Origin of the sequence: Pseudomonas sp. REP124 (genome assembly GCF_020164475.1) — a bacterium.
Lineage (GTDB): Bacteria > Pseudomonadota > Gammaproteobacteria > Pseudomonadales > Pseudomonadaceae > Aquipseudomonas.
The window spans coordinates 1-57,671 of sequence record NZ_JAIQWX010000002.1 but is presented as its reverse complement, the minus strand read 5'-3'; the positions used below and the strand labels follow the sequence as shown (position 1 = coordinate 57,671).

48 protein-coding genes (1 of these 48 running past the window's edge) are annotated in these 57,671 nt (G+C 60.5%); 26 read left to right on the top strand and 22 right to left on the bottom strand.

Annotated features, from left to right (window positions below; all coding sequences use genetic code 11):
• The 3 genes in view from K9857_RS00920 to K9857_RS00910 are tightly spaced (at most 45 nt apart) and all read left to right on the top strand, a layout consistent with a single transcriptional unit that may run on beyond the window.
• Positions 1 to 596 carry the 3' portion of a LysR family transcriptional regulator gene (locus K9857_RS00920; protein WP_224533031.1) on the top strand. It extends 286 nt beyond the left edge of the window, so 596 of the gene's 882 nt are visible here — the last part of the coding sequence; its start codon lies off the left edge, out of view; it ends in the stop codon at positions 594 to 596.
• 45 nt (positions 597 to 641) lie between these two features.
• A complete protein-coding gene (locus tag K9857_RS00915) occupies positions 642 to 1,706 on the top strand; it encodes a lactonase family protein (protein WP_224533030.1) in 1,065 nt (354 codons plus the stop codon).
• Positions 1,703 to 2,743, top strand: coding sequence for an AbrB family transcriptional regulator (locus tag K9857_RS00910; RefSeq protein WP_224533029.1), 1,041 nt, complete (start codon positions 1,703 to 1,705; stop codon positions 2,741 to 2,743). Before K9857_RS00915 ends, K9857_RS00910 begins: the two co-directional genes overlap by 4 nt.
• Positions 2,744 to 2,914: 171 nt before the next feature.
• Here K9857_RS00910 and K9857_RS00905 read toward each other — a convergent pair whose 3' ends face one another.
• The 3 genes from K9857_RS00905 to K9857_RS00895 form a co-directional block, all read right to left on the bottom strand.
• The gene (locus K9857_RS00905; protein ID WP_224533028.1) at positions 2,915 to 3,553 is read right to left on the bottom strand and encodes an aldolase; all 639 of its coding nucleotides are present in this window, start codon (positions 3,551 to 3,553) and stop codon (positions 2,915 to 2,917) included.
• Positions 3,550 to 4,503 (bottom strand): GntR family transcriptional regulator, encoded by a 954-nt coding sequence (locus K9857_RS00900; protein ID WP_224533027.1) that lies wholly within the window; start codon positions 4,501 to 4,503, stop codon positions 3,550 to 3,552. The genes K9857_RS00905 and K9857_RS00900 overlap by 4 nt, the downstream gene beginning before the upstream one ends.
• Positions 4,504 to 4,652: 149 nt before the next feature.
• Positions 4,653 to 6,275: a methyl-accepting chemotaxis protein gene (locus K9857_RS00895; RefSeq protein WP_224533026.1), complete on the bottom strand. Its 1,623-nt coding sequence runs from the start codon at positions 6,273 to 6,275 to the stop codon at positions 4,653 to 4,655.
• 304 nt (positions 6,276 to 6,579) lie between these two features.
• On the opposite strand from K9857_RS00895, the gene pyk reads away from it, so the two are divergent.
• From pyk to K9857_RS00870, 5 genes are all read left to right on the top strand, one after another.
• Complete coding sequence (gene pyk, locus K9857_RS00890) at positions 6,580 to 8,028, top strand: pyruvate kinase (RefSeq protein WP_224533025.1); 1,449 nt, start codon at positions 6,580 to 6,582, stop codon at positions 8,026 to 8,028.
• A 74-nt stretch (positions 8,029 to 8,102) separates the two neighbouring features.
• On the top strand, positions 8,103 to 9,404 hold the full coding sequence (gene eno / locus K9857_RS00885; RefSeq protein ID WP_224533024.1) for a phosphopyruvate hydratase: 1,302 nt from the start codon (positions 8,103 to 8,105) through the stop codon (positions 9,402 to 9,404).
• A 3-nt stretch (positions 9,405 to 9,407) separates the two neighbouring features.
• Positions 9,408 to 10,205 carry a triose-phosphate isomerase gene (gene tpiA / locus K9857_RS00880; protein ID WP_224533023.1) on the top strand — a complete coding sequence of 266 codons (798 nt, stop codon included), beginning with the start codon at positions 9,408 to 9,410 and terminating at the stop codon, positions 10,203 to 10,205.
• 75 nt (positions 10,206 to 10,280) lie between these two features.
• Positions 10,281 to 11,906: an NADP-dependent glyceraldehyde-3-phosphate dehydrogenase gene (locus tag K9857_RS00875; RefSeq protein WP_224533022.1), complete on the top strand. Its 1,626-nt coding sequence runs from the start codon at positions 10,281 to 10,283 to the stop codon at positions 11,904 to 11,906.
• A 73-nt stretch (positions 11,907 to 11,979) separates the two neighbouring features.
• Complete coding sequence (locus tag K9857_RS00870) at positions 11,980 to 12,696, top strand: TerC family protein (RefSeq protein WP_224533021.1); 717 nt, start codon at positions 11,980 to 11,982, stop codon at positions 12,694 to 12,696.
• A 137-nt stretch (positions 12,697 to 12,833) separates the two neighbouring features.
• Here K9857_RS00870 and K9857_RS00865 read toward each other — a convergent pair whose 3' ends face one another.
• From K9857_RS00865 to K9857_RS00830, 8 genes are all read right to left on the bottom strand, one after another.
• Positions 12,834 to 14,477, bottom strand: a complete 1,644-nt coding sequence (locus K9857_RS00865; RefSeq protein WP_224533020.1) for an acetolactate synthase large subunit — start codon at positions 14,475 to 14,477, stop codon at positions 12,834 to 12,836.
• Positions 14,478 to 14,553: 76 nt separating this feature from the next.
• Entirely contained in the window at positions 14,554 to 15,285 is a 732-nt protein-coding gene (locus tag K9857_RS00860; RefSeq protein ID WP_224533019.1) for a transporter substrate-binding domain-containing protein, read from the bottom strand.
• Positions 15,286 to 15,338: 53 nt separating this feature from the next.
• Positions 15,339 to 16,661 carry an MFS transporter gene (locus tag K9857_RS00855; RefSeq protein ID WP_224533018.1) on the bottom strand — a complete coding sequence of 441 codons (1,323 nt, stop codon included), beginning with the start codon at positions 16,659 to 16,661 and terminating at the stop codon, positions 15,339 to 15,341.
• Positions 16,662 to 16,731: 70 nt separating this feature from the next.
• Entirely contained in the window at positions 16,732 to 17,784 is a 1,053-nt protein-coding gene (locus K9857_RS00850; protein WP_224533091.1) for a lactonase family protein, read from the bottom strand.
• 270 nt (positions 17,785 to 18,054) lie between these two features.
• Positions 18,055 to 20,733 carry an aconitate hydratase AcnA gene (gene acnA / locus K9857_RS00845; protein WP_224533017.1) on the bottom strand — a complete coding sequence of 893 codons (2,679 nt, stop codon included), beginning with the start codon at positions 20,731 to 20,733 and terminating at the stop codon, positions 18,055 to 18,057.
• Between the two features lie 146 nt (positions 20,734 to 20,879).
• Positions 20,880 to 21,770 (bottom strand): LysR family transcriptional regulator, encoded by an 891-nt coding sequence (locus tag K9857_RS00840; protein ID WP_224533016.1) that lies wholly within the window; start codon positions 21,768 to 21,770, stop codon positions 20,880 to 20,882.
• 302 nt (positions 21,771 to 22,072) lie between these two features.
• Positions 22,073 to 22,636: a hypothetical protein gene (locus tag K9857_RS00835; protein WP_224533015.1), complete on the bottom strand. Its 564-nt coding sequence runs from the start codon at positions 22,634 to 22,636 to the stop codon at positions 22,073 to 22,075.
• Positions 22,637 to 22,878: 242 nt separating this feature from the next.
• Positions 22,879 to 23,763: a LysR substrate-binding domain-containing protein gene (locus K9857_RS00830; RefSeq protein WP_224533014.1), complete on the bottom strand. Its 885-nt coding sequence runs from the start codon at positions 23,761 to 23,763 to the stop codon at positions 22,879 to 22,881.
• A gap of 158 nt (positions 23,764 to 23,921) precedes the next feature.
• Here K9857_RS00830 and K9857_RS00825 point away from each other — a divergent pair, with 158 nt between their 5' ends.
• Positions 23,922 to 26,945 (top strand): FAD-binding and (Fe-S)-binding domain-containing protein, encoded by a 3,024-nt coding sequence (locus K9857_RS00825; protein WP_224533090.1) that lies wholly within the window; start codon positions 23,922 to 23,924, stop codon positions 26,943 to 26,945.
• 331 nt (positions 26,946 to 27,276) lie between these two features.
• Here K9857_RS00825 and K9857_RS00820 read toward each other — a convergent pair whose 3' ends face one another.
• Both K9857_RS00820 and K9857_RS00815 read right to left on the bottom strand, forming a co-directional pair.
• Positions 27,277 to 27,720, bottom strand: a complete 444-nt coding sequence (locus tag K9857_RS00820; protein ID WP_224533013.1) for a hypothetical protein — start codon at positions 27,718 to 27,720, stop codon at positions 27,277 to 27,279.
• Between the two features lie 260 nt (positions 27,721 to 27,980).
• Positions 27,981 to 28,886 (bottom strand): MBL fold metallo-hydrolase, encoded by a 906-nt coding sequence (locus tag K9857_RS00815; protein ID WP_224533012.1) that lies wholly within the window; start codon positions 28,884 to 28,886, stop codon positions 27,981 to 27,983.
• 189 nt (positions 28,887 to 29,075) lie between these two features.
• On the opposite strand from K9857_RS00815, the gene K9857_RS00810 reads away from it, so the two are divergent.
• Positions 29,076 to 29,960, top strand: coding sequence for a LysR substrate-binding domain-containing protein (locus tag K9857_RS00810; RefSeq protein ID WP_224533011.1), 885 nt, complete (start codon positions 29,076 to 29,078; stop codon positions 29,958 to 29,960).
• Here the strand turns inward: K9857_RS00810 and K9857_RS00805 are convergent.
• Positions 29,957 to 30,835 carry a LysR family transcriptional regulator ArgP gene (locus K9857_RS00805; protein WP_224533010.1) on the bottom strand — a complete coding sequence of 293 codons (879 nt, stop codon included), beginning with the start codon at positions 30,833 to 30,835 and terminating at the stop codon, positions 29,957 to 29,959. The two genes, K9857_RS00810 and K9857_RS00805, sit on opposite strands and share 4 nt — an antisense overlap.
• A 123-nt stretch (positions 30,836 to 30,958) precedes the next feature.
• Between K9857_RS00805 and K9857_RS00800 the strand changes: the two genes are divergently transcribed.
• The gene (locus tag K9857_RS00800; protein ID WP_224533009.1) at positions 30,959 to 31,921 is read left to right on the top strand and encodes an arginase family protein; all 963 of its coding nucleotides are present in this window, start codon (positions 30,959 to 30,961) and stop codon (positions 31,919 to 31,921) included.
• A gap of 67 nt (positions 31,922 to 31,988) precedes the next feature.
• Positions 31,989 to 32,771, top strand: coding sequence for an ABC transporter substrate-binding protein (locus K9857_RS00795; protein ID WP_224533008.1), 783 nt, complete (start codon positions 31,989 to 31,991; stop codon positions 32,769 to 32,771).
• A 187-nt stretch (positions 32,772 to 32,958) separates the two neighbouring features.
• Here the strand turns inward: K9857_RS00795 and K9857_RS00790 are convergent, their stop codons facing one another.
• The 4 genes from K9857_RS00790 to K9857_RS00775 all read right to left on the bottom strand — a co-directional run bounded on the left by K9857_RS00790 (position 32,959) and on the right by K9857_RS00775 (position 35,476).
• Positions 32,959 to 33,276: an antibiotic biosynthesis monooxygenase family protein gene (locus K9857_RS00790; protein ID WP_224533007.1), complete on the bottom strand. Its 318-nt coding sequence runs from the start codon at positions 33,274 to 33,276 to the stop codon at positions 32,959 to 32,961.
• 15 nt (positions 33,277 to 33,291) lie between these two features.
• On the bottom strand, positions 33,292 to 34,275 hold the full coding sequence (locus K9857_RS00785; RefSeq protein WP_224533006.1) for a zinc-dependent alcohol dehydrogenase family protein: 984 nt from the start codon (positions 34,273 to 34,275) through the stop codon (positions 33,292 to 33,294).
• Positions 34,276 to 34,430: 155 nt separating this feature from the next.
• Positions 34,431 to 34,733, bottom strand: a complete 303-nt coding sequence (locus K9857_RS00780; protein ID WP_175380466.1) for an ArsR/SmtB family transcription factor — start codon at positions 34,731 to 34,733, stop codon at positions 34,431 to 34,433.
• 179 nt (positions 34,734 to 34,912) lie between these two features.
• On the bottom strand, positions 34,913 to 35,476 hold the full coding sequence (locus K9857_RS00775) for a hypothetical protein (protein ID WP_224533005.1): 564 nt from the start codon (positions 35,474 to 35,476) through the stop codon (positions 34,913 to 34,915).
• Between the two features lie 370 nt (positions 35,477 to 35,846).
• Between K9857_RS00775 and K9857_RS00770 the strand changes: the two genes are divergently transcribed.
• From K9857_RS00770 to K9857_RS00745, 6 genes are all read left to right on the top strand, one after another.
• Positions 35,847 to 36,341: a cupin domain-containing protein gene (locus K9857_RS00770; RefSeq protein ID WP_224533004.1), complete on the top strand. Its 495-nt coding sequence runs from the start codon at positions 35,847 to 35,849 to the stop codon at positions 36,339 to 36,341.
• A gap of 276 nt (positions 36,342 to 36,617) precedes the next feature.
• Positions 36,618 to 37,973, top strand: coding sequence for an MATE family efflux transporter (locus K9857_RS00765; protein WP_224533003.1), 1,356 nt, complete (start codon positions 36,618 to 36,620; stop codon positions 37,971 to 37,973).
• Positions 37,974 to 38,095: 122 nt separating this feature from the next.
• A complete protein-coding gene (locus tag K9857_RS00760) occupies positions 38,096 to 39,061 on the top strand; it encodes an alpha/beta fold hydrolase (RefSeq protein WP_224533002.1) in 966 nt (321 codons plus the stop codon).
• Positions 39,062 to 39,335: 274 nt separating this feature from the next.
• Positions 39,336 to 40,016: a phosphoribosyltransferase gene (locus K9857_RS00755; protein WP_224533001.1), complete on the top strand. Its 681-nt coding sequence runs from the start codon at positions 39,336 to 39,338 to the stop codon at positions 40,014 to 40,016.
• 113 nt (positions 40,017 to 40,129) lie between these two features.
• Entirely contained in the window at positions 40,130 to 40,699 is a 570-nt protein-coding gene (locus K9857_RS00750; protein ID WP_224533000.1) for a YceI family protein, read from the top strand.
• 40 nt (positions 40,700 to 40,739) lie between these two features.
• A complete protein-coding gene (locus tag K9857_RS00745) occupies positions 40,740 to 41,792 on the top strand; it encodes a DUF2235 domain-containing protein (RefSeq protein WP_224532999.1) in 1,053 nt (350 codons plus the stop codon).
• A gap of 190 nt (positions 41,793 to 41,982) precedes the next feature.
• Here the strand turns inward: K9857_RS00745 and K9857_RS00740 are convergent, their stop codons facing one another.
• On the bottom strand, positions 41,983 to 45,390 hold the full coding sequence (locus K9857_RS00740; RefSeq protein ID WP_224532998.1) for an Ig-like domain-containing protein: 3,408 nt from the start codon (positions 45,388 to 45,390) through the stop codon (positions 41,983 to 41,985).
• Between the two features lie 318 nt (positions 45,391 to 45,708).
• Between K9857_RS00740 and K9857_RS00735 the strand changes: the two genes are divergently transcribed.
• From K9857_RS00735 to K9857_RS00720, 4 genes are all read left to right on the top strand, one after another.
• Positions 45,709 to 46,218: a sigma-70 family RNA polymerase sigma factor gene (locus K9857_RS00735; RefSeq protein ID WP_224532997.1), complete on the top strand. Its 510-nt coding sequence runs from the start codon at positions 45,709 to 45,711 to the stop codon at positions 46,216 to 46,218.
• 3 nt (positions 46,219 to 46,221) lie between these two features.
• Positions 46,222 to 47,178: a FecR domain-containing protein gene (locus tag K9857_RS00730; RefSeq protein WP_224532996.1), complete on the top strand. Its 957-nt coding sequence runs from the start codon at positions 46,222 to 46,224 to the stop codon at positions 47,176 to 47,178.
• A 139-nt stretch (positions 47,179 to 47,317) separates the two neighbouring features.
• Positions 47,318 to 49,807 (top strand): TonB-dependent siderophore receptor, encoded by a 2,490-nt coding sequence (locus K9857_RS00725; RefSeq protein ID WP_224532995.1) that lies wholly within the window; start codon positions 47,318 to 47,320, stop codon positions 49,805 to 49,807.
• A gap of 230 nt (positions 49,808 to 50,037) precedes the next feature.
• On the top strand, positions 50,038 to 50,760 hold the full coding sequence (locus K9857_RS00720) for a GNAT family N-acetyltransferase (RefSeq protein ID WP_224532994.1): 723 nt from the start codon (positions 50,038 to 50,040) through the stop codon (positions 50,758 to 50,760).
• Positions 50,761 to 51,138: 378 nt separating this feature from the next.
• Here the strand turns inward: K9857_RS00720 and K9857_RS00715 are convergent, their stop codons facing one another.
• Complete coding sequence (locus tag K9857_RS00715) at positions 51,139 to 52,269, bottom strand: P1 family peptidase (RefSeq protein WP_224532993.1); 1,131 nt, start codon at positions 52,267 to 52,269, stop codon at positions 51,139 to 51,141.
• Between the two features lie 166 nt (positions 52,270 to 52,435).
• A complete protein-coding gene (locus tag K9857_RS00710) occupies positions 52,436 to 53,539 on the bottom strand; it encodes an extracellular solute-binding protein (protein WP_224532992.1) in 1,104 nt (367 codons plus the stop codon).
• A 110-nt stretch (positions 53,540 to 53,649) separates the two neighbouring features.
• Between K9857_RS00710 and K9857_RS00705 the strand changes: the two genes are divergently transcribed.
• Entirely contained in the window at positions 53,650 to 54,423 is a 774-nt protein-coding gene (locus K9857_RS00705; protein ID WP_224532991.1) for a LuxR C-terminal-related transcriptional regulator, read from the top strand.
• A gap of 221 nt (positions 54,424 to 54,644) precedes the next feature.
• On the opposite strand, the gene K9857_RS00700 is transcribed toward K9857_RS00705, so the two are convergent.
• Complete coding sequence (locus tag K9857_RS00700) at positions 54,645 to 55,583, bottom strand: class I SAM-dependent methyltransferase (RefSeq protein ID WP_224532990.1); 939 nt, start codon at positions 55,581 to 55,583, stop codon at positions 54,645 to 54,647.
• 296 nt (positions 55,584 to 55,879) lie between these two features.
• On the opposite strand from K9857_RS00700, the gene K9857_RS00695 reads away from it, so the two are divergent.
• The 3 genes from K9857_RS00695 to K9857_RS00685 are packed head-to-tail and all read left to right on the top strand — an operon-like array spanning position 55,880 to position 57,614.
• Positions 55,880 to 56,497, top strand: a complete 618-nt coding sequence (locus tag K9857_RS00695) for a cytochrome b/b6 domain-containing protein (RefSeq protein ID WP_224532989.1) — start codon at positions 55,880 to 55,882, stop codon at positions 56,495 to 56,497.
• Positions 56,494 to 57,279 (top strand): molybdopterin-dependent oxidoreductase, encoded by a 786-nt coding sequence (locus K9857_RS00690; protein WP_224532988.1) that lies wholly within the window; start codon positions 56,494 to 56,496, stop codon positions 57,277 to 57,279. The genes K9857_RS00695 and K9857_RS00690 overlap by 4 nt, the downstream gene beginning before the upstream one ends.
• 53 nt (positions 57,280 to 57,332) lie before the next feature.
• Positions 57,333 to 57,614, top strand: coding sequence for a pentapeptide MXKDX repeat protein (locus K9857_RS00685; RefSeq protein WP_224532987.1), 282 nt, complete (start codon positions 57,333 to 57,335; stop codon positions 57,612 to 57,614).
• Positions 57,615 to 57,671 lie beyond the last annotated feature (57 nt).

The window sequence follows — 57,671 nt, the reverse complement described above, 5'->3', positions numbered from 1 at the left end:
GCCTGCACGCCGTGACCTCTGCGCTCGCCCAGCAACTGTCGATGGACATCGGCACGTTCCTGGCGACTTACCCCGATATCCGCTTCGACATCGAGGAACGCGTCGGCGCGGCGATCGTGCGAGCGGTCGCCGACGGGCGTGCCGACGTCGGCGTGATCGCTGAGCAAACCCCTTCATTAGGGCTCGAAACGCTGGGTTATCGAGCTGACGAGCTGGTCATCGCCGTGCCTGAGCGGCACCCGCTGGCCGGACAGTCCCAAGCCCGTTTCGAGCAAGTGCTGCAGTACGAATTCATCGGGCCCCACGCGGAAAGCTCGGTACATCTGCTGCTGACCGAGCAGGCAGCCCTGCTGGGCAAGACGGTGCGGCAGCGAATTCGTGTGTCCAGTTTCGAGTGCATGTGCCGGATGGTATCGACCAATCTTGGCGTCTGCATTCTGCCGCGCGACGCGTTGCGCCCTTATCTGCGTTCCTTTCAATTGCAGGCAATCACGCTTGCCGAGCCCTGGGCCAGGCGTCAGTTGCTGGTGATCGCACGGCGTTTTGAAAGTCTCCCTCCCACCGCCCGCGCTTTCGTCGCCCATCTGACTTCGTGACAGGTGAAAGACAGGCTGCGGATGCCTACACCTTGAGATAAGTACATGTTCATTTACGTCGGCTGTCGTACCACTCGTGAAAGAAACGCCCGCGGAGACGGCATCAATGTCTATGGCGTCGATGCTCGGACAGGGCGGATGTCTCACGTTCAACGGGTCGACGGTCTGGTGAACCCATCGTTCCTGGCGCTGAGCAAACGACAGGATTTCCTGTACTGCGTCCACGGCGATACGGATCAGGTCAGCGCATTCAGGGTCAATCCCGACGGCACGCTGGTGTACCTCAACAGCCAGAGCACTCAAGGCCACAACCCGGCTCATCTGGCAGTTTCACCGGAGGGTGGATTCCTGTTGGTGAGCAACCATTACAGTGGGTCCGTGGTGGTCCTGCCCATACTCCCGTCGGGTGAGCTGGGCGAGTTGTGCGACAAGGTTCTGACCGAGGGGCCGATTGGTCCGCATCGAGTCGAGCAGAAAGGCCCGAAACCGCATTTCAATCCGTTCGATCCCAGCGGCAACTGGGTGGTTGTGCCGGACAAAGGCCTCGATCGGATTTTTACTTATCGATTCGACGCGGTGGCGGGCAAGTTGCACCCGGCACCGTGCCCGTTCGCCTATACGCGCAAAGGGGCAGGGCCGCGGCATGTGGCGTTTCATCCGGTGCTGCCGTTGGTGTATTCGGTCAATGAGCTGGACTCGACCGTCACCACCTACACATTGAGCGTCGACAACGGTGCGCTCGTTCCCCAGCAGGTCGTCTCGGCGCTGCCTGAATCCTTTACCGGTGACAGCACGGCCGCAGAGATCGAGGTCGATCGGGCAGGGCGATTCCTGTATGCCTCCAATCGTGGCAGCGACACCATCGCGACCTTCAGCATCGATCAGCAGACAGGCTGGCTTTCTTTCCTGGGCGCGACGCCAACGAAGGGGCGCACTCCACGGTTTTTTGCCTTGGCACCCGATGGAAAGCTGATGTACGTCGCCAATGAAGACAGTGATTCGATTGTTGTTTTCAGCGTTGATCCGCACACCGGAGCGCTGACCGAGACGGGGCAGGTGATCGAAACCGGAAGCCCTGTGTGCATGGTTTTTGCGGAACCCAGAACATGAAGTCGTTCTTCACTTCGTTCGGTATGTGGTGGGCGACGCCAATCATTGGCGTTATCGGTGCATTGGCTGCCAGTTATCTGAACTGGCCTTTGCCCTGGATCATCGGTTCGATGCTGGCGGTGATCGTCGTACGTTGCCTGGGCTGGCGGGTAGGGGAAATCCCCAATGGTCGCCTGAGCGGGCAGTGGATGATCGCCACTTCCATCGGCCTGCACTTCACGCCGGTGGTTCTCCAGCAGGTCCTGGGTCATTTCGTGATGATGATCTTCGCCGCCTTTCTGACACTGCTGCTGGCGCTGCTCGGCATCGAGTTCATGAGGCGTCGCGGGATGGATCTGACGACGGCGTTCTTTGCCTTCATGCCGGCAAATTTTTCGGAAATGATCCAGTCCGGCATCCGGCACAAGGCCAACGTCAGTCAAATTGCCGCGGCGCATAGCGTTCGTTTGGTGTTGATCGTGCTGTGTGTGCCGCCCGCGTTTTTCCTGATGGAAAAGATGCTGCCGACGGCGGCCCACGCCCGTTTGCCTGCCGATTGGTACTGGCTGGCACCCCTGTTGTTGGGAGGCGCGCTGATGGCCATGCTCTGGAAACGGTGCGAGTTGCCCAATCCATGGATGTTCGGGCCAATGGTGTTCTGTGGTTTCTTCACCGCCAGTTTCGATTTGCAAACGGCGTTGCCTGTGGAACTCAGCCACTATGGGCAACTGATGATCGGCTGTGCGCTGGGCGGTTACTTCGATCGCCAGTTCTTCAGGGCGTCCCCGACCTTTCTGCTCAGCGTCGCGCTGTTCACCCTGACCATGATCGGTTGCACGGTGGCGCTGGCATTGGGAATGGGGTTGCTGCTCGGATTCCCGCCGATGACCATGGCCCTGGGCATGATGCCGGGCAGCAGTACTGAGATGTATCTGACGGCCGAAGCTTTGAACCTTGGCGTGGGGATCGTCACGGCGATGCAGATCATGCGCCTGGTGGTGGTCATGCTCTGCGCCGAACCGGTACACAAACTCTGGTTGAAACGCATCAGTCGTTAAACAACGCGTTTCCTGTAGCAGCTGGCGCAGCCTGCGTCCGGCTGCGAAGCAGTCGAAAATTCAGGCGCTACTGTCTTCAGACAGTTCCGGTGCACAGGTTTTACGACTGCTGCGTAGCCGGACGCAGGCTGCGCCAGCTGCTACAGGTCTTGCGGGGACTCGGCGGGCGTATCACCACTTGACCGAGAACACGCGACGCAATTCTTCGATGGCTTCTTCAGCCAACGGCGCCGGCTTGGGGTTGCTCATCATCCAGAGCCTGGCCGTTTCCTCAAGCTCCTCCAGCGCAAAGCTGGCTTTCGAGACGGAGGTCTCCCAGACAACCGGGCCCAGGCGTTCCAGCATCACGCCTCGTACGCTGTTGGCCAGCAGGGCCACTTGGGCGGCGACGTCCGGCGAGCCCGGGCGCTGATAGGCGATCAGCGGAATATGGCCAACCTTCATGACCTGGTAAGGCGTCAATGGCGGCAGGATATCGTCCTTGCTCCAGACGCCGGCGAGTGTCAGTGCGACCAGCGAAGTCGAGTGGGTGTGGACCACGCCATTGACTTCCGGATTGCGGTCGTACACCTGACGATGCAGTTCCAGGGTTTTCGACGGTTTGCTGCCCGAAACCCAAGTGCCGTCCTTGCTGACTTTCGCAATGTCCTGCGGTTGCAATCTGCCCAGGCAGGCATCGGTGGGCGTGATCAGCCAGCCATCTTCCAGGCGTGCGCTGATGTTGCCGGCGCTGCCGACGGTATAGCCCCGTTCATACAGGCTCTTGCCGACGACGCAGATTTCTTCGCGCAGTTGTTCTTCGCTACTCAAGGCGTGCTTTCCTCTAAAAGTGATGTGAGGCCTGTCATGGAGGGGGAGGCCTCGGTGGATTCCGGTCGCAGTTTGAGAATCGGCGACTTGTGAGCGAAGGAGCCGCTCAGGTGCTGTTTCATCAGGTGAGCGGCTTCAAGGTTGTTGCCTTGCTCGACCAGCTCGATCATTCGGATGTGTTCGGCGCATTGTTTGAACAGGCGTTTGCGGTCGATCATCGAGCGGTACTCGATCAGCCGGCGCATGTTGTTCATCTGCACCAGAATCATGTGGTACAGCGGATTGCCGGAGAGCTTGATGAACTCTTCATGGAAGCGAATGCCGTTTTTCAGCAGAACGTCCGCCGGCAGGGTGTCGATTCCGCCGTTGAGCATGTCCTGCTGTTCCTTTTTCAGGCGTTGCAGCTTGGCCAGGTCATGCAAGTAAGTCGGCTCCAGCAACGCCGCCGGTTCGATGAGCGAGCGTACCTTGTAGATCTGTTCCAGGGTCTCCGGTGTCTTGGCCACATCGAGAAAGCGCCAGCCATAACCGGGCTTGGGTTCGGCCCAGCCGACCTTGGCCGCACGGTTGAGGATGTCGATGACCTGGGCCTTGGTGAGGTTGTAGCGGGTGCGCAGAAACTGCTCGGTCACTTCCCCCGGGATCGCGTTGTTCAGCCAGTCCTCGGAGAGCCGGTAGTACTCGTCGGGCTCTTCCAGGGGAAGCACTTCATCGAGAATCCGCGAAGGATCCAGTACAGCTTCCAGCACAAAGAAACCGCGGTTGGGCAACTGCTCGAGCACCTTTTGCTCCGAGAGCAGTACCAGGGCCTCGCGCGCCGGCGATCGCGAGACGCTGAATTCGTCGGCGACTTTCTGGGCGCTCAGGTGGTTGCCCGGCGAGAGTTCGCCGGTCTGGATTTTTTGCCGGATTTCGGCGGCAATTCTTTGTACGAGGGCGCTTGAGGCCATATGGGTGTTCACTTGTTCAATGGAGTGGCGACGCTCGCGGTCCGGTGGATGTCGAGCCGTCGAATCGGTTGAGGCAATGGCCTGATTCGAACAGGTTTCGTCGCCGATGACTACTTTTTAACGTGGCATTATGCAAAAACTTGCACCGGTTACAGCTTGAAGTGCTGCACCAGTGTGTTCAGTTCCACCGCCAGATGCCCGAGGGACAAGGACGCGTTGCTGGTTTGCTGCGAGCCTGTCGCCGACTGTACCGAAAGGTCGCGGATGTTCAGCAGATTGCGATCCACCGAGCGCGCGACATGGGCCTGTTCTTCGGTCGCGGTCGTGATCATCAGATTGCGTTGGTTGATGTCGTCGTTGGCGGCAACGATTTCGGCCAAGGCGCTTTGCGTGGAGTTGGCCAGTGACAGGGTGAGGCGCGTGTTCTCGCTGCTGCTGAGCATGGTGGCGACGGCGCAATCGGTTCCGCTCTGGATCCCGCTGATCATGTCTTCGATTTCCCTGGTCGACTGCGCGGTCCGGTGGGCGAGGGCCCGCACTTCATCGGCTACGACGGCAAAACCCCGGCCTGCGTCTCCTGCGCGTGCCGCTTCGATGGCCGCGTTCAAGGCCAGCAGATTGGTTTGCTCGGCGATGGTACGAATCACGTCCAGTACCTTGCCGATGCCCTGCGCCTGTTCTGCCAGGCTTTCGATCTGACTTGAGCTGAGCTGCACATCCCGGGTGAGTGTTTCTATGGCCCCCAGGGTTTGGATCATGCGCTGCTGGCCTTTGAGGGCAATGTCCCGGGATGCCACGGAAAGCTCGGAGGTGGACAGCGCATTGCGCGCCACTTCCTCGATTGCGGCGGTCATCTCGGTGACCGCCGTGGCTGCCTGCTCGATTTCGGCATGCTGCTGTTGGATGTCCTGCCCGGACGCCTCGGTGACGGTGTTCAACTGAGCGGTTGCGCGGGTCAATTGCCTGGAGGAACCCGAAATCTGCCCCAGGGTCCTGATCAGATTGCTCTGCATGGTTTCAAGGGATTCGAGCAGGCGGGTGGCCTCGTCGTTGCCGGATGGGGTGATCGGCTTGCTCAAGTCTCCGTCGGCGATGGTTCTCGCTGCCTTCACCGCTTCATGCAGGGGAGCGGTGATGCTGCGTGTCAGCAGCCAGGCCACCAGGATCGTGCCGATGCCCACCACAATGATGACCAGCAGCACGCCTCTGACCGCGCGCTGGTAGGCCTCGATCGATTGATTGCCTGCCGCTTCCGCGCCCTGGTTCGAGCGGTCGATCAGGTCGTCGAAGTTTTTCGTCATCCGGTCGTACGAATCCCTGATGGTCATCAGAAACTCCCGGGCACCGCTCTTGTCGCCCTGGCGGGATCGCTTGAGCAATTCCAGATGATTGTTTGCGTACACATCAAGACTGGTGTTGAAGGCGTCCAGACGAGCTCTTTCTTCATCGTTCGTCAGCAGTTGCGCGTAGGTTTGCATCTGCTCGCGGACCTGCTGCAAGCGGCCCGCGGTCTTGTCTTCGTAGGACTGCATGTCTTTTTCGCTGACCGAAAGGATGTGCTGCATCGAACCCATCCTGTAGCGATTCAATGCCGCGTTGGCCGCGCCCAGGGCGCGGACGCGCTGCAGCCAGTTGTCCTTGATCTGGATCGACTGGTCCTGCACCTCATCGATCTGGCGCAGTGCGAACACCCCTAGCGCAATGCTCAGGGCAGCGATGACGACGAAGCCGAAAACCATCCGGCTGGCGATCGAGAAGTGTCTTGGCAGCATGAGCAATGTTCCTTCGGCAGAGTCGAGCGATCCGGTCCTGGCCGGATGCGAGTAGTTGTGTCGACTAAAATATCATTGCATTTTGGTGTGTCAATGTGCCAAGCTTTTTTCAGGCGATTATCCCTGAAAACTTTCAGGAGTCCTTTGTTAAAGCCTTTTCGCAAGGACTTTTTGAGCTTTTGTTTTCAATTCGTAAAATCCGATTGCATCTCATTAATTGGTTATTGGCGTGTAAATAACCATCGATAACAACCAGATTTCCTTTGCGTTCAATAATAAAACCCTGTTCGAGGAATCATCTGTCATGCAGCGCAGAACCAAGATCGTGGCCACGTTGGGGCCAGCAACAGAATCATTCGAAGCCATCGAGGGGCTGGTGAAAGCGGGCGTGGATGTCGTGCGTCTGAATTTTTCCCATGGCAAGGCTGAAGATCACATGGCCCGCGCCAGGCTGGTGCGTGAGCTGGCGGCCAGGCATGGTCGCTTTGTGGCGATACTGGCTGACCTGCAAGGTCCGAAGATTCGTATCGCGCGTTTTGCCGAAGGAAAAATCATCCTCGAAAAAGGTCAGCAGTTCGTTCTCGACGCTGCGCTGGACAAGAACGCCGGGGATGTGGAACGCGTCGGTATCGACTACGAGGCGCTGATCACCGATAGCCGTCCTGACGACATTCTGTTGCTCGACGATGGCCGGATCGAGCTGAAGGTCCTGCAAGTCGAAGCGACGCGATTGATCTGCGAAGTGCTGGTCAGTGGGCCGCTTTCGAACAACAAGGGCATCAATCGCAAAGGCGGTGGGTTGTCGGCATCGGCGTTGACCGAGAAAGATTTCGCCGATATCAGGACGGCCGCGCACATGCAGGTGGACTACCTGGCCGTGTCGTTCCCTCGGGATGCCGCAGACATGCATCTGGCTCGCCGGATGCTCCACGAGGCAGGCGGGCAGGCCGGCCTGATCGCCAAGATCGAGCGCGCGGAAACCGTCAATGACCTGAGCGTTCTCGACGCGATTATCGAAGCCAGCGAAGGGGTCATGGTTGCCCGGGGTGACCTGGGCGTCGAGATTGGCGACGCGGAGCTGGTCGCCGTGCAGAAACTGATTATCGAACGCGCCCGCACGCTCAATCGCTTGGTGATTACCGCGACCCAGATGATGGAGTCGATGATCACTCAATCGATGCCGACTCGCGCTGAAGTGTTCGACGTGGCCAACGCCGTGCTCGATGGCACCGATGCGGTGATGCTCTCCGCGGAAACCGCCGCCGGTGCCTATCCGGTCGAGACGGTCGAAGCCATGCACCGGGTCATCATCGGCGCGGAGAAACACCCGCAATCCCATCGATCCAGGCATCGGGTGGACCAGGTGTTCCACAAGATCGACGAGTCCATTGCGATGTCGGCCATGTACGCCGCCAACCATCTGCATGGTGTCAAAGCCATCATCTGCATGACTGAGAGTGGCGACACCCCGCGCCTGATGTCGCGCATTCGCTCGCACCTTCCCATCTTTGCCTTCTCTCGCAACCGGGCGACCCAGAACCGGGTCACGCTTTTTCGTGGCGTCACCACCATTCCGTTCGACAGCGACGACTTCATCCCTGAACAGGTGAATGAGAAAGCCGTTGCCGAGTTGACCCGACGAGGCGTGGTCAAGGCCGGCGATCACGTGCTGATCACCAAGGGCGACTACGCCAACGCCCAGGGCGGCACCAACTCCCTTCGTGTCGTGTGCGTCGGTGAAACCATTCGCTGAGGGAGCAAGACTGATGAGCAAAACCCGTTTCACAGATAACCAGGCGCCGCAGAACCAGCCGAAGGGAGCCATCCATGCTTAGTAAAAACAGCCTCATTCAACAAATCGCCGCTCGGGAAATTCTGGACTCTCGGGGCAATCCCACGGTCGAAGCTGTCGTGACACTCGCGTGTGGCATCAGCGCAACCGCCAGCGTTCCCTCTGGTGCATCGACAGGCTCACGTGAAGCGCTCGAATTGCGTGACAATGCCGCGCGCTACATGGGCAAAGGCGTGATGCGCGCGGTCGAGAATGTGAACAACCCGATCCGCGAATGCCTTGTCGGACTGGATGCCTTGAACCAGCGCGAAATCGACAACGTCATGATCGCCCTGGATGGCACCGATAGTAAGAGCATACTGGGCGCCAACGCGATTCTTGCCGTGTCCCTGGCGACCGCCAAGGCTGCGGCCAAGGTGCAGAACATTCCCTTGTACGAGCACCTGGCGGCGTTGTATGGCTCGCCGGGCAAATTCAGCATGCCGGTGCCGATGATGAACATCATCAACGGTGGCGAGCATGCCGATAACAACATCGATATCCAGGAATTCATGATCCAGCCCGTCGGTGCGACTTCGTTCCGCGAAGGCCTGCGCATGGGCGCCGAGGTGTTCCATTGCCTGAAGAAAGTGCTGGCGCAACGGGGCTTGAGCACGGCGGTTGGCGATGAGGGTGGATTTGCGCCTTCGCTGGCGTCCAATGAAGAAGCCCTGATTGTGATCATGGAGGCGGTGAGCCGGGCAGGTTACGAACTGGGCAAGGACATCACGCTGGCACTCGATTGCGCAGCGTCCGAGTTCTACGAAGGCGGCCAGTATGTGCTCGCCGGCGAGGATCAGGCATTCAACTCGGCAGGTTTCGCCGATTACCTGGCGATGCTCTGCGACAAGTACCCGATCATCTCCATCGAGGACGGCATGGACGAAAGTGACTGGGACGGCTGGGCAGGGCTGACTCAAAAGCTCGGTCATGTGCAGTTGGTGGGCGACGATCTGTTCGTGACCAACACCAGCATTCTGCGCGAGGGCATTCGCAAGGGGATCGGTAATTCGATCCTGATCAAGTTCAACCAGATCGGCACGCTGAGCGAGACCCTGGACGCCATCCGCATGGCGCAGGATGCCGGTTACACCGCCGTCATTTCTCATCGCTCGGGCGAGACCGAGGACACCACGATCGCCGACCTCGCCGTGGCCACCTGTGCGGGACAAATCAAGACCGGCTCGCTGAGCCGCTCCGATCGCGTCGGTAAATACAATCGCTTGCTGCGCATCGAGGAGGCCTTGCAGGAGCGGGCGCCTTACAACGCGTCCGCGCTTTTGAACCGGAGCGCTTGAGTCATGCCGATCGAATCGAACAGAAAACCCCTGGTGATCGGCAACTGGAAAATGAACGGCAGCAGCGCCGCCAATGCTTCATTGCTGCGTGGCGTACTTCCGCTGGTCTCGATCTTTGAAAGCGTGGACGTAGCGATTTGTCCGCCGTTTCCCTACCTGACAACTGTCGCCGATTTGCTGGACAACTCCGACGTTGGCCTTGGTGCGCAGAATCTGAGTGAGCAACGCTCGGGTGCCTGTACCGGTGAAGTCAGCGCTTCGATGCTCCACGATGTCGGCTGCCGTTTCGTGTTGGTCGGTCACTCGGAGCGGCGCACCCTTTATGCGGAGGACGACGAGCTTGTTGCGAACAAGTTTTCGGCCGCGCTGCATGCCGGACTAACCCCTGTTTTGTGCGTTGGCGAAACCCTTGAACAGCGCCAGCGTGGCGAAACCCGGGCGCTGGTCACCACCCAACTCAATGCTGTGCTGAAGGTTGTCGGCATAACGGATCTGGCCAGGGGCGTCATCGCCTATGAACCGGTCTGGGCCATTGGCACCGGGGAAACGGCGACGCCCGGGCAGGCGCAGGCGGTGCATCGCCACATACGCCAGTGGTTGGCGGACCGGGACCGGACAGCCGCTGCCCAATGCCGGATTTTGTACGGCGGCAGTGTGAAGGCCGACAACGCCGAACAATTGTTCGGACAACCGGATATCGACGGCGGCCTGATTGGCGGTGCCTCACTGGATGTCCAGTCCTTCGCGGCCATTTGCCGGGCCGCTCAATCCGAGCCTGCGAGCGATTCCATCGCGATCTGAATTCTTTTGAACGTGCAGGTGCTGCCTGGATCACCGATTCAGGCCGCACCGAGTGCTAGCGCTGAGGTATGAAAAATGAGTTTGAACAATCCGCTGGAAGCACTCTTTCCGAGTGCTGACGAGATCCCTGCCGCTTATCGTCCGGGGCCGGCCATCGAGCAGCGCGAGTATCTGGTCAATGGCGAACTGAGGTTGTGGGAGGGACCGCTCGCTCCGGTGCGCAGCCCTGTTTGCCTGAAGAAGGAGTCGGGACTCGAGACCGTCATTCTGGGCAGCACGCCGTTGCTGGATGCTTCGACTGCCATGAGCGCACTGGATGCCGCCGTGCAGGCTTACGATCGCGGTCAGGGCGCATGGCCCACCCTGCGCGTGGTCGAACGCATTCGTCACGTCGAGGCGTTCCTCAAGCGCATGCGTGAACAGCGCGAAGCGGTGGTGACGTTGCTGATGTGGGAGATCGGCAAGAACCTGAAGGACTCCGAGAAGGAGTTCGACCGCACCTGCGACTACATTGTCGACACCATCAATGCCTTGAAGGAACTGGATCGTCGTTCCAGCCGTTTCGAGCTTGAACAGGACACCCTGGGGCAGATTCGGCGCGTGCCGCTGGGCGTGACGCTGTGCATGGGGCCTTACAACTATCCGCTCAACGAAACGTTCACCACGCTGATCCCGGCGCTGATCATGGGCAACACCGTGGTGTTCAAACCCGCCAAGTTCGGGGTGCTGCTGATCCGGCCGCTGCTGGAAGCATTCCGGGACAGCTTTCCGGCAGGGGTCATCAACATCATTTACGGCAGCGGTCGGGAAACCGTCAGTGCCTTGATGGCCAGCGGCAAGATCGATGTCTTCGCGTTCATCGGTACCAACAAGGCCGCCAGCGATCTCAAGAAACTTCACCCCAAGCCACACCGCCTGCGTGCTGCGCTGGGGCTGGATGCGAAAAACCCGGGCATTGTCCTGCCGGATGTCGATCTGGATAACGCCGTTGCCGAGGCGGTGACCGGCTCGCTGTCGTTCAACGGACAACGTTGCACCGCACTGAAAATCCTCTTCGTTCATGAAAACGTCGTGGGTGCCTTCCTCGACAAGTTCCAGCAGAAACTGGCGGGACTCAAGCCGGGCATGCCATGGGAGGCCGGCGTGGCATTGACGCCATTGCCGGAGCCGGGCAAGACGGAGTTTCTCACTGGCCTGGTCAGCGATGCTGTGAGTAAAGGCGCCGAAGTGGTCAATCCGGGTGGCGGCCGAGTCTGCGAAACCTTCTTCTACCCGGCCTTGCTGTACCCGGTCACCAGCGACATGCGCGTGTACCACGAAGAGCAGTTCGGGCCGGTTGTGCCGGTGGTGGTCTACCGGGATCTGCAGACGGTGGTCGACTACGTGCTAGATTCGGATTTCGGTCAGCAGTTGAGCATCTTCGGCAACAATCCGGCGCAAGTCGGACGGCTGGTCGATGCCTTTGCCAATCAGGTCGGACGGATCAACATCAATGCGCAGTGTCAGCGCGGGCCGGACAGCTTTCCCTTCAACGGACGCAAAAACTCCGCCGAAGGCACGCTGTCGGTGGACGATGCCTTGCGGGTGTTCTCCATTCGCACGCTGGTCGCCACCAAATTCCAGGAGAGCAACAAGACGCTGGTCAGCGACATCATCCACAACCGTGAATCCAGCTTCCTGACCACCGATTACATCTTCTAGAGGCAGCGATAACGACGCACGGGCATTGCCTTGGGCAATGCCTCTTTTTGAGCAATCGAGAATTTTTGACGTTATGGAATGGTTTCTCAATCCGGAAATCTGGATCGCGTTTTTCACCCTGACAGCGCTGGAGATTGTCCTGGGTATCGACAACATCATCATGATTTCGATTCTGGTCAGTCGCATGCCCAGGGCCATGCAGCCGAAAACGCGCTTCTTCGGCCTGGCATTGGCCATGGTCACACGCATTCTCCTGCTGCTTTCCATCACCTGGATCATGGGCCTGACTGCCGACCTGTTTCAGGTGTTCGGGCAGGGGATTTCCGGCCGTGACCTGATCCTGTTCTTCGGTGGATTGTTCCTGTTGTGGAAGAGCAGCAGCGAGATTTTCCAGGAGCTGGAAGGCGGGGAGGAGGGTGAGTCGGAGTTCGGCAAAAAGGGCGCCGGCTTTCTGAGCACCATTGTTCAGATCGCGATCATCGATATCGTTTTCTCGCTGGACTCGGTGATCACGGCGGTGGGCATGGTCTCCCATGTGCCGGTGATGATCGCGGCCATCGTGGTGGCGGTGTTGATCATGATGCTGGCGGCCGGGGCTATCAGTTCTTTCATCGATAAACATCCCAGCCTGAAGATGCTGGCCCTGGCCTTTCTGATCGTCGTGGGGGTGGTGCTCATCGCCGATGCGATGGGGCAGCATGTGCCCAAGGGGTATGTGTATTTCGCCATGGCGTTTTCGCTGGCGGTGGAGGCATTGAACATCCGGTGCCGGACTTCAAGAACGGCGTGAGGGAACACCCCCGCAAACCCGTAGGAGCAAGGCTTGCCCGCGAAAGCACCCGTACAGTCAACATCGATGTTGACTGATCTGGCGCTTTCGCGGGCAAGCCTTGCTCCTACGGTTTTGTGTTCGGCAGAACGTACCGATCAGACCTGCGCACTCCTGTGCTTGAGCTCGGTGTTGAGGATACGGTCGTTCTCGGAGTAATCCACGGGGCAATCGATGACGTGCACACCCGGCGTACCGATGCAGTGTTCCAGCAGCGGCAGCAAGCCATTGGCGCTTTCCACACGGTGCCCATTGGCACCATAGGCTTCGGCATATTTGACGAAATCCGGGTTGCCGTAATCCAGGCCGAAATCGGTGAAGCCCATGTTCGCCTGCTTCCAGCGGATCATCCCGTAGCCGTCGTCACGCAGGATCACCACGGTGATGTGCATGCCCAGGCGCACGGCGGTTTCCAGTTCCTGGCTGTTCATCATGAAGCCACCGTCGCCGCACACCGAAATCACGGGGCGATCCGGATGCACCAGGTGCGCCGCCATGGCCGACGGCAGGCCTGCGCCCATGGTCGCCAGGGCGTTGTCCAGCAGCACGGTGTTGGGTTTGTGGGCCTTGTAGTTGCGGGCAAACCGGATCTTGTAGATGCCGTTGTCCAGCGCGACGATGCCTTCGGAGGGCAGCACGCGACGGATATCGGCCACCAGGCGCTGCGGGTAGACCGGAAAGCGGTCGTCGTCGGCGCCTTCGGTGATCTGCGCTTCGTTGGCCTCGCGGATCGCCAGCAGGCGGCTGAAGTCCCAGTGACGGGTGTCGGTCAGCGCTTCACCGATCTGCCACACGGCGTTGGCGATGTCGCCGATGACTTCGATTTGCGGGAAGTACACGGCGTCGACTTCCGCCGAGCGGAAGTTGATGTGGATGACTTCGGTACCGCCACGGACCATGAAGAACGGTGGCTTTTCGATCACGTCGTGGCCGATGTTGACGATCAGGTCGGCAGCCTCGACGGCGCGATGCACGAAGTCGCCGGAGGACAGCGCGGCGTTGCCGAGAAAGCGCTCGTGACGCTCGTCGACCACGCCTTTGCCCATCTGCGTGGTGATGAATGGAATACCGGTCCTGTCGATCAGTTGCTTCAAAACCTTGGCGGTCATCTTGCGGTTGGCGCCGGCGCCGATCACCAGGATCGGGCTGCGGGCCTTCTGCAGTTTCTCCACCGCCGCTTCGACCGACTTGTGTTCCGCCAGCGGCCGACGATGCAGGCTCGGCGGGATCGGCAGGCTGTCGGTTTGTTCGGCAGCGATGTCTTCAGGCAACTCCAGATGCACGGCGCCGGGCTTTTCTTCTTCGGCCAGGCGGAAGGCTTCCCGCATGCGCGAAGGGATGTTGTCGGCCGAAGCGAATTGATGGGTGTACTTGGTCAGCGGTTGCATCATGCCGACCACATCGAGGATCTGGAAACGGCCCTGCTTGGATTTCTTGATCGGCTTTTGCCCGGTGATCATCAGCATCGGCATGCCGCCCAGATAGGCATAGGCACTGGCGGTCACCAGGTTGGTCGCGCCGGGACCGAGGGTCGAGAGGCTGACGCCCGTCTTGCCGGTGAGGCGGCCGTAGGTCGCGGCCATGAAGCCGGCGGATTGTTCATGGCGAGTCAGGACCAGCTTGATCCTGGACTTGCGCAGGGATTCCAGCAGGTCGAGGTTTTCCTCGCCAGGGATACCAAACACATATTCGACGCCCTCGTTTTCCAGGCATTGCACGACGACATCTGCGGCCTTGGCCATTTTTCTTCCTCGGTATCTTCAAGCGCTGATGCGCATTTTGTGTTGGGTCAGGGGGATTGAAGCCACGGGGCGTGGCTTATGCCGACGGCGCGACGCTGACGTCGGTCTGACCACTTTCAATCAAAGCCGCCAGAACAAACCCCTCAGCCTTCTTGCGCTCGACAAAGCGCCTCACATAAGCCGCCCCCGCGCCACGTCCGCGGGGCACTGCCATGGCCTGGCGGATCGAGGTGAACGCGCCTTCCAGCACCCGGTAACTCGAATCGGTGGCAGCCACCTTGGCCAACGGCTGACGCACGCCCGCCGCGGCGTCCAGGTTCTGTGCGAAGAACAGGTCCACGGCCCCGGCCGAAGTGTCGGCACGCTCGAGCTGCGCATGCTGCAACGTGCGGCTCAGGAACAGGTCATACGCCGCGCCCTTGCCAACCGCCAGTTTCAAGCCCGGCTGATCGAGGTCCTCGACTTTCACAAAGGGCGAGTCGGCAGCCACCAGATAGGTGCCTTCGATAATCACGTAAGGCTCGCTGAACGCGATCTGCTGCTCGCGCACCGGTTCGATGGCCAGGAACGCGATATTCCAGACCTGGTCGTCCAGCGCCGCGAACACCTTGCCCGCCGCATCGAACGTAATCAGCTCGAGGTCCACGCTCAGTTCGGTGGCCAGCGCTCTGGCCAGTGCCACCGATACACCCTGCGGTGATCCATCCTTGCCTGGTTGCGCCAGGACAGGATTGCCGAAATTGATCGCTGCCCGCAGGACGCCGCCAGGCGCCAGGTCGTCGAGTACCGCAGGGGTGATAAAGCTCATTGTGTGCTCCGGGAAAAAATGAAGTGAACCGGGTTCGCCTGTGGCGGCAACCCTCAATGCGCCTCGCGGGTCACCCCGTTCGAGGCTTGCGGTGCTGGCTTGTTGGTGACCCGCATCAGAATCGTCATCAAGAAGCCCGCAAGCAGCAGCGCACTGAGGAACAGCAGGCCATTGGCGGCGCTCTGACTGTTGCCCTTGACCATGCCGATCATCGACGGCCCGACAAAACCACCCAGGTTGCCGATGGAGTTGATCACTGCGATCGACACCGCCGCGGTGGTGCGATCGAGGAACAGCGTCGGCAGCGCCCAGAACGGCGATTTGAAGCTGTACAGACCAGACAGCGCGACACAGATCATCGCCATGGCCACGTACGGGTTCTGCAGCATGCCGGCACCGATCAGGCCCAACGCGGCAACGAACAACGGGATGGCCGAATGCAGCTTGCGCTCATTGCGTTTGTCCGAGCTGCGCGACCAGACGATCATCGCGGCGGTGGCGACGATGTAGGGCAGCATCGCGATCAGGCCGATCTGGGTATGGGTCAACGACTCGGAGAAGCCCTTGATGATCTGCGGCATCCAGTAGCCGATACCCAGGCTGCCGCACTGATAGACGAAGTAGATGAAGGCCAGGTACAGGACCTTCGGATTGCTCATGGTTTTCAGGACGCTCAGGCTCTTCACGTTCTTGCGCGATTGCCGGTCGCGTTCAAGTTCGGCGATCAGCCACTCGCGTTCCTCGGGTTTGAGCCATTTGGCCTGCTCCGGTTTATCGGTCAGGAAGAAGTAGCAGGCGACGCCGAGGAACACCGCGGGAATGCCTTCCAGGAACAGCATCCAGCGCCAGCCACTCCAGTTCAGCCAGGCGATGTTGTCCATGATCCAGGTGCTCATCGGCGCGCCGATGATGTAGCTGACCGGGATCGCCGCGGTGAACAGGGCGACGGTGGTGGCCAGTTCCCTGGAGCGGAACCAGTAGGTCAGGTAGACGATGATGCCGGGGAAGAAACCGGCCTCGGCTACCCCCAAAAAGAAACGCAGGATATAGAGCTGGTTGGCGGTCTGGGCGAAGGCGGTGAGCGCGGCGATGAAGCCCCAGGTCACCAGGATCCGGGCGATCCATACCCGGGCGCCGAATCTGTTGAGCATCACGTTGCTTGGCACTTCGAACAGGAAGTAGCCGATGAAGAAAATCCCCGAGATGAAACCGAAGGCTTCGCTGGAGAGGGCCAGTTCCTTGTTCATCTGCAGCGCGGCATAGCCGATGTTGGCCCGGTCCAGGTACGAGACGATATAGAGCAGGAATACGAAAGGGATGATCCGCCAGGTCACCTTGCGGACGATTGCAGCTTCATCAGGTTTATTGTTGTTCATGTCTACCTCACTGGAAGCGGGCCAGGGCCTGCTTCCGTGGTTGCATTGCCATAGAAACACAGAGGCCGGTTCAGGCCGAGAAAATCATGCACACCGGGCTGCCCGTCGAGACGGAAAAGCCGGTCTTGCGCAGCGCGCCCTTGCGCGGGTCCACCGCCATCGAAATGATCGTGTCGCTGTCTTCGTTGAGCGCGAACAGGAACCGCTCGTTGGGCGTCAAGGTGAAGAAACGCGGGGTTTTGCCATCGGTCGGCATGAACTCGACAGGGCTCAACAGGCCGGTGCCCTGATCGATGGCAAACACCGCGACGCTGTCGTAACCCCGGTTGGAGGCGTAGAGGAAGCGACCGCTGCGATCCACTTCGATTTCCGAGGCACGGCTGTTGCCGGTGAAGCTCGCCGGCAGCGATGGCAGCACCTGAAGTGCAGACAGGCCGCCGGTCTGGGCGTTGAAGCCGTAGGTGGTCACGCTGGAGTCCAGCTCGTTGACCACATAGGCAAATGGCGCTTTGGGATGGAAGGCCAGATGACGCGGGCCGGCACCTTCACGGGTGGTGACGAAAGGCTGGTCGGCCGGGAACAGCTTGCCGTTGTCGAAACGGAAACTGAACACGCGATCCAGGCCCTTGTCCGGTACCAGGACGAAGTTGCCGGTGTGGTCGAAGGGGTTGAAGTGCGGCTTGGCAAAGGGCTGCTCGACCCGATGCGGCCCGAGCGGCCCTTCCAGCTTGAGCAGTTGATTGAGCGTGCCAAGCGAGCCGTCCTCGGCCACGTTCATCACCGCCAGCGAACCACCGATGTGATTCGACACCACCAGAAAGAGCTCGGTTGGGTCCAGCGCGAGGTGCACCGGGTTTTTACCTTCACAGCTCCGGGTGTTGATGAAGGTCAGTTGGCCGGTGGCCTTGTCTACGCTGAAGGCGCTGACGTCGGTCTTGTCGCCGTGGACGGTGTACAGACGGTCGCCTGCCTTGTTCAGGGCCAGGAACGAGGGGTTGACCAGATCCTTGACCACCTGGACGGGGGCGAGGGTGCCGTTTTCCTGATCCACCCGATAGACCGTGATGCCATCACCACGGGCATTGCGCTCACGGGTGGTCCGTGACCCGACATAGGCGTACATAGGGGTAGTTCTCCGATTGGCAGGTTGGTTTTTCAGAAGATCCGCAGCGTGGGCGACGCCCGGCGGCAGCAGTGAACCCAGGGCCGAAACACCGGCGACAGTCGCCATCTGCATGAGCAGCGTCCGTCGGGTCGGGCCCTGGATAGAGCAGGCCGAATCCTGAATTTCAGGCGCAGGGAGGCCTGCGTTGATTTCGTCGCATTGCATGACTGCGTTCCTTGTTTTTGTTAATCGCATCGTCCGGGCCCCTTGCAGGGCCCGTTGTTCGAATCAGTGGCGCGTGCGCTTGACCACCTTGCGGATCACGAACGGCAGGACGCCGCCGTTGAGCAGGTAGCGAATTTCCTGCTGCGAATCGATGCGCAGGCTCAGTTCGATTCGTTGTTCTTCGCCGTTGCCACGGCGGATCACCATGACCACCCGGTTGTTGCCGACGCCAATCTCGTCGAGCCCCAGGAAGTCGAAGCTTTCGTCACCTTGCAGCGCCAGATCGGCCACCGACTGGCCGGCGCCGAATTGCAGCGGCAGAACGCCCATGCCGATCAGGTTGCTGCGATGGATACGCTCGATGCTCTGCGCAACCACCGCCTTGACCCCCAGCAGCGCCTGGGCCTTGGCTGCCCAGTCGCGACTGGAACCTGCGCCGTAGTTGATCCCGGCGAACACGATCATTGGCGTATGGCTGGCCGCATAGCTTTGGGCCGCTTCGTAGAGCGGCAGGCAGCGGCTATGGTCGGCGTTCCAGGCCCAGGCACCTTCGCCTGGCTGGTTATCGCCCAGCTGAAGGTTTCTCACCGACTTGTTGGTGAACGCGCCGCGCAGCATGACTTCATGGTTGCTGCGGCGGGTGGAGTATTGGTTGAGGTCGTCGCGGTTCTCGCCGTGCTCCAGCAGCCACTGTCCGGCCAGACTGTCGGCCGGAATGGAGTAGGCCGGCGAGATATGGTCAGTCGTGACGTTATCGCCCAACACCATCAGCGTGCGCGCGCCGCTGATGGCCAGGGTGGTCTTTGCCTCGGCACTGATATCGGCCAGGTACTGCGGGCGACGCAGGTAGGTCGATTGCGGGCTCCACGGAAATTGCACGCTGCCCTCGGCGGACAGGGCCTGCCAGTGATGGGTGCCGTCCCAGACCTTGGCCAGGCGATCACGGAAGAACTCCGGCTTGACCACCTGGGCGACCTGTTCGGCAATGGCCGCATCGGTGGGCATCAGGTCGTGCAGATACACCGGGTTGCCGTCGCGATCCCGGGCCAGGACGTCCGCTTCCAGATCGATATCGATGGTCCCGGCGATGGCGTAGGCCACGCACAGCGCCGGAGAAGCCAGATAGCCGGCAGGGATCTTCGGGTTGACCCGCCCTTCGAAATTGCGGTTGCCCGAGAGCACCACCACGCCTTTCAGGCCTTGATCGGCAAATTGATCGACGTGCTCTTCGAGGGAGCCCGAGTTGCCGATGCAAGTCATGCAGCCGAAACCGGCGAGGTCGAAGCCCAGGGCCGAAAAGTCGTCCAGCAGGTTGGCCTGGGCCAGGTAGTCGGCGACCACGCGGGAGCCGGGGGACAGCGACGTCTTGACCCACGGTTTGCGGGTCAATCCCAGTTGACGGGCCTTGCGGGCCAGCAAACCGGCCTGGATCATCTGCGACGGATTGGCGGTGTTGGTGCAACTGGTAATGGCGGACATCACCACGGCGCCGTGGGTGATCGGCTGCTGGAACGAAGGCTCGTAGAAGGTTTTCTGCTCCGGTCCGGCAATCAGGTTTGTGCCGCCCATCACTTCTTTCTGGAACGAGGCGGCGGCGTTGGACAGCTTCTGCCGCTGGTGCGGTTGATGCGGGCCGGCGACGCAGGCTTCGATGCTTGCCAGATCCAGCTCGATCAGCTCATCGAACTCAGGTTCCGGCAATTCATCCCGGCGCCACAGCGGCTGGGCGTTCATGTAGCCGATGACCTTCTGGATCAGCGCCTCGGAACGACCGCTGAGCTTCAAGTACGACAGGGTATCGTCGTCGAACGGGAAGAACACCACCGTGGCGCCATACTCCGGGGCCATGTTGGAAACGGTACCGCGAGCCGCCCAGCTCAGGGACGACAGCCCGGGACCGGTGAACTCCACGAACTTGCCCACGACCGAGCGCTTGCGCAGGATCTCGGCCACGTGCAGCGACAGGTCGGTGGCGGTGACGCTCGGGCGCAGCGAGTTGGTGACACGAATGCCGATCACTTTCGGGAAGCTGATAGGCACGGGTTCACCCACCATCGCCGCCTGGCCTTCGAGGCCGCCGACGCCCCAGCCCAGCACGCCGATGGCATTGATCATGGGGGTGTGGCTGTCGGTGGCGACCATGTCGTCCGGGTGCAGCAGAGGCTGGCCGTCCTCGGTACGACCTTCCCAGACCACTTGCGCGAGGGCTTCCATGTTCATCTGGTGGATGATGCCGGTGCCCGGTGGAATCACGCCGAAGTTGTCCAGGCTCTTCTGTGCCCATTTGATGAAGCGATAGCGCTCGCTGTTGCGACGAAAATCGATGTCCAGGTTCTGTTCGACCGCATCGGCCTCGGCGTAACGCTCCACGATCACCGAATGGTCGATGGTCAGCACCGCGGGGATCAGCGGGTTCATGGCCTTGGGATCGCCACCGAGCTCCGCCACCACGTCACGCATGCCGGCGAAGTCGGCCAGCGCCGGCAGGCAGGTGGTGTCGTGGAACATCAGGCGGTTGGGCTGGAACGGCACTTCGCAGTCAGGCCCCTGGCCGATGGCACGGGACAGCACCGAGGGCAAGGCGTCAGGCGAGCAGCGCGCGACGTTTTCCAGCAGGATGCGGATCGAATAAGGCAGCTTCGAGATCTGCGCAGGAGACAACATCCTGTTCAGGTCGACATACGCAAACGACTCGTTATCGATCGACAGATGGCTGAAGAGGTCACAGGCAGTTTCGGTCATGCTCATATCGCTCAGGCTTTTTATAAGGGGCGCGGGATTCGGGGGTGAGCCGATCGGTACCGCTGATGAGCCGATACTAGGAGCAATCCTGTGTGCTGAAAATTGATCAATTACCATAGCAGCGTTCTCCTATGGAGAACGCTCGTTCAGTGTTGTGCCTGCCTCAAATGATCGATCAGGGTTCGCACCGTGGGTGGCGCCAGGTCGTATTTCCTGAAAACCAGCAACAGCGAACGCTGAGCCCACGGCTCGGCCAGCGCCACCGACTTGAGCTTGTGACTGCGCTGGTAGGGGCTTACGACACTGCGGGGCAATACCGCCAGCCCCAGGCCGGTGGAGACCATGCGGCAGATGCAGTCGAAGCTGCTGATGCGGATTCTCAGCTTGGGTGTCATGCCCAGCTTTGCCGCCTCGTTGGTCAGCAGTGAATGCATGGAGCTGTCCAGGTGCGGTCCGACCAGTTCGTGCTCCAGCACTTCCTTGAAGGCGATGGACTTTCGATCCGCCAGTACGTGGCCCGCCGGGACCACCAGCGTCAGCTCATCCTGGCGGTAGGGCAGGGTCTCCAGGCCCTGGGCGGCGGTCTGTGCGGCGATGATGCCCAGGTCCGCGCTGCCATCAGACACCGCACGAATCACCGCCGAGCCGACACGCTCCTCGATATCGAATTTGATCTGCGGGTAGAGCGCCACGAACCGCGCGACGTCGTCGGGCAGAAACTGGGAAAGGGCAGAGGTGATCGCGTGGACGCGGATATGGCCTTTGACCCCGGCGGAGAAATCCCCCAGCTCGCTGTCGAGCTGCTCGATGGTCTGCTTGAGCTGGCGGGCGTAAAACAGCAGCGACTGGCCTGCCGGCGTCAACTCGACGCCGCGCGCGTTGCGCAATAGCAGGGCAGAGCCGATCTGCGATTCCAGCTCCGAAAGCCGCTTGCTGATCGCCGATACAGCCAGATGATGAATGCGCGCGGCACGGGTGAGGTTGCGTTCCTGCGCGACGGTGATGAACAGCGCGAGGGTGGTCAGGTCGTAGCGCACGGAATGATTCCTCAAGGCGGGCAGTGGTCAGGAGAGTAACACCCTTGCAAGCGGGGGCCTTGGGTCAACGGTGATGCGGGGTACATTGGGAGCAAACTCGCATTCCCCTGTAGGAGCCGAGCTTGCTCGCGATGGTGGTCAACGATAACGCTGGCTACCTGATGCCCCGCGGTGTCCTGGCGCGCATCGCGAGCAAGCTCGGCTCCTACAGTGGTCGTCTGCGATAACGCGGGGAATCTGGTGCCCCGCGGTGTTCCGGGGTTCATCGCGAGCTTGCTCGCTCCTACAGGTTCAGCGATTTCCTAGCGGGAGGTTTCAACCTTCAGCACTTCGGTTTGAGTGGCCTCGACCGTCTGGCCGGCGCGTAAATCCTGCAGGTGCGCCACGACTTTCGGGTCGACGACGGTGACGACTTGCTCGTTTCCGTCCGGATGCAGCAGTACCACCTGCTTGTTCGTCACGTCGACGCGGGTGACCTTCAGCGTGACCTTGATGGTGCGATACATCTCTCCGCCCGGCAGGTTGTCGGGGGAGGCGCGGTTGGTCCAGGTGTCGTTGCTCACCGCAGGCGCGCCACCGACGTCGGTGTCCAGCACGTAATCGATGGAGCGGGTGACACGAATATCGACCTTGTCGCCGACTTTCAGGTTGTGCAGCGCCTTGGCCTGGTCGGTGAGCTGGAAGGGGACCGGGCGCTTGTCCAGGCCTTCGATGGTGACTTGATGCTTGGGCGAATCGACCGCCAGGACCCGGGTCTGGAAATGTTCTGTGGAGGCTTCGCTGTTCAGCGGGATTTCTTCTGCATGGGCTGCAAGGCTGGCAGTGGCCAGCAGGGATGCCAGAGCGAGCGAGTGAAGTCGTTTCATAGGCCAGCGTTCCATGTGATGGGTGACAGAGCGGCGCGCAGGGTATCACTCCGGCACGCGGTGCCCGTGGGCCAGAGCATAGTCAGTGAATGGCGAATTCGTTGCACGAAGTGTCAAGAGACCAATCCCCACACAAAACCCCGTCGGAGCGAGGCTTGCCCCAATGTCAGTCAGTTAAGAGATTGAACAGGTAATGAAGACATTGTGGTGAGGGGATTTATCCCCGCCCACCAGACAACCCTTCAGATCTGCTCCAGCAACCACGTCCGAAACGCAATCAGCGACGGCAGCATTTCGTTGCGCGGTGGGTACGTCAGGTAATAGCTGCGCTGGCTGGCGAAGGGCAGGTCGAGGCTGATCAGCTCGCCGGCGGCCAGCTCGTCGGTCACCAGAATGCGCGGCACCAGGCCGATGCCGATGCCGGCGCGCACAGCCTGGATCAGGTGCGAGGTGAGTTCGAAGCTCGGCCCCAGGCGCATCATCCGATGGGGCAGGTGGTGGTGGCTGAACCACTCGCCCCAGACGTTGGCGTTGCTGGCGACGTTGAGCAGCGTCTGGCTGCCGATGCGCTCCGGGGTCCAGTCGTCGTGCAGCTGCGCGGTGTCCGGGGAGATGACCACCAGCAGTTCCTCGGTGTGCAGGCGATGGCTGATCAGCCCCGGCAGGTCGGCGGCACCGACGACGATGGCGGCGTCGATGCCGCTGGTTTCGAAGTCGATGGCGTCGATCCGCGAGTTGATGTGCACCAGCATGCCGGGGTGGGTCTTGTAGAAGTCATGCAGGCGTGGCAGCAACCATTTCGAGCCGAAGGTGGGCAGGGTGGCCAGCCGCAGGGTGCCCCGGCCGGATTGATAGGCCATGGCCTGCAAGGTCGCGCTGCGAATGCGTCCCAGGGCTTCGCTCAGCTCGCGCTGATACAGGCGACCGACATCGGTCAGTTGCACTTGCCGGCCTTCGCGGCGGAACAGGCTCAGGCCCAGCTGCTGCTCCAGCGCCTGGACCTGGCGACTGACGGCGCTCTGGGTCAGCGACAGCTCTGTGGCCGCCCGGGTATAGCTTTCATGTCGGGCGGCGGCTTCGAAGGCCAGCAATAACGACATCGATGGCGTGAGGTGACGGTAATTCATTCATAAAACTCATCGATAGCGGCAGGAATTTCCGGTTGTCTGACGCCGGAGCCCGCGAGATCATTGGTGTAACTGACGGGCCGAGACTGACCCATTAATGTTCTGGCGACAAGAGTATTGAGTTTTCCATGATGAAATCGACCACCCAACAGTCTTCAATGATCGCTCGGTTGCCCGTCGTCGCTCCCGCGGCCCAATACCCGGATTTTCTGCAAGCCCTTGCCGCCAGCGGCTTTCAAGGCCAGATCAGTGCCGACTACGCCACCCGTACGGTGTTGGCGACGGACAACTCGATCTACCAGCGTCTGCCGCAAGCGGCGGTGTTTCCCCTGGATGCGGACGACATCGCGCGCATCGCGACGCTGATGGCCGAGCCGCGTTTTCGCCAGATCAAACTGACCCCGCGCGGCGGCGGCACCGGCACCAACGGCCAGTCGCTGACCGACGGTATCGTGGTCGACCTGTCACGGCACATGAACACCATTCTGGAAATCAACGTCGAAGAACGCTGGGTGCGGGTGCAGGCGGGCGTGGTCAAGGACCAGCTCAATGCCGCGCTCAAGCCTCACGGGCTGTTTTTCGCCCCTGAGCTGTCGACCTCGAACCGCGCCACCGTCGGCGGCATGATCAACACCGACGCCAGCGGCCAGGGCAGTTGCACCTACGGCAAGACCCGCGACCACGTGCTGGAACTGCACAGCGTGCTGCTCGGCGGCGAGCGCCTGCACACCCGTCCCTTGTCCGATGCCGAACTGGACGTGGCCTGCGAGCAACCCGGCCGCAGCGGCGAGGTGTACCGGGTGGCTCGCACTATTCAGGAAACCCAGGCCGAGCTGATCGAGTCGGTGTTCCCCAAACTCAATCGCTGCCTCACCGGTTACGACCTGGCGCACCTGCGCGACGAGCAGGGCCGTTTCAACCTCAACAGCGTGCTGTGTGGTGCGGAAGGTTCGCTAGGCTACATCGTCGAAGCCAAGCTCAACGTGCTGCCGATTCCCAAGTATTCGGTGCTGGTGAACGTGCGCTACAGCAGCTTCATGGACGCGCTGCACGACGCCAATGCGCTGCTTGCGAAGAAGCCGCTGTCGATCGAGACCGTGGACTCCAAGGTGCTGTTGCTGGCGATGAAAGACATCGTCTGGCACAGCGTCGCCGAGTATTTTCCAAGCGACGCCGAGCGTCCGACCCTGGGCATCAACCTGGTGGAGTTCTGCGGTGACGATGCGGCGGAAGTGAACGCTCGCGTCGCAGCCTTTGTCGAGCACCTGCAGGCCGACACCACCATCGAGCGCCTGGGCCACACCCTGGCCGAAGGCGCCGCCGCCGTGAACCGTGTCTACACCATGCGCAAACGCTCGGTGGGCCTGTTGGGCAACGTCGAGGGCGAGATCCGTCCGCAGCCGTTCGTCGAAGACACCGCGGTTCCGCCTGAGCGCCTGGCCGACTACATCGCCGAATTCCGCGCCTTGCTCGACGGTTATGGCCTGGCCTACGGCATGTTCGGCCACGTCGATGCCGGCGTGCTGCACGTGCGCCCGGCACTGGACATGAAAGACCCGGCTCAGGCGGCGCTGGTCAAGCCGATTTCCGACGCGGTGGCCGAACTGACCCGGCATTACGGCGGGCTGCTGTGGGGCGAGCACGGCAAGGGCCTGCGTTCGGAATACGTGCCCGATTTCTTCGGCGAACTGTACCCGGCGCTGCAATCGCTCAAGGGCGCGTTCGACCCGCACAACCAGCTCAACCCGGGCAAGATCTGCACGCCGCCCGACGCTGGCGAAGGCCTGCTCAAGGTCAATGAAGTGACGATGCGCGGCGATCTCGATCGGCAGATCGACGAGCGCGTCTGGCAGAGCTTCGACACCGCCATGCACTGCAATGGCAACGGTGCCTGCTACAACTACGACCCCAACGACGCGATGTGCCCGTCGTGGAAAGCCACCCGCGAACGCCAGCATTCGCCGAAGGGCAGGGCGTCGCTGATTCGCGAGTGGTTGCGTCTGCAAGGCGCGGCGGATATCGATGTGCTGCAGGCGGCGCGCGGCAAGTTGTCGTGGCTGGGCGGGTTGCCGGCGCGCCTGCGCAACAACCTGTCCCGTTCCCGGGGCGAGGCGGATTTCTCCCATGAAGTCTATGACGCGATGGCTGGCTGCCTGGCCTGCAAATCCTGCGCGGGACAGTGCCCGATCAAGGTCAACGTGCCGGATTTCCGCTCGCGTTTCCTCGAGCTGTACCACGGCCGTTATCAGCGCCCGATGCGCGACTACCTGATCGGCTCGCTGGAATTCACCATCCCTTACCTGGCCCGCGCCCCGGGCCTGTACAACGCGGTGATGGGTTCGAAGTGGGTGACGCGCCTGCTGGAGCAGCAGATCGGCATGGTCGACAGCCCGCTGATCCACCGCCACAACCTGCAGACCACCCTGGCCGCCTGCAAAGTCGCCGTGGCCAGCGTGCCGGCCCTGCGCGAACTGAGCGCCAGCCAGCGTGAGCGCAGTGTGGTGCTGGTGCAGGACGCCTTCACCCGGTACTTCGAAACGCCGTTGCTGGCGAACTTCATCCAGCTGGTGCATCAATTGGGCTATCGCGTGTTCCTCGCACCTTACAGCGCCAACGGCAAACCGTTGCACGTCCAGGGTTTCCTCGGCGCCTTCGCCAAGGCCGCGATCCGCAACGGCACCCAGCTCAAGGCCCTGGCCGATTGTGGTGTGCCGCTGGTGGGACTCGACCCGGCGATGACCCTGGTTTATCGCCAGGAGTACCAGAAAGTCCCGGGCCTGGATGACTGCCCGAAGGTCCTGCTGCCCCAGGAATGGCTCATCGATGCCTTGCCTGAAATGCCGGAATCCGCGGCCCAAACGTACCGCCTGATGGCCCACTGCACCGAAAAAACCAACGCCCCGGCCGCGACCTCGCAATGGGAAAAACTGTTCACCCGCATCGGCCTCAAACTGGTCACCGAAGCCACCGGCTGCTGCGGCATGTCCGGCACCTACGGCCACGAAGCCCGCAACCAGGAAACCTCGCGGACCATCTTCAACCAGTCCTGGGCGGGCAAGCTGGACAAGGAAGGGGAGGCGCTGGCCACCGGTTATTCGTGCCGCAGCCAGGTGAAGCGTCAGGCGGACGTGCAGCTGCGTCACCCGCTGGAGGTGGTGTTGGAGCATGTTGTCAGTCGGTGAGTAATCGTTCACCACAGAACCTGTGGGAGCTGGCTTGCCAGCGATGGCGGCCTGGTAGCCGACCTGATTACCCGGATGTTCCCAGAACCATTGTGGGAGCGGGCAAGCCTCGCTCCTACAGATGTTCCCAAGACCTGTAGGAGCCGAGCTGCTCGCGATGAACGCCAGAACAACGCGGGTTATCAGGCAGCCAGCGTCATCGTGGACGTCCATCGCGAGCATGCTCGCTCCCACAGGGTTGTTGTGTTGATTGGGAGAATGTAGTCAGACACGAAAAAGCCCGGCTGATCAGACCGGGCTTTTTTGTGGGTGTAGCGGTGAGGCGAAGAGCTTAGGCGATGGTGTTGCCTTTCAGGCGATCGGAGCCATCAGCGGCAACAGTGTTGCCTTTCAGGCGGTCGGAACCATCAGCGGCGACGGTGTTACCTTTCAGGCGGTCGGAGCCATCGGCGGCAACAGTGTTGCCTTTGAGGCGATCAGAGCCATCGGCGGCAACAGTGTTGCCTTTCAGACGATCAGAACCGTCAGCTGCAACCTCATTACCTTTCAAACGGTCCGAACCATCAGCAGCTACTGCACGTTTTTCCAGCAGGCGATCAGCGCCACCTTCGGCAACACGATTCTGTTGCAGGCGGTGGGAACCACCTTCAGCCACACGGCTTTCGATCAGCCGATCCGAGCCGCCTTCAGCGACTACAGGTTGGACAGAAGAAGCGGCAAAAGCGTTAACTGCGAAAACCGAGAAAACGATGCTGAGGATGGTTTGGCGTTTCATGATCGTGTGCTCCGGGTGAAATGTGTTTGGTATGGAGCAGATGTTACGCCGCAGGATTTTTTAGAGAACTTCATTGAGGTGATTGTGAACATCGACGGGATTGATAGGGCCGCAGATACATCACTGGTCCCGGTGATACCCCGTCCCTTGTAGGAGCGAGCACGCTCGCGATGGAGTCACAGCCACCGCGGGGTGTCAGGTGCCCAACGTTATCGTTGACGACCATCGCGAGCGTGCTCGCTCCTACAGAAATGCATCAATCAATATCCGTATTTCCTACCATCCTTGAATTCGATGTCGGACAGTATCGTGACCTGGTCGTCGACATTATAAAGATTCGCGTTTTTAACCAGATCGGAACTTGGAACCGCTTCAGGCTTTGCACTCTTGTCCTGCGCAGCCTGCATCTTGTCGCGAATCAGCACGATTTCTTCATACGTCATTTTCGGCACCTGCTTTGGGTCCGTACCCGCATGAGCACCGTAAATCGCCGTGTCCTTATTGATCACCTTCAACGTTGCCGACACCGAATCCACATAATCCTTCATGTTGCCAACAAACAGCGATGACGGATAAAGATGATCACCCGACAACAGCACATTGTTCTTCTCATCATAAAGCGCCACTTCATCCTGAGTGTGCCCAGGCGTGCCGAGCAGTTTCAGTTCGACACCGCCCAGATCAATCACATCATTGGGTTTGACCAGTCGTGAAACCTTGAACGGCTCGAGAACGAATTTATCGAAGTTACCCAGGTAAACCGATTCGGGCACGTGATAGAGCCCGTCTTTCTGCTTGAATTGACGGGTAAATTCGGTATCGAGCAAATAGATACTGTCGAAGTTGTGCAGACCACCAATATGGTCAAAGTGCAAATGCGACGGCAGAACGGATACGGGTTTTTGGGTAATCGACTTGACGATTTTGGTGATGTCTTCCTTTTGATTGGCGCCAGCGTCCAGCATCAAGGCCTTGTCGTTGCCGACAATCAGGTAGGAATAGTTGGCCTGGTAATAAGTTGGTTCACCAATGGCGTAGAGACTGTCGCTTAGTTTATGCACGACAAAAGCAGAGTTCTCTTTTGGCGTGTCTTCTGCACTGGCGTTGAAAGTAAACGCCGCCATCAGGGTCAGAGCAACTGCCAGCTTTTTATTATTGGTTTTCATGGGTGAAACTTCCTCGTGGTAGAGCCCTCAGTCAAACCAATGTGCCAGTGTTAATCAATCGAGAAATATTGAGGTTTTTATATTTAGAAAATCTAAACAGTTGCTTATGGGGTCCCGTCAAACATGCCGTTGACGAGGTTCAAGGGATCAGTTATTACCTGCCAGACCATCAATATCAGGCCGTTACCGATGAGCTTACCGCCCCTCCACAGTTTCAAGGTTTTCGAGAGCGTTGCGCGGCTGGGCAATATCAGTGCGGCGGCGGATGAGCTGCATGTCACCGCCGGGGCCGTGAGCCAGCAGTTGAAAGCCCTGCAAGCCAGCCTGGGGGTGGAACTGTTGGTCAAGCAGGGGCGGCAATTGGTGCTGACCGACAGTGGAAGGGTCCTGCAAAAGCATGTGGCCAGCGCCATCAGGGAAATTGGCGGGGCGGTATCGGTCCTCCGAAGCGCGAACATCAAACCCGACGACGTGAAGCACCTGACCCTGTCCATTCCGGGCAGTTATGGGCTCAGCTGGCTGACGACACGCCTGTTCAGGTTCATGGATGAGAACCGCCACATCAAACTCAAGGTCATCACTGAAAGCGGCTTCGGAGTCATCGACTGGCGTAGAGCGGACCTCGCCGTGTCTTACGGAACGCCTCCGGAATCGGGTTACTGGTGGCGCCTTCTGCACGGCATCCGCCTGACGCCGGTGTGCAGTCCCCAGCTTCTGCGTGGAGACCGGGCGCTGCGTCACGTCAGCGACCTTGCCCATCATCGCTTGCTCCACGAAGACGACGGGCGACAGTGGCGGCGCTGGCTCACTGAAGCCGGTGGTCAGGACCGCGAATACACCGATGTTCATTTCGAAGACTTCGGCATGGTGCTCGAAGCTGCGAAAGACGGTTTTGGCGTCGCCCTGAGTGATGAGGTGGTATCGGCCCGGGACCTTGACGACGGCCGGCTGGTCCAGCCTTTTACCCTGAGCGTGCCGGCGCTGCACAACTACTACTGTGTCTGCAGCGAAAGCACCAGGAGTCGGCCTGAAGTCCTTGAGTTGATCGAATGGCTTGCCGGCAGTCCCGGTTAACCGGCATCGATTGAAATCGAGATGCTTTGGGTGAGTTCCTTGAGCAGCTGAGTGTTGAGCTTGAAGGCTTGCCAGAACAACTCGATGTCCAGGCTCTGGTCCGGAGCGAGTTCTACCAGGCGGCCACTGGCGCAGTCCTCCGTGATCAGTTTTTCCGGCGCCATGCACCAGCCCAGTCCCATGATTGCCGCGTCGATCAGGCTGCGGGAGCTGGGTATGTAATGCACCGGCATCTGGAATGTCTGGCCGAACAGCTGACGGCAGAAGCGGTCGGTCATGGTGTCCTGGCGATCGAAAAGGATGGTCGGGGCGCGTTCCAGACCCTGCTCATCGAAGCCCTGGGCAAAGTACTCCTGCTGAAACTCCCGGGTCGCCACGGCCTTGTAGCGCATGGCCCCGATCGCCTTGATGACGCAGCCCCTGACCGGTTTTGGATCGGTGGTGATGGCGGCAATGGCGGTGCCGTCGCGCAGCAATTGATTGGTGTGTTCGTGATCGCCCATCCGCAAATCCAGCGAGACGTCATGGGCCCTGATCACGGGAAGAATGGCCGCGAGAAACCAGGTCGAGAGTGAGTCATCGTTCAGGGCAATGGTGAGACGGGCATTGACCGCACTGTTGGCCTCGCTCAACTCCTGCCGGGTATCCATCTGCAGCATCCGCACCTGTTGCGCCAGGCGCAGGACGACTTCGCCGGCGGAGGTGACCTGGGTCGGCAACAGTCGCTTGACCAGCAATGTCCCGACACTTTCCTCCAGCTGCTTGATCCGATGGGACACGGCGCCCGGCGTGACATGCAGCACGCGGGCGGCCGCCTCGAAGCTCTCTTCCTCGATTACCGCCAGAAATGTCATCAAATCGCGAGTGTCGAGCATGTTGCCTCTGATTTAGTTTTTTTAAAGACAGGCTAATTTATTTAGCTGGAGGATACTCGCGCGATTCCGTCTACTCAATGTGCCTGGACCACACGCCACGGCTTCAACAGGAGTATTCGAATCATGACCATGCACACCACCCACGCGCCGGTTCGTCCTTTTCTGAACTGGCCTGTCGCAACGAACCCGCGGACCCAGCCGACCCAAGTGGCGTTGCTGGGGCTGCCCCACAGCGAACCTTATCCCGGCAACCCGCACCCCAACGATCAGGCTCGCGCGCCGGATGCCATCCGCTGGCAATCGGGCCAGTTCTGCGATGGCCAGGCGCATTGGGATTTCGACCTGGGCGCAGAACTGTCCAGCCTGCTGCCGGCCCACTGCGTCGACTACGGCAACATGCCCTGGACCCACGGCAGCTACGACGAACACGCCACACAGGTGACCGAGTTGCTGGCCGGCCTCTGGGGCGACGGCGCGCAGGTGTTCATTCTCGGCGGTGATCATGGGGTCACGATTCCGGCGTTGGATGCCCTGGCCGTTCTGCAAACCCCCGTGCATATCCTGCACATCGATGCCCATCTGGATTGGCGCGCCGAGGTCAATGGCGTGCGCCGCGGATACAGCAGTCCATTGCGCTGGGCCAGCGAAAAGCCATGGATTTCGGGGATGACGCAGATCGGAATGCGCGGAACGGGCAGCGCCCGGCGTGAGGAATTTGCCGCGGCGCAGGCGTACGGATCGCGGATCTTCACTGCGGAGCAGGTTCACGCCGCTGGAATCGGACCGGTGCTGGAGACCATCCCCAAAGGCGCGGCCGTCTACATCACCGTCGACGCCGATGGCCTGGACCCTTCCGGCATGCCTGGCGTTCTGGCGCCTTCGCCGGGTGGCTTGCGGTTCGATCAGATCGCACCGCTGCTGCGGGCCGTGTCGCGCGATTGCAAGGTGGTGGGGATGGATGTCGTGGAAGTGGCGCCGGGTTTCGATGCCAGCAACGGCATCACCTGCATTACCGCCGGCAGAATGATCCTGAATGTGCTGGGTGCTTCATGGGGGGAGGGCGGCGCCTACAACCTTTGCAAGTGAGACCGCGATTCGACGCGTCTGGATGTTCATCCATTCACTGATCCTAATAAAAACAGGTAACTCAATCATGAGCATGATCAAGTTGGTCGGCCTCTTCGCGCTCGCCCTGACTTCGACACTGGCAGTCTCGGAAGAGCAAAAAACCGTGCGCATCGGCATTGAACCGAGCTATCCACCGTTCTCCTACAAAACAACCGACGGCGGCACTGCCGGTTTCGACTACGACATGGGCAATGCCCTCTGCGCAGAAATGAAGGTCAAATGCGTGTGGGTGGATCAGGAGTTCGACGGGCTTATTCCGTCGCTTAAAGTCAGGAAGATCGATGCCATTCTTTCTTCTATGTTGATTACATCCGAGCGCCTCAAATCCGTGGACTTCACCCAGCAGTACTATCGGAGCATGCCGGCCAAGCTGGTCATGAAGTCCGGCGTTGCCATCAACGATCCGCTGGTCGACCTCAAAGGCAAAAAAGTCGGGGTCCAGCAAGGGACCACAAACGACCGCTTCGCCTCCGATGTCTTTGCGCCAAATGGCATAGAAGTCGTGCGCTACGGATCGCAGGGTCAACTGTTCCTCGATCTGGTGGCCGGCCGCCTGGACGCGGGCCTGGCCGATATCGTCAACGTTTATGAAGCCTTCCTCAACACCGACGCGGGCAAGGGCTATACCGTGGTCGGACCTGACTACGATGACCCGAAATACTTTGGCGAAGGCAATGGTATCGCGGTGCGCAAGGGCGATAAGGCCATGCTGGAACAGTTCAATTCAGCGATCGCCGCGGTTAACGCCAATGGCACTTGCAAGCGCTTGCAGGAGAAGTATTTCAAGTTCGAGGTGTGTGGAAATTAGTCCGCAGGCGGCCTGATTTTTTGGGATGTATGCGATCCAATTGTGGGAGCTGTGGTGGCCATAAATCCGAGGTTCGAAAATCTGTAGGAGCGAGCTTGCTCGCGATGGTCGTCAACGAAGACGTTGGGCACCTGACACCCTGCGTCGTCCCTCCGTCCATCGCGAGCAAGCTCGCTCCTACAATGGTTTACGTGGCGCTGCTGTCACCGATGGTGAAGGCCGGTCCTTCAACGTGATAGACCGTCGGCTCTTCTGCAAAAAAATCCTGCAGACCCATCATGAACACCCGATGATCCTCACTCGCTTCGAAACCCGGCGTGTGATCCTCGAGTGATTCCCATCGCACGATCAGATTGAATTGCCCGGGCGTTTCAATGCCCTGCGCAAGCAAATGCCCGCGGTAACCCTTGGCACGGACGAGCAATGGCGCGACCTCGGCAAAAGCCTGTTTGAACCCCTCGATATGCTGGTTGTGAACGGGCAGTAGAGCGATTTCGTAAATCATGGCGTTTTCTCCAGGTCAGTTAAGTGCTTGTTGAGCAGAGGGCACGACGGCAATCGCGATTTTCCCTTGCAGGCCATTGTTGGGACTTTCCAGGTGGGCATGGGCGAGGGGAATGTCGGCAAGGGAGTAGACGGCACCCACGTGCGGCCGCAGCTGGCCGCGCTCTATCAGAGTGCTCAGTTCATCGAGCTTGCCGCGGTTCTGTCTGGTGAACACGAAGTGGTAACTCGCGTTCTTGCCCCAGGCCTGGACGAGGTTTTGCGGCTGGGCAATGTCGACGATGCTGACCACTCGACCCAGTTGCGCGAGGGCGTCGGGGCTGCGCGAGAGCGTGTTGCCGCCGATGGTGTCGAACACGACATCGACGCCGCGCCCGTCGGTTTCCCGCATGACGGCGTCGACGTAATCCTCCTTTTCGTAGTCGATGATCACATCGGCGCCCATGCGTCGTGCGAACTCGGCGTTCGCTTCGCGCACGGTCGTGAAGACTCGGGCGCCCATGGCTTTCGCCACCTGGATCGCCACATGACCGACGCCACCCGCGCCGCCGTGCACCAGAATGCTTTCTCCCACCCTGAGCACCGCACGCACCGTCAGGGCTTCCCACACCGTTCCGCCAACCAGGCTCAGGCTGGCCGCCTCGAGATGGCTCAGAGAAGCAGGCTTCTTCGCGACAATGCGCTGGTCAGCAACGTGGTACTCGGCATAACTGCCCGGACCTTCGAATATTTGCGGGGTGTACCAGACTTCGTCTCCCGGTGCGAAGGCCGTCACGCCCGGGCCGACGGCTTCGACGACGCCAGAGACGTCGTGGCCGGTAATGGCGGGGAGGGGCACCAGGTCGGGATAGTCACCACGTCGGACCTGATAATCCAGCGGATTGATGGAGGTTGCGTGTACTCGCACAAGAACTTGTCCGGCGTGCGGCACGGGTTTGGCTACGTCGCGCAGCTCGAACGATTCCGGGCCGCCGAATGAGTTGAGGATCATCGCTTTCATTGAGTAGTCTCGCTTCGGTAAAAAGGGATATCGGGAATTATCGATGTATTGAGGTGGAAAATTACGGTGGTTTTTATGTCATTGGTGTCATTGAAGAACCTCGCTTCGTTAAAAAGGGATATCGGGAAATGCCGATGTATTGATGTGAAGAAAAATTAAAGCTCCTTCCCGATGAGCTCGGCCAGGGCGCTGATGGCTGCTTCATTGCGCTTGTAGTAGGTCCACTGCCCGATGCGCCTGACTTCCACCAGGCCTGCTCGTTGCAGCGTCGCCAGATAATCGGACACCGTGGACTGCGACAGTCCGACGCCTTCCTGAATACTGCTGACACACACGCCCACCGTGAGAACGTCCCCTTCATCCTGTGGAGGGAAGTTTTTCGCGGGATCCTTCAAGCCTTTGAGGATTTCAAGGCGAGTTCGGTTCGAGAGGGCTTTGAATACGTCGAGCATTTCCATGGCGCGACGATATCGGAATTTACCGATATGTCAATGTGTTTCTGCTGGTACCAGGTTTTTGGGGTGACGGTTTCGACTCACCGATTGGCAGGACAAGGGTCGTTCGGAGGAGGGCGGACACGAAAAAGCCCGGCTGATCAGACCGGGCTTTTTGCGGGTGTTGCGGTGAGGCGAAGAGCTTAGGCGATGGTGTTGCCTTTCAGGCGGTCGGAGCCATCGGCTGCAACGGTGTTGCCTTTCAGGCGGTCGGAGCCATCGGCGGCGACGGTGTTACCGTGCAGGCGGTCGGAACCATCGGCTGCTACGGTGTTGCCGTGCAGGCGGTCAGAGCCATCAGCGGCGACAGTGTTGCCTTTCAGGCGGTCAGAGCCATCGGCTGCAACGGTGTTTCCTTTCAGGCGGTCGGAGCCATCGGCGGCGACGGTGTTGCCTTTCAGGCGGTCAGAGCCATCGGCAGCGACAGTGTTGCCTTTCAGACGATCCGAACCGTCAGCAGCAACCTCGTTACCTTTCAAACGATCCGAACCATCAGCAGCTACTGCATTACGTTTTTCCAGCAGGCGATCAGCGCCACCTTCGGCAACACGATTCTGTTGCAGACGGTCGGAACCACCTTCAGCCACACGGCTCTCGATCAGCCGATCCGAGCCGCCTTCGGCGACTACAGGTTGAGCGGAAGAAGCGGCAAAAGCGTTCACTGCGAAAACCGAGAAAACGATGCTGAGGATGGTTTGGCGTTTCATGATCGTGTGCTCCGGGTGAAATGTGTTTGGTATGGAGCAGATGTTACGCCGCAGGATTTTTAAGAGAACTTCATTGAGGTGATTGTGAACATCGACGGGATTGATAGGGCCGCAGATACACCACCGGTCCCGGTGATAACCCATACCCTGTAGGAGCGAGCTTGCTCGCGATGGAGGCAAAGCCACCGCGGGGTGTCAGGTGCCCAACGTCATCGTTGACGACCATCGCGAGCGTGCTCGCTCCTACAGGGGAATGCGGTTAATCCATTGATTACATTGCGTATCAACAGTAATGCGCCCACGCACCGTTATCACCAACACCGTTCGCAAATACAGTGACCCAAACAGTTTGACGGAGCAGGTGTCTTCAATGATCAAGAGCATGATTAAAGCGGCAGGATTGGCAGCATTCCTCGCCGCAAGCGCAACCATCCCGTTGGCCCAGGCGGAACCCCTGCCACTGGATAAAACCGGCTCCATCCACAACGAAGATGTGGAATGGCGCAGCTTTCCGGCCTTCCCCAAAGAAGTAAAACTCGCGGTCATCGCCGGCGATCCCGGCAAACCCGCACCCTACGTAGTACGCGTCAAAGTCCCCAACGGCATCAAGCTCATGCCCCATGTCCACCCGGAAAACCGCATCTACACCGTCATGTCCGGCGTGTTCTACATCGGTTTCGGTTCCGTGTTCGATCCGGACAAACTGGTTGCCTATGGTCCGGGCAGCGTCGTAATCCTTCCGGCCAACACCCCGCATTTTCATTGGGCCAGATCGGGCGAGTACATCTCCCAGGTCTACGGCACCGGGCCGCTGGGGATCGAGTACATCGACAAACACGATGATCCGCGCAATGCCTCGAATTGATGAAATCGCCGCGGAGTCACAAGCGGGTACCGTCCAGGTTCAGACCTTGTGACAAAACGGGCGCCACCAAGGCGCCCGTTTTTACTTAGCCCTTCACCCGCGCTCGCAAGCGCCACCCTATCACCTGCATCAAATTACAACCCGATTAGCCCTCAGATCCTTCACACTCTCCCAGAATTATAAACATCTCCCCAAAGTTCCCCGTTGCCCCCCAACCCCAACTCACCGAAGCTATCCTCTAATCCGCATCCCAACCGGCGAGATGGACCTCTATCCATGCAAACCCCCACCCAACGCCCCCTCTGGAACACATACCTGCTTTTCCTCGCCCCGATGGTCCTGTCGAACTTCCTGCAATCGATGTCCGGCACGGTCAACAGCATCTACATCGGTCAGATGCTCGGCACCCAGGCGCTGGCGGCTGTGTCGGGCATGTTTCCGATCATTTTCTTCTTCATCGCCCTGGTCATAGGCCTGGGGGCGGGCGCGGGGGTGTTGATCGGGCAGGCGTGGGGCGCGCGGGAAACGCATCTGGTCAAGGCGATTGCTGGCGCAACCTTGATGTTGGGGGTGCTGATTGGGTTGGTAGCCGCGGTGGTGGGCAGTATTTTTGCGCGTCCTTCTTTGATGGGCCTGGGAACGCCCGCTGATGTGCTGGACGATGCAGTGGCCTATGCCCATGTGATGTTGTGGTTCATGCCGTCGCTGCTGGTGTTCGTGCTATTCACGCAGTTGTTGCGCGGGGTGAGTGACACCCTGTCGCCGTTGCTGGCGCTGGTGGTGTCGACCGTGATCGGTCTGGCGCTGACGCCGGCGTTGATACGCGGCTGGCTAGGCATTCCTCCGCTGGGGATTCAGAGCGCGGCGTTTGCCGGGTTGGCGGGCAACCTGGCGGCGATGGGTTGGCTGGCGTGGCGGCTGATTCGCAAGGGCCATCCCATGGCGCCGGACCGGGAGTTCTTCGCGGCGATGAAGCTGGATTGGGCGATCCTCGGCAAGGTGTTGCGCATCGGCCTGCCCACCGGCCTGCAGATGGTGGTGCTGTCGCTGTCGGAACTGGTAATTCTGGCGCTGGTGAACCAGCACGGTTCCCAGGCGACGGCGGCTTATGGTGCGGTGACGCAGATCGTCAATTACGTGCAGTTCCCGGCGCTGTCGATTGCCATCACCGCATCGATCCTCGGCGCCCAGGCAATCGGCGCAGGGCACATCGAGCGCATCGGCGCGATTCTGCGCACGGGTTTGCTGATCAACGTGTGCCTGACCGGTGGCCTGGTGGTGTTGGGGTATCTGCTGTCGCACTGGCTGCTGGGCTCGTTCCTCACCGAGGAATCGACCCTGAGCATGGCCGATCATCTGCTGCACATCATGCTCTGGAGCCTGCTGGTGTTCGGCTTCCAGGCGATCATCGGCGGCATCATGCGCGCCAGTGGCACGGTGATGGTGCCGGTGATGATTTCGATCATCTGCGTGGTGGGCGTGCAACTGCCGGTGGCTTATCTGCTGGATGCACGGTTCGGCCTGCAAGGGGTGTGGATGGCGTTTCCGGTGGCGTATCTGGGGATGCTGGTGCTGCAGACGCTGTATTACAAGCTGGTGTGGAAGCACCAGAAGATCGAGCGGTTGGTGTAAACAGTTCGGTGTGTATCGCTGTGTAAGATCGCCCCCGAACATACAGGCAATTACAAAGGCCCGGATCGCCTGATACATCGCGATGGCAAGGTTGACCTCTACCTTCCACCCGAGCTTTTTCGATGAACAAATTACTGTCCGCCCTGGCGCTTGGTTGCGCCCTGGGCCTGTCACTCTCCAATGCCGCCTACGCTGGTCAAATGGCCAGCCATTCGGAGGTACAGATGTCTGTCGCCTACCGCAGTATCAAGGTCGATGACCTGACGATTTTCTACCGTGAAGCCGGGTCGCCGGATAAGCCGACCTTGTTGCTGCTGCACGGCTTTCCAAGTTCTTCGCGCATGTACGATCCGCTGTTGGCGCGCCTGGCGCAGCAGTACCATCTGGTGGCGCCGGATTATCCGGGCTTTGGTCACAGCGATGCGCCGGATTCCAAGGCGTTCGCCTATACCTTCGATCATCTGGCCAGTGTCATGGTGCATTTCACCGAGGCCCTGGGCCTGAACAAATACTCTTTGTATGTGCAGGACTACGGCGGCCCGGTGGGTTTTCGGATGATGCTGGCCCATCCGGAGCGTTTGCAGACGCTGATCGTGCAGAACGCGGTGTCCCACGAGGATGGTTTGGGGCCGTTGTGGCAGAAGCGCCGTGAGTTCTGGGCCGATCGCGCGGCGAACGAGGCGGGGTTGCGGGCGAGCTTTTTCTCGCTGGCCACGACAAAGCAACGGCATGTTGGGCGCAATCCGGATATCGAGGTGTTCAATCCGGATCTGTGGACCGACGAATTCAATTTCCTGAACCAGCCGGGGCAGGCGGATATCCAGAGCGACCTGTTCTACGACTATCGCAACAACGTGGCCAGTTATCCGAAGTGGCAGGCCTGGCTGCGCGAACATCAACCGCCGACGCTGGTGGTGTGGGGCCGGTTCGATCCCTCTTTTGATGTGGCCGAAGCGGCGGCGTACCAGCGGGATCTGCCGAAGGCGCAGGTGCATGTGCTGGATGCCGGGCATTTTGCGCTGGATGAGAAGCCTGGGGAGATTGCCGGGTTGGTGGCGGACTTCCTTGGGCGGCATGTGGGGAAGTAGAAATCGGGGTGCAGGAGCGAGGCTTGCCCGCGAAGGCGGTCTGGCAGCCGACCTGACTTTTGCGGGTGCACCCGGTTCAATTGTAGGAGCGAGCTTGCTCGCGATGGTCGTCAACGATGACGCTGGCTGCCTGATGCCCCGCGGTGTTCTCACGTTCATCGCGAGCATGCTCGCTCCTACAAAGACTCGGCGGTGGAGGGTGTGGTTTTTCTGCAGTCGGAGCAAAATTGGGGAAGGTGTCAACCGACAGGCCTGATCGCCTGGGGAGGTTTCCATGAACCCCTTGTCCCATTCCATCCTGCAGGACCGCTCCGACGCCGGTCGGCGTCTGGTCGAGCTGCTGCGACCATACGCCCATCGCTCCGATGTGATTCTCCTCGCCTTACCCCGCGGCGGGGTGCCGGTGGCTTATGAAGTGGCTGCGGCGCTGGGTGTTCGGCTCGACCTGATGCTGGTGCGCAAACTCGGCGTGCCGTCCCGCCCGGAGTACGCCATGGGCGCGATTGCCAGTGGTGGCGTCCTGATTCGTAATGAAGAGGCACTGCGCGCGCACCCGATCGACAAGGCCGGGTTCGATGCCGTGGTGGCCCGGGAAAGCCTGGAACTGCTGCGACGCGAACAGGTGTATCGCGGCTCGCGCCCGCCGCTTGAACTGGAGGGGCAGGTGGTGGTCCTGATCGACGACGGTCTGGCCACCGGCGCCTCGATGAAGGCGGCGATCCGCGCGGTGCGTACGCAGGCGCCGGCGCGCATCGTGGTCGCCGTGCCTGTGGCGCCGATCGAAACGGCCGAGACGCTGCGCAGGGAAGTGGACGAGCTGGTCTGCCCGCTGTACCCGGACTGGTTCACCTCGATCGGGCACTGGTACGTGGATTTCTCCCAGACCTCGGACAGGGAAGTAATCGATCTGTTGCAACGGGCGTGGCAGCGCGAGGCGAGTGCCAGCCAGCGCTGAGTGAGCGCAATGTTCACTGGCATAAACAGCCGATCTTTGCTTTAGTCCTCCTGTTGCTGGCATGGCTGTGTTCGACACTTCACCTATCAGGGCGTCCGGGCCCGGAGTGTTCCATGAACCCTCGATTCCCGCGTTTCTTCGCAGTGGTCGCTATCGTTGCGCTCGATGCTGTCGCCGGCGCTCACGCCGCCGAATACATCGACGTGAACCCCACGGCCAGCACCATCAGCTTCACCTACAGCCAGATGGGTTCGAGGGTCTACGGCACCTTCGACAAATTTCAAGGCGACCTGGACTTCGACACCGCTCACCCCGATGCGGCCCACGCCAAACTGACCATCGAACTGGCCAGCATCAATGTCGAGAGCGAAGACGCCAAAACCGAACTGCCCAAGCCAGCCTGGTTCGATACGGCCTCTTATCCGCAGGCGGTCTTTGAATCGACTCGCGTCAAGGATCTGGGCAATAACCGCTACACAATCACCGGCAACCTCACCCTCAGAGGGCAGACGCGAAAAGTGGACGTGCCCGTGTTGCTCAAGGCCGAGGGCGGTGTCGGTATCTTCGCCGGCGAGCTGACGGTCAAGCGTAACGACTTCAAGATCGGTGAAGGCGAGTGGGCCGACAGTGTTGTTTCCAACGATATCAATATCCAGTTTCGAATGGTGGCGCCGCAGCGTTAGCGTTCGCCAGTGAACGGTCAAATATCACAGGGAGAACAAGATGCCGAAGAAAATCCTGGTCGCGTTCGATGGAACCTGGAATTTGCCTGATCAGGCGCCGGAAATAGACGGCGATTCCAGTACCAATGTCGTCAAGTTGCAGGAAGCCGTGTTGCCCAAACACACCGACGGCACGGTGCAAAAGACCATTTATGTTCCGGGGGTGGGCACTGACTGGTACGACAAGCTGGAAGGCGGCGCCTTTGGGGTCGGTTTGTCGAAACGCATCAAGCAAGGCTATCTGGAACTGGCCAAAATTCATGAAGACGGGGACGAGGTTTTCGTCATCGGTTTCAGTCGTGGAGCCTATTCGGCCCGCAGCTTGGTGGGGTTGATTCGAAATGTCGGGCTGCTGACCAGGAAAAACGTCAAGCACATCGATGAAGCCTACAGCCTGTATCGCACTCGGGATTCAAGCGCGGATACGGAAAACGCCAGGTTCTTTCGCCAGCGTTACTCGAAGGAGATTGGCATTCATTTTCTGGGCGTCTGGGACACGGTCGGCGCGCTGGGCATTCCCTTCAAATCCGCCGAATGGTTCAACCACACGTTCTATGAGTTTCACGACACCGAACTCAGCGGCATTGTGCGCAATGCCTTCCATGCCGTTGCCATCGACGAGAACCGGGCCAACTACGAGTGCACCCTGTGGGACCCGATCGCCAAGCCCAATCAGGTGATGGAACAGGTGTGGTTCTGCGGTGCCCACGCCAATGTTGGCGGCGGCTATGCCAACAATGATCTGTCGGATGTGCCGCTGCGCTGGATGGCGGACAAAGCGGCAACCTGCGGGCTGGAGCTGGACCCGAACAAAATTCCCCCGCCGCCCAAAGTGTTGGCCGACATCACCGACTCGTATGAAAGTTTTCTTGGCGGCACTTACCGGCTCTTGAATGCGCGTTATTTCCGCCCGATCGGCAAGACACCGTTTGGCCAGGAGTGCTTCGATGACAGCGTGCAGCAGCGAGTCGCCACGATCGGAAACTATCGCCCGAAAAATCCGGTGGACATTTTCCTGACTGGCACCTACCGCCCGGTGAAAAAAATCACCTGATTGCGGAGTGAAGGGTTTGTAGGCCAGGGTGAGGCTATCGCGAATCGGCTTGCTCCCACAGTGGTCCGTGCCGTTCAAAAATCATGTGTTCAAACACAAATCCTGTGGGAGCGGGCTTGCCCGCGAAGGCGCCAGTAAAAATCTCAACGCCCGATCCACTTGCATGGACCGGGCGTCATTCGAACTCACATCAGCGCACGGAGATTGGCGCGGTCACCGTCTTGCCGTAGCCCGAGGTGATAGTCGCGGTCGGACTCGCTGATGGGCCGGCACCATTGAGGTTGACCGTCAATTTCCAGCGAGCCCCGGTGCCGGTTGGCGTGAGGGTGGCGGCGCCGAGATTGAGCGGGCCTGCGATCGTCGTCACCGTCACCATGATCGTATTGCCCGAACCCCGCGACGTAGTCCCTGACAGGTCGTAGGTGTAGCGGCTGTTGCTGCGCACCGTGACCGAAGCGCTGCTCACCACCAGGTCTTCGTTGACCGTCGGCGCTGGCGTTACCGCCACCGAGACGGTCGCCGGTTCCGAGACGGCATCCTTGGCGTCACTGGCCTGATAGGTGAAGGTCGCGGTGAACGGTCCGGGGGCGGTGGCCGGTGGCGTGTAGATCACACGGGTACCGTCGGTGGTGACCGTGCCCTTGCCGGAGTCCGGCTGATTCAGGCCCACCACCTTGAGCGGCACGTTGCCGTCCGGATCGGTGTCGTTGGCCAGCACGTTGATGGTCACCGCTTGGCCGTTCTTGCTGGTGGCGCTGTCCGGGTTGGCCACGGGTTTTTTGTTGTTGTCATCATCGTCTTTACCGTCGCCACCGGTGCGGAAGGTTGGCAGTGCGGCGGTGGCGACGTAGGTGACACCGTCCCAGCCAGGCAGCGGTGTTGGCATCAACTGGAACTGTCCCGGACGCTCGATATCCCAGCGCAGCAACATCGAGGTGTCTTCATGCTGGGTGTTGTGACAGTGCTCCATGTAGGTCCCGGCGAATTCGCGGAAGCGGATCGCGATATCCACATCGACCGAGCTGTCGATGCCCTCACCGATTCGATACACGTCCTTGCGTGCCCATTTTTCCCATTCCGGTGGCGCCTTGCCGTCGCGGCTGAGGACGATGCCTTCCTCGAAGTGCACGTGAACCGGGTGGTTCCAGCCGTTGCCGCCGTTCTTGATCTTCCACACTTCCAGGGTGCCGTCGCCGCTGTAGCCGCCATCGGTCGGTCCGGTGGACAACTGGGCAGCCGCAGTGAGCCGGCGTGGGTCCATGGCGTAGCCGAAACCGCCGTCGGTCTTGATGGTCCATGGCTCTTCGTCGGTGCCATCGGAGCGGCCAAACAGGAACTCGCGATGCCTGGCCAGTTTGAGCTTGGCCTGGACGGTCGGATCGTCACGGTTGAGGGTCAGCGGGATCATGGTTTTGCCTGCCGGCTTGCCGGGTTTGGCCGGCTCGTAATCGGCCGGGTTCATGCTCACGTCGGTGCCGCTGTAAGGCTGCACCACCATTTGCAGGAATTTGCCGACCACCGGATCACCCTTGTCCCATTCCTGGCCCTTGCTGCCGAGCTTGATCACTGCCTTGTACTTCTCGGACAGCACGTCGGCCAGTTTCAGCGGTTCGTCTTCCGGCCCCTTGCCGGTCTGGTGTTCCATCAGGTTGACGAAGTACAGCTTGTCGCCGGTCTTGATCCCGTTTTTCGCGAAGTTGACGATGATGTCGAAGCGCTCGGCGATGCCTTGGGTCGGCAGGATCGCGTTGTGGTTCTGCAGGTCGCCATCGCCGTCCAGGTCCATGCTGCCGTCGAAAGGCACGGCGTGTTCCATGATGTTGCCGTCGTTGCCGATCATGTGGAACGGCACCCGGGTGTAGGACAGATTGGAGCCCGCAGGACCTGGGTATTCGCCGCCGTTACCGGCGACTTCACGCACCAGGGCGATCCTGAAGTAGCGCGACACCGAGCCGTTGAGAATGCGAAAGCGATAACTGCGCGCGCGCACTTTCAGGGTGGGTTGGTACTGCCAGTTGACCAGGATCTGGTCGCCCAGGAAGCCGTCGGTGTTGAACGGGTTAAACCACAGCTGGCCGTTCTTGTCCCAAGCCTTGTCGGCGATCATCAGGTTGACGTCGTAGTCACGGTTGCCCCATGGCAAAGCCGAGCCACTGGGCAGGCGCAGGTTGACACCGTCCTCGAGCGCTTCGTTGCCGCGATCCATGGCGCTGTAGTAGTTCATCATCACCGCGTTGCCCTTGTAGACGTTTTGCGCGGTGAAATCGAGCATGTGGTCGTGGAACCAGTGGGTGCTCATGGTTTCACGCCAGTCGCCGCGGATTTTGATCGTGCCGTTCTGGCAGGTCTTGATACCCGGCGTGGCGTCGTTGACGAACAGGGTTTCGCCCGGTGCGCAGGGAAACGCCGCGCGCGGATCTTCGGCCCGGGTGTTGATGGTGTCGTAGCCGGCCAGTTGCATCGGCCAACGGTAATCGTAGTACTGGCCCGGGAAGAAGAACGCGTTGGTGTAGCCGTCGCTCTCCGCCGGGTTGTGGCCGTTGTGTTCGTGTGTGCTGATGGTGTGCAAGCCAAAGCCCATGTTGGCGGCAGGGTCGAGCGGCAGGGCGTTGTAGTGGCGCATCAGCACTGGCTGGCCGTAGCGCACCATCAACAATTTCGGCGGGAAGGTGCCGTCGAAGGTCCACAGTGCCTTGTGGCTCTGGATCGGCATATTGGGGTGGAAGCGGGTGTCGATGCCCTTGGTCGTGCCTTTGGTCGTCGGAACGTCCGATGTCTGATAGTAGAGGCCGTTGGCGGCAAACTCACCCACGGCATAGTTGTGCATCTGCCTGCGGTCACGCATGCCGCCGTTGAGCTTGGCGCCGGCCTGCACGGTCTTGAAGGCGACCTGCGGGTAGAACTCGTTCCAGCGCTGATGCGACCAGCCCTTTCCTGGCGGACGACCCTCGGCGGGCGAGCCCACCGGATGGCGGTTGAGGAAGGCTTCGATCTGGCTCTTCCAGGGATTGCGATCCAGGGAGTTGGCGTACTGCGTAGGAAACGGGTAAAGGCCGGGCTGTTTCATGAAGGCTTCCAGCGCGGTGCTGGACGGGCCGCTACGGGCGATGCTTTCCGGGTCCTGCTGCGGTGCCGGGCCGACGGTGGGTACCGGGAAGGTCAGCGGTGGCGCCGGCAGGGTCGGGTCGAGTTTTTCCGTACCGAACTCCTCGAACAGCAGCAGTTGCTGGGTATAGGGCTGCGCCCCGAACAACGGGCTGGGCTTGCCGTTGGTGGGGTAGTTGAACGAGGTCTGCAGGCTGGGCGGCAGCACGTTTTCGGTGGTTGGTGTTTTGCGGGTGCCGTACGCGCCGTTGGGCAGGGCGATCGAGCCCTGGTTGGCGTCCGGATAAGTGTTGATGGCGTCCAGTGCTGCGGCTGCATCTACCGCATTGGCGGGTGGGTTGTAGTAGGCCGAGGGGTCCGTTGGCGGTGGCTGGCTTTCATCGTCGAGAGGGGAGGCGTTGGCCGTGGCGAGGGTGATGAGAATCGCTGCGCAAGTCGCTCCGGACCTTCGTGCATAGCGGGTTGATGTGGACTGCGGTTTTGCGCGTTTCATGTCGGGACCCCTCGCGTCATGCCAAATCGGCGAAACCCGCCATCCTCGTAACGGGACGACAGCTGCTGCGGGTGCAAAGTGCCATGCAACGGGCGAGCCCGACTTTAGTCCTATATGGAAAGCTCAAGATAATTAGTTAGTTGTTTCCAGGTGTGTATTTTTGCTGTTGGGGAAAGTGGGGGATATTCCTCATTTCTGGGGGAAAAAGCCTTATTTCATGGGGTTACTGCCCCAGTTTTACCCGGTGTTGCAAAATTGACGCGTTAAGGGTGAAAATGAGAGTCATTACCATATGATTTTTTGTATCGGGTCTTGTCCATGTCCTCTGCCGATCTCTCGCAGCAACGTGCCGTGCATACGCTTTATGAGGAGCACCACAGCTGGTTGTGTGGATGGCTGCGTAAACGGCTCGGGTGCAATCACCATGCCGCCGATCTGGCTCAGGACACCTTCATTCGCGTACTGACCCAGCGCAAAGCCTTTGAGTTGCGCGAACCTCGCGCGTATCTGAGTACCATCGCCCGCAGCCTGATGATCGATATGTTCCGGCGCCGCACACTTGAGCAGGCGTATCTCGAAACGCTGGCCAATATCCCGGAACCGGTCGTGATGTCCCCGGAAACCCGTTCGCTGATCATCGAAACACTGATGGAAATCGACCGCCTGCTCGACGGCCTGGGTGAGCGAACCCGTGAGATTTTCCTGCTGGCCCAGCTCGATGGCCTGAGCTACGTCGAGATCGGCCGGCGCCTGAATGTTTCGGTGACCACGGTGAAGAAACATGCGGTGCGAGCCTTGACCCACTGCCTGTTGCTGATCGAGGACTGAAACGTGGCGCACCCTCAACCGCTGGATTACGCCACACTAGAAGCCGCCGCCCGCTGGTACGTGGACATGCGCGGTGAAGCACCCAGTGAAACCACGCGCCGGGCGCACCAGCGCTGGCTGGAGCGTGACCCTCGACACCGTCAGGCATGGGAGCGCCTGGGGCGCCTCCAGGACAAGCTGGAACAGGTGACCCCTGACATCGTCCGACCGATCCTGAGCAGCGCCAGGGCCAAACGCCGCGATGTGCTCAAGGTCTTGTCGATTCTGTTGATGGCCGGCGGGGCGGGGACACTGGCCTGGAACACTACTGCATTGCCGACCTTGATGGCCGACCAGCGCACCGGCACCGGCGAACGTCGCCGCATCCGGCTGGACGACGGCACTCAGTTGCAACTCAATACCGCCAGCGCCGTGGACATTCGCTACAGCGAGACCCTGCGTGAAGTGCGGTTGCTGGCGGGTGAAATCCAGATTCAAACCGCCCGCGACGAGCGCAGAAGGCCCTTCGTGATCCACACCGCAGAAGGCAGCATCCGCGCGCTGGGCACTCGTTTTGTTGTGCGCCGCGAAGCAGACCTGACCCAGGTTTGTGTGCAGGAGCATGCGGTAGAAGTACGGGCGGCCAACGTGCCGGCTACCGCTATGCGGGTGGATGCCGGTCAGCAACTGAGTTTCGGACGGGACTTTATCAACGCTCTGCAACCGGCCAACCCCCAGGCCGATGCCTGGACCCGCGACATGCTGGTGGTCAATGACTGGCGCCTGGGAGATTTCGTCGACGAATTGCAGCGATACCGCCCCGGCCATCTGGGCTGTGATCCGGCGGTGGCAGCGCTGCGAATATCAGGTGCCTTTCACCTGGGCAGCACCGACACCATCCTCGATAACCTGACCTCGACGTTGCCTGTGCGCATCCGCCGATTCAGCCGCTTCTGGGCCACCGTGGAACCGCTCGTGTAGCAGCAGGCTTCGCCAGCTGCTACAGGGATTGTATTTATGGAGCCGGGGGTTATCGATTTCGATTCTCGTTCGACTTGGTAGTTAGAGGCGCAAATAGACGCCGTCATTCACTACCGCTAACGGGCGAAAAGGACACTGCATGACCCCTCGCAACTCCCATCTGAGCATTTCTTCCCGCCAGCTTTCCGTCAGGCCTTTAAGCCGCGCCATCCACGGCGCGCTGCTGGGCATGGCGCTGGTCGCCCCATTGGGCATGACACTGGTGGCACAGCCCGCGTGGGCCCAGACCACGGGCGAAACCGAATTCGACATTCCGGCAGGTCCCCTGGGCTCGGCGTTGACCCAGTTCGCAGGCACTGCCGGGGTGACGGTGTCCTTCGAGCCGGCCAATGCAAATGGCCAGAAAACCGCCGGATTGCGCGGCCGTTATTCAGTGGACGCGGGCCTGCGCCAATTGCTGGCCGGGAGCAAATTGCAGCCGGTGCTGCATGCCAACGGCAGCTACTCGCTGTTGCCGGTGGTGGACGCGGGGGCGGCCCTGCAATTGGGGGCCACCAGCATTACCGGAGTTGGCGTGGAATCGGCCTACGGTCCGGTGGACGGCTACGTCGCCACCCGCAGCGCTACGGCCACCAAGACCGATACGCCGATCCTGGAAATCCCGCAGACCATCAACGTGGTCACCGCCGATCAGGTGGAAGTCCAAGGCGCGCGCAACATTACCCAGGCCCTGCGTTACACGCCAGGGGTGAACACCGGTGGCTTCACCGATCGCAACTCAATCGCCGACGAGATCACCAGCCGTGGTTTCGCGCCGACGCCGCTGTATCTGGATGGCGCTTATATCCCGTACGCCGGCAGCCTCGGCGGCGCGCCGCAGATCGATCCCTACACCCTGGAACGCATCGAAGTGCTCAAGGGCCCGTCGTCGGTGCTCTACGGACAGAATCAGCCGGGCGGCCTGATCAACATGGTCTCCAAGCGCCCGACCACCGAGCAGCGCAGCCAGGTCAAACTGGGGGCGGGCAGCTATAACCGGGTCAACGGTGCCTTCGACACCAGCGGGCCGATCGACGAGCAGAAGCAGTTCAGCTATCGCCTGATCGGCGTGGCCGACAAAGGCAACGAAATGGTCGAGCACAACGAGAGCGAGCGCATGTTGCTGGCGCCGAGCCTGACCTGGGCGCCGACCGAAGACACCTCCCTGACCTTGCTGGCGCAGGTCCAGCGCGATGATGGCGTGCCCGATTACCAGTCGCTGCCGCGTATCGGCTCGCTCGACCGCGGCCCCAACGGCGAACGCATCAACCGCGACTTTTTCTCCGGCGACACCAATTTCAACGATTACAAACGTGACCAGTACGTTTTCGGCTACGACTTCAGCCACAACCTCAGCGATGATCTGAAGTACCGCTCTACAGCGCGTTACACCGACGTGCGCGACCGCTACAAGGGCTTCTACCTGCGCAGCTTCGTCACCGATGATGATGGCGTGACCGACTACACCCGGGCCTATCGCACCAAGCTTGACTGGCGCCAGCACAACATCGCCTACACCATCGATAACAACCTGGAATACAAATTCAACACCGGCGCCCTGGAGCACACCACCCTTGCAGGTGTGGATTATCGGCATTTCAACCGCAAGTACGATGGCTATAACGCCTATAACGTTTTGCCGGTCAATCTGTATGGCAAGAACAACTTCGACACCAGCAGCGTGGTTCCAGTACTCGATACGAAATGGGACAACACCTTGCGCCAGACGGGTCTGTATGTGCAGGACCAGATCAAGCTGGACCAGTGGATCCTGACCATCGGCGGCCGCCAGGACTGGGCGGAAATCGATAACAAGGACTTGCTCGCCTCGACCCACGAAGCCAAGCGCGACAACAAATTCACGGGTCGTGTTGGCCTGACCTACGTCACCGAGTTCGGCCTGGCGCCTTATATCAGCTATTCCGAGTCGTTCCTGCCGACGCTGGGCACCGCGGCGCCGCAACGGGGCGGCAAGTCTTTTGACCCCACCGAAGGCGAACAGTACGAAGCAGGTGTGAAGTACCAGCCGTTCGAGAAAACCCTGATCACTGCGTCGGTGTATCAGATCAAGCAGAAAAACGTGCTCACGGGCGATGACGACTATCCGGACTACATGTCCCAGAGTGGGGAAGTGCGCTCGCGCGGCGTCGAACTTGAGATCAAGTCCAGTCTGGATAACATCGACCTGATGGCGGCCGCCAGCTACATGGACTCGTTCTACACCAAGGACACCTGGGGCAACGAAGACAACCGCAACGAGGCGCAGGCGCCTGTCTCGGCGTCGATGTGGATCGACTATCACTTCACCCAGGCCACGCTCAACGGCCTGACGTTCGGCGCCGGCGCCCGCTATACCGGACGCAAGCCGGGTGACGCGGCCAACTCGTTCGACGTGCCATCCTGGGTCGTCTATGACACCACCGTCAGCTACGACCTGGGCAAACTCGACCCGAGCCTGCGCGGATTGCAGACCCGTCTGAACGTGCAGAATATTTTCGACCGTGAGTATGTGTCCGACTGCAACTACTCGTTCGGTTGCTACTACGGGCAAGAGCGGGTGGCTTCGGTTGAGATGACGTACGACTGGTGATGGTCTGACCTTGATTCGGCGGTGTGGCGAATGACGCCTTCGCGGGCAAGCCCGCTCCCACAGGGTTTTGTGTCGTACGCCCAACCTGTGGGAGCCGGCTTGACCGCGAAGAGGCCATTCAATCCAGTACGATACTTCGCGGCATGCGGGGCTCCAGCCATGGCTGGCCAATCCAGTTGCAAGCCAGAACAGGTTAATATGGCGCACCGCAACCGGAGTTCTCGCCCGCAATGCCCCAGATCACCCACTACAAAACCCCGTGCCCCGAGCACATCAACAGCCAGATCCTGCAGATGGTGGTCGACAACCTGACCGACATCAGCGCGATCGCGATCCCGCCGAGCAACCTGCTCTACAACGTCTATCAATATGCGATCGGCTTTGAGGTGCACCTGTATCTGGAGGCGCTGAACGGGGCGAAGGGCATCGATGTGGAGCTGATCGTCGCCACCGATCTGGACGACCCGGAGCAGGTCACGGGGTTCCTGCTGTACTTGCCGGTCAAGGATGATCCCGAGGCTTGCGGCGTGGCCTATATGGCGGTGCACGCCGGCCATCGGCGCCAGGGCATTGCCCGGCGGATGCTGCGCGAGATGCTCGCCCGCTATCCCCATGCCGAACTGACTTGTGCGGTGGCCAAGGTGCCGTATTTCGAGGCGATGGGTTTTCAGGTGGTGGGCGTACGCGCGACCCAGGTGCTGATGAACACCCGTGATCACGGCAGCGATGGTTTGATGGCACTGCTGGACGTGGCATCGATCTACAGCTCGCTGGAGGTGCGGCAGATTCATACGTACCTGCTGCAGAAAAACGGCAAGCGCGCGATGCAGGATGCGGAAAAGCAGCGCGACCGGCATCTGGATCAACTGACGCGCAAGGCCCAGGATTTTGTGCGTGAGCGGTTGGGGGACGATGCGGTGCCGGTGAGTGGGCCGCGGTTGCGGTTGGTCTAGCAAATCGTCCAAATACCCCGAAAACTTGTGGGAGCGGGCTTGCCCGCGATGAGGCCGTGTCAGTCGCCATTGATGTTGCCTGACACTCCGCAATCGCGGGCAAGCCCGCTCCCACAGGGATTTGAGTCGACGTTCAGAAACACCAAGCCCGGCCAAAAGCCGGGCTGTCGGATTAAAAAAGAGCCTCAAAGCTCTTTGATGGGGAGAAGTGGAGCCATTGAGGCTCAAGATGCGCATGAAGCAGGCGGTGAGCTTGATAGGGGTTCAGTACACTCACCACCTGCGCAACGGCTTGGACAAGCAAGCGGCTGCGCAACTTCATCGTAGGAACATGCAGGATCGCCCTCAAGTACCGCACGTCTAATCCTCCCACAAGTGTCAGCTTCCGACGTTTCCTTCTCCCGGCCAACCGGCCTGTTTCAAGGCTTTGAGCAGCGTTTGCGCATCCAGTCCCGATACCGCATGTCCATTACCTTCGGTCGTTTCGGCGGCGAGCAGGGCGTTGATGATCGCTTCTTCCACCGCTTCGGTGGCCGCCAGGAACAAGTCGCTGATGTGATCGTTATTGACCATGCTCAGATGGTCGGTGGTCGGCGCGCGTTTGCGCTCGTAGGCGGCAGGCGGCACGTGTGAATTGCCGGTGGCGAATGCGATGAAAATGTCGCCGCTCTGGTCCTCGTTGCCGCCACCGGTGCGAGCCAGTCCAAGGCTGGCGCGTTGGGCCAGGCGGGTGCATTGATGCGGCAGCAGCGGCGCATCGGTGGCCAGGCAGACCACGATCGAACCCATGCCCGGATGCGGCAGCGCAGCCTTGATGAACGGCGAGTCGTCCGGCGTGAGGTAGCGTCCGACCGGGTAGCCATCGACACGCAATTCCTGACGCTTGCCATGGTTGGCCTGAACGATGGCGCCGACTGTCCAGCCGCCCTGGTCAGCATCGAGCCGTCGCGAAGCAGTGCCGATGCCACCTTTGAACTCATGGCAGACCATGCCGCTGCCACCACCGACGTTACCTTCGGCCACCGGTCCGCCCACCGCCGAGTTCACCGCCTGCGCGACATGCTCGGGTTTCACGTGAAAACCGTTGATGTCGTTGAGCAAGCCGTCGAAGGTCTCCAGCACCACCGGCATGTTCCAGTAGAGCCGCCCGTCGTCCCGCTGCTGCTCGCGGTCCAGCACGATCAGGGCGTCGCGCACCACGCCCAGGCTGTGGGTGTTGGTGAACGCGATTGGGCTGGTCAGCAGGCCGGCCTCGCGGATCCATTCCAGGCCCGTGGCGTCGCCGTTGCCGTTGAGTACGTGGACGCCGGCGAAGCACGGCTGCGCAGTGGTGGAACCGGCGCGAGGTTCGATCACGGTGACGCCAGTCAGGATGTCACGGCCCTGTGCGGTGCGCCCCCGCACTTCACTGTGCCCGACTCGCACGCCTGGCACGTCGGTGATGGCGTTGAGCGGGCCGGGTTGCAGTTGGCCGAATTGGATGTTCAGGTCGCGGGCACGTGGTTTCATGGGGGTTCTCATCATAAAAAGTTGGCTGATCAGTTACTTCACAAACACCACAGATCCCTTGTGGGAGCGGGCTTGCTCGCGAAAGCGGTGTGTCAGGCAATACATGTGTCGATTGAAACACCGCATTCGCGGGCAAGCCCGCTCCCACATGGGTTAGGTGGTGTGCTTACTGTCCGTTTTTGACCTTGCTCCAGATCCGCGTCCGCACCCGTTCGGTGGCGGGCGGCAGGGGTTGCAGAGTGAAGAGGGTGGCCAGGGCTTCGGTCGATGGATACACCGCCGGATTGCTGCGGGTGGCTTCGGCGACCAGTGCCGTCGCATTGCGATTGCCGTTCGGATAGTTCAGATGATTGCTCACCGGAGCGATCACCTCGGCACGCATCAGATAATCAATGAACGCCAGCCCCTGCTGCGGATGCGGCGCATCCTTGAGTAGCACCAGGGTGTCGAACCACACCGGCGCGCCTTCCTTCGGCAGGCTGTAGGCGATCTTCACGCCGTTGCCGGCCTGCTCAGCGGTGGTCTTGGCTTCGAGCATCGCACCTGACCAGCCCACCGCCACGCAGATGTTGCCGTTGGACAGGTCGCTGATGAATTTCGACGAGTTGAAGTAGGCGATGTGCGGGCGCAGTTTCAGCAACAGCGCCTCAGCCTTCTTGTAATCCTCGGGGTTGGTGCTGTTGGGCGGCAGGCCGAGATAGTGCAGGGCCACCGGAAGCATTTCCGAAGGCGAGTCGAGCATCGCCACGCCGCATTCGCCGAGTTTGGCCAGGTTCTCTTCCTTGAACACCAGGTCCCAGGAATCCACCGGCGCCTTGTCGCCGAGCGCCGCGCGCACCTTGTCGATGTTGTAGCCGATGCCGTTGGTGCCCCACAGGTATGGCACGGCGTACTGGTTGCCCGGATCGTTGTGGGCCAGTTTCGCCAGCAGGTCGCTGTCCATGTTCTTGAAGTCCGGCATGTCGGCACGGGGCAGCGGGGCGAGGGCGCCGGCCTTGATCAGCGTCGGCAGGCTGTAGTTGCTGGCCACCACCACGTCGTAGCCGCTGCGGCTGGTCAGCAGTTTGCCTTCCAGCACCTCGGCGCTGTCGAAGGTGTCGTAGACCGGCTGGATCCCGGTGTCGCGCTTGAAGTCATGCAGGGTGTCGGGGCCGATGTAGTCATACCAGTTGTACACGTGAACGGTCGGGCCTTCGGCCGCCACCGCCGACAGCGCAACCGTCAGGCACGCGCCCAACCCCAGATTGAAATACGAGCGGTGACCACTCATGATGCGGCACTCCTGGCCTGCTGCGGCCGGTGATGTTCAGGAGCTTGCAGCGTATCGATCAGGGTAGCCGTTACCCATTCCCATCATGGGTTACTCGAAAGGGGTAGTGCGTGGACGCGTTGTTCAAAGAGTTGCCGCTGCACCAGGGCCTGGCGCGGATGTTCGGCGCGGTGGGCGAGGACGGGTTCTGGCGTGCGCTGGTGGATACCTTGCGTCTGCTGGTGCCGCTGGACAACGCACTGGTGGCGCTGATGCAGGCCGGGAGAGTGCCGCGCCTGTTGGTCGATTTCGACTACCAGAGCAGCGGCGACGAACAGGAAGAACTGGCCGATTACAGCGCCGGCATGTACCTGCTCGATCCGTTTTATCAGGCGGTTTGCGCCGGTATTGCCGACGGTTTGCACAGCCTCGACTCGGTGGCGCCCGACCAGTTTCAGCAGAGCGAGTATTACCTCAGCTACTTCTGCAAAGTGGTGGGTAGCGATGAGTTGCAGTTCATGGTCAATGTCGACGGCGCCGTGCTCGGCCTGTCCCTCGGGCGCTCAACGCGATTCAGCCTCGAAGAGCAGGGCCGGTTGCTGTGCGTGCGCGACTGGGTGTTGAGCGCGATGCGCCGGCACCTGCAACTGCTGCCACCGGAAGGCCCGACCGCTGAACCGGCAGCAGGGGACATGGCGACCTTGCTCGACCGCTTCGACGCCCGCCTGACCACCCGGGAAATCGAAACCGCGCGCCTGATCCTGCAAGGCTTCTCCAGCAAAGCCATCGCCCAACAAATGGGCATCTCGCCGGAGACCGTGAAAGTGCATAGGCGCAACCTCTATCACAAGCTCAACGTCAACGGGCACGGCGAGCTGTTTGCCCTGGTCCTGCGGCCGCATTGACGGTCACCATTGTGGGAGCGAGCCTGCTCGCGATGAAGTTCAACGGTTACGCGGGCTGTCTGAATGCCCGCGGTGCCCAGACGTTTTTCGCGAGCAGGCTCGCTCCCACAATTGACCGCATTCCACTGTAGGAGCGAGCACGCTCGCGATGGACGACCAGACACCAAGGGAAATCAGACAGCCCGCGTAATCGTTGACGACCATCGCGAGCAAGCTCGCTCCTACAGAAGCTTGAACACCAACGCTTTCAATCCACACTCGACATCCGAATCCGGAAACTCCGGTGGATTCTCCAGCCGCTGCTCGAACCGCAGGCTTGGCGCTTCACGGGTCACGCCATCGATCAGGAAGTCTGCCCCAAACGCCGGGTCATTCATGCACGCCAGCACCGTGCCCTGAGGGCCGAGCAGTTCCGGCAGGCGACGCAGCACGCGCTGGTAATCCTTGGTCAGCAGGAAGCTGCCTTTCTGGAACGACGGCGGGTCGATGATCACCAGGTCATACGGGCCCTTGCCGATCACCTTGCCCCAGGACTTGAACAGGTCGTGGCCGAGAAACGTCACCTTGCCCAGGTCATGGCCGTTGAGCCGATGGTTGTCGCGGCCACGGCTCAGGGCCGGGCTCGACATGTCGAGGTTGACCACGTAGCTGGCGCCGCCTTCGATGGCCGCCACCGAGAAGCCGCAGGTGTAGGCGAACAGGTTCAGCACTCGCTTGCCCTCGGCGTTGGCCCGAACCCAGTCGCGGCCGTAGCGCATGTCGAGGAACAGCCCGGTGTTCTGCTTGCGGCCCAGGTCCACCCGGTATTTCAGCCCGCCTTCGGTGATGGTCATTTCCTCGATGACATCCCCCAGCAGCCATTCGGTGGTGCTTTGCAGCAGGTAGCGGTGTTGCAGCAGCAGGGTGTGGGCGCCGGATTGTGCCCATTGCTCTGTCCGAGCAATCGCCATCAAAAGCTGTTTCAAGTCCTCCAACTGCGAAGGCTCCGGCTCCTTGAACAACGCCACCAGCACCACACCCTGCAACCAGTCCACCGTCACCTGCTCCAGCCCCGGCCAGCAGCGGCCACGGCCGTGAAACAGGCGACGGGTTTCGGCAGGGGCCGCAGCCAGGGCGGTCAGCAGGTGTTGGTGGAGAGTGGCGAGGGCTTCGGTGTTCATGGGTTTGCGTCGATGGCGAATTTGCGGGGGCGGCATTTAACCATAGTTGTGCTGTTCACGGACTACCGCCCATGCACACACAACACTGTGGGAGCGAGCCTGCTCGCGATTGCGATCTGTCATTCAACATGGATTCGACAGATGTACCGCCATCGCGAGCAGGCTCGCTCCCACAGGTTTTGATTCAATTCCGAAGAGGGGAGTTATCACGATTAATTTAACTTTACGTGAGGATTTGGCGATCTGCGCGCTCCCATACTCCGCTTCATCGAACAACGAACCACAAGGAGCCGGTCATGTCGCAGTCCATTGCAAAACCCAGGGCCAGCCACCCGCGCTGGCTACGGCTCACCCATTGGTTGAACGCCCTGGCGGTGCTGGTGATGGTGACCAGCGGCTGGCGGATCTACAACGCTTCGCCCCTCTACGATTTCAGCTTTCCTGCCTCGATTACTCTCGGCGGCTGGCTTGGGGGCGCATTGCAATGGCACTTCGCGGCGATGTGGTTTCTCGCGATCAACGGCCTGATTTACCTCGTCGTCAACCTGTTCAGCGGCCGCCTGAAGCGGCGCTTCTTCCCGGTTTCCCCCAAAGGCGTGCTGCATGATCTGTGGGCCGCGTTACGCGGAAAGCTCGGGCATGCCGACCTCAGTCACTACAACCAGGTGCAACGTTTCGCCTACCTGTTCGTGATGCTCGACATCACGCTACTGGTGATCTCCGGGCTGGTGCTGTGGAAGTCGGTGCAGTTCCCGCTGTTGCGCGAATTGCTCGGTGGTTACGACTCAGCTCGACACGTGCACTTCATCGCGATGGCGCTGCTGGTGGTCTTTGTCGCGGTGCATCTGGTGATGGTCGCCCTGGTCCCGAAAACCCTGCTCGCCATGATCGTCGGTCGCAAGGAGCCCGTATGAAAAAGCGCATTCAGAACCCGGATCTGGACGAGTCCTCGATCCTGACCGATGCCCGCAAGATCCTCGCGCCGCAGATCGAAGACCGCTCCCGCCGCTCGTTCCTGCTGCGCGGCCTGACCCTCGGTGGCGTGGCCATGTTGTCCGGCTGCAACATCACCGACAACGACAGCGTCGAGACCGCGCTGTCGTCGATGTCGCGCTTGAATGACCGGATCCAGGGATGGCTGTTCAACCCCAATGCCATGGCGCCGACCTATCCCGAGTCGATGATCACCCGGCCGTTTCCCTTCAATGCCTTCTACGGCATCGACGAGGCGCCGACGGTGGAGGAGGAGACCTACCGCCTGGAAGTCTCCGGGCTGGTGGCGGACAAACGCAGCTGGCGCCTGGAAGAGCTGCGCGCCATGGCGCAGACCGATCAGATCACCCGGCACATCTGCGTCGAAGGCTGGAGCGCCATCGGTCGCTGGGGCGGCGTGCGCTTCAGCGATTTCCTCAGGCGCATCGGCGCCGACACCGACGCCAAATACGTCGGCTTCAAGTGCGCCGACGATTACTACACCAGCATCGACATGGCCACCGCGCTGCACGCGCAAACGCTGCTGGCGCTGACCTGGGACGGCAAGGTGTTGCCCCGCGAGTACGGCTTCCCGATGAAGCTGCGCATGCCCACCAAGCTTGGCTACAAGAACCCCAAACACATTCAGGCGATTTTCGTCAGCAACACCTACAGCGGTGGCTACTGGGAAGACCAGGGCTACAACTGGTTCGGTGGCAGCTGAGGCCCGCCTGAATTTTTCGCTCGACCACACACTGAGCTTCAAGGAGTTTCATCATGAAAAAGCTGACCACCGTTGCACTGTCCCTCTGCCTGGCAATGGGCGCCGCCAGTGTTTTTGCCGCGGACACCATGAGCAATGATTCGATGTCCAAGGACGCCATGTCCAAGGATGCGATGCACAAGGACTCGATGAAAAAAGACTCGATGTCCAAGGATGCAATGTCCAAGGACGCGATGAAGAAAGACAGCATGTCCAAGGACGGCATGAAAAAAGATGCCATGTCCAAGGACAGCATGAGCAAAGACGCCATGAAAAAGGACGCCATGTCGCAATAACCCCAAACACCCCAATCCATGTGGGAGCGAGCCTGCTCGCGATGGAGTGTCAGTCGA

Excerpts from the sequence above, each read along its gene's own strand:
- K9857_RS00915 (WP_224533030.1), top strand. The coding sequence starts at position 642 with ATGTTCATTTACGTCGGCTGTCGTACCACTCGTGAAAGAAACGCCCGC.
- K9857_RS00910 (WP_224533029.1), top strand. The coding sequence starts at position 1,703 with ATGAAGTCGTTCTTCACTTCGTTCGGTATGTGGTGGGCGACGCCAATC.
- K9857_RS00900 (WP_224533027.1), bottom strand. The coding sequence starts at position 4,503 with ATGGCCTCAAGCGCCCTCGTACAAAGAATTGCCGCCGAAATCCGGCAA.
- K9857_RS00895 (WP_224533026.1), bottom strand. The coding sequence starts at position 6,275 with ATGCTGCCAAGACACTTCTCGATCGCCAGCCGGATGGTTTTCGGCTTC.
- pyk (WP_224533025.1), top strand. The coding sequence starts at position 6,580 with ATGCAGCGCAGAACCAAGATCGTGGCCACGTTGGGGCCAGCAACAGAA.
- eno (WP_224533024.1), top strand. The coding sequence starts at position 8,103 with ATGCTTAGTAAAAACAGCCTCATTCAACAAATCGCCGCTCGGGAAATT.
- tpiA (WP_224533023.1), top strand. The coding sequence starts at position 9,408 with ATGCCGATCGAATCGAACAGAAAACCCCTGGTGATCGGCAACTGGAAA.
- K9857_RS00875 (WP_224533022.1), top strand. The coding sequence starts at position 10,281 with ATGAGTTTGAACAATCCGCTGGAAGCACTCTTTCCGAGTGCTGACGAG.
- K9857_RS00870 (WP_224533021.1), top strand. The coding sequence starts at position 11,980 with ATGGAATGGTTTCTCAATCCGGAAATCTGGATCGCGTTTTTCACCCTG.
- K9857_RS00865 (WP_224533020.1), bottom strand. The coding sequence starts at position 14,477 with ATGGCCAAGGCCGCAGATGTCGTCGTGCAATGCCTGGAAAACGAGGGC.
- K9857_RS00860 (WP_224533019.1), bottom strand. The coding sequence starts at position 15,285 with ATGAGCTTTATCACCCCTGCGGTACTCGACGACCTGGCGCCTGGCGGC.
- K9857_RS00855 (WP_224533018.1), bottom strand. The coding sequence starts at position 16,661 with ATGAACAACAATAAACCTGATGAAGCTGCAATCGTCCGCAAGGTGACC.
- K9857_RS00850 (WP_224533091.1), bottom strand. The coding sequence starts at position 17,784 with ATGTACGCCTATGTCGGGTCACGGACCACCCGTGAGCGCAATGCCCGT.
- acnA (WP_224533017.1), bottom strand. The coding sequence starts at position 20,733 with ATGACCGAAACTGCCTGTGACCTCTTCAGCCATCTGTCGATCGATAAC.
- K9857_RS00835 (WP_224533015.1), bottom strand. The coding sequence starts at position 22,636 with ATGAAACGACTTCACTCGCTCGCTCTGGCATCCCTGCTGGCCACTGCC.
- K9857_RS00830 (WP_224533014.1), bottom strand. The coding sequence starts at position 23,763 with ATGAATTACCGTCACCTCACGCCATCGATGTCGTTATTGCTGGCCTTC.
- K9857_RS00825 (WP_224533090.1), top strand. The coding sequence starts at position 23,922 with ATGATCGCTCGGTTGCCCGTCGTCGCTCCCGCGGCCCAATACCCGGAT.
- K9857_RS00820 (WP_224533013.1), bottom strand. The coding sequence starts at position 27,720 with ATGAAACGCCAAACCATCCTCAGCATCGTTTTCTCGGTTTTCGCAGTT.
- K9857_RS00815 (WP_224533012.1), bottom strand. The coding sequence starts at position 28,886 with ATGAAAACCAATAATAAAAAGCTGGCAGTTGCTCTGACCCTGATGGCG.
- K9857_RS00810 (WP_224533011.1), top strand. The coding sequence starts at position 29,076 with ATGAGCTTACCGCCCCTCCACAGTTTCAAGGTTTTCGAGAGCGTTGCG.
- K9857_RS00805 (WP_224533010.1), bottom strand. The coding sequence starts at position 30,835 with ATGCTCGACACTCGCGATTTGATGACATTTCTGGCGGTAATCGAGGAA.
- K9857_RS00800 (WP_224533009.1), top strand. The coding sequence starts at position 30,959 with ATGACCATGCACACCACCCACGCGCCGGTTCGTCCTTTTCTGAACTGG.
- K9857_RS00795 (WP_224533008.1), top strand. The coding sequence starts at position 31,989 with ATGAGCATGATCAAGTTGGTCGGCCTCTTCGCGCTCGCCCTGACTTCG.
- K9857_RS00790 (WP_224533007.1), bottom strand. The coding sequence starts at position 33,276 with ATGATTTACGAAATCGCTCTACTGCCCGTTCACAACCAGCATATCGAG.
- K9857_RS00785 (WP_224533006.1), bottom strand. The coding sequence starts at position 34,275 with ATGAAAGCGATGATCCTCAACTCATTCGGCGGCCCGGAATCGTTCGAG.
- K9857_RS00780 (WP_175380466.1), bottom strand. The coding sequence starts at position 34,733 with ATGGAAATGCTCGACGTATTCAAAGCCCTCTCGAACCGAACTCGCCTT.
- K9857_RS00775 (WP_224533005.1), bottom strand. The coding sequence starts at position 35,476 with ATGAAACGCCAAACCATCCTCAGCATCGTTTTCTCGGTTTTCGCAGTG.
- K9857_RS00770 (WP_224533004.1), top strand. The coding sequence starts at position 35,847 with ATGATCAAGAGCATGATTAAAGCGGCAGGATTGGCAGCATTCCTCGCC.
- K9857_RS00765 (WP_224533003.1), top strand. The coding sequence starts at position 36,618 with ATGCAAACCCCCACCCAACGCCCCCTCTGGAACACATACCTGCTTTTC.
- K9857_RS00760 (WP_224533002.1), top strand. The coding sequence starts at position 38,096 with ATGAACAAATTACTGTCCGCCCTGGCGCTTGGTTGCGCCCTGGGCCTG.
- K9857_RS00755 (WP_224533001.1), top strand. The coding sequence starts at position 39,336 with ATGAACCCCTTGTCCCATTCCATCCTGCAGGACCGCTCCGACGCCGGT.
- K9857_RS00750 (WP_224533000.1), top strand. The coding sequence starts at position 40,130 with ATGAACCCTCGATTCCCGCGTTTCTTCGCAGTGGTCGCTATCGTTGCG.
- K9857_RS00745 (WP_224532999.1), top strand. The coding sequence starts at position 40,740 with ATGCCGAAGAAAATCCTGGTCGCGTTCGATGGAACCTGGAATTTGCCT.
- K9857_RS00740 (WP_224532998.1), bottom strand. The coding sequence starts at position 45,390 with ATGAAACGCGCAAAACCGCAGTCCACATCAACCCGCTATGCACGAAGG.
- K9857_RS00735 (WP_224532997.1), top strand. The coding sequence starts at position 45,709 with ATGTCCTCTGCCGATCTCTCGCAGCAACGTGCCGTGCATACGCTTTAT.
- K9857_RS00725 (WP_224532995.1), top strand. The coding sequence starts at position 47,318 with ATGACCCCTCGCAACTCCCATCTGAGCATTTCTTCCCGCCAGCTTTCC.
- K9857_RS00720 (WP_224532994.1), top strand. The coding sequence starts at position 50,038 with ATGCCCCAGATCACCCACTACAAAACCCCGTGCCCCGAGCACATCAAC.
- K9857_RS00715 (WP_224532993.1), bottom strand. The coding sequence starts at position 52,269 with ATGAAACCACGTGCCCGCGACCTGAACATCCAATTCGGCCAACTGCAA.
- K9857_RS00710 (WP_224532992.1), bottom strand. The coding sequence starts at position 53,539 with ATGAGTGGTCACCGCTCGTATTTCAATCTGGGGTTGGGCGCGTGCCTG.
- K9857_RS00700 (WP_224532990.1), bottom strand. The coding sequence starts at position 55,583 with ATGAACACCGAAGCCCTCGCCACTCTCCACCAACACCTGCTGACCGCC.
- K9857_RS00695 (WP_224532989.1), top strand. The coding sequence starts at position 55,880 with ATGTCGCAGTCCATTGCAAAACCCAGGGCCAGCCACCCGCGCTGGCTA.
- K9857_RS00690 (WP_224532988.1), top strand. The coding sequence starts at position 56,494 with ATGAAAAAGCGCATTCAGAACCCGGATCTGGACGAGTCCTCGATCCTG.
- K9857_RS00685 (WP_224532987.1), top strand. The coding sequence starts at position 57,333 with ATGAAAAAGCTGACCACCGTTGCACTGTCCCTCTGCCTGGCAATGGGC.